Genomic DNA, 57,170 nt, shown 5'->3' with positions numbered 1-57,170 from the left:
TTTGAGAGAGGGACGGGGCAAATGTAAACACTTTTTGAAAATGGCTCCATTTCTTTTGTATTGATTTTCAATTGCAAACAAAAAAGCCGTGAACCGTCGGTTACATGACGATTCACGGCTTGTCCAATATTCGAGCGGGCTGGCGCTCTAATACCCACCTTTTTGCGCTCTATTACTTCCCGCCGAGGCGATAAATGTATTTTTCGACATCGCGCCAATCAGAGGACGACTGGTTGGGATAGTCACGACGAAGACGCTCGAAAGCTTTCAACGCGGCATCCTTGTTGCCTTGATACTCATTTAGCAGCGCGAGTTTTTTCAGATAATAACCTGCCAACAAATCATGGTCAGTGGCATCCACCGCTTTTTGGTAATGTTTCAGCGCGGCACCGTAGTCCTCTTTTTCGGAATACGCATCCCCAAGCGCCCCGTGCTTCATGGCTGGCAAAAGATTCCCTTCGCCATCGAACTTCTTGAGATACTTGATGGCGTTGTCGAAATCGCCCATTTGAAGGTAACAAATGCCGGCATAGTAGTTGGCAGAGTTGCCGGCGGGAGTGCCGCTGAATTTGTCGGCAAGGGTGAGGAAACCATCGAAGCCACCACCGGGGTCTTCGAGTGCCAAGCGAAACGAATCGCGCTCGAACATCTGTTGGGCGTGCCACATGGCAGCCACCGCTTCTTTTTGCTTGGGAGCCACTATCATGCTTTTGTAGAGCCACCAGCCGCCAATCAGCACAGCGATGGCACCCAATGTATAGGGTAGCAGGTTCGGATATTTTTCCCAAATCTTTTGCGCAGGATTAGCATTCACTTCTTGCACCGTTACTTCCTCAACCGCCGGAGAGACTTTGCGTTTTGCCATTGTTCAGTTCAAAAAATTACAAGGTTTAAAACTTTCCTTTTCAAAAAGGCGGGCAAAAGTACGGAAAGTTTAATTCAGCGAAAGGTTGTGCCGAAAAATTGTTCAACAATGTAGCGCGTCGCCTACCCGCACCCATGCGTCCCCCTCCCCTACCCACACTGCATTTTGACCAAACAAAATTTTGTTGCCTACCTTGCGAAAAGTGGACAAGGTCTTCAATGGCTCCGCAGCTCGGATGCCTGTCGTTTGGTCGGTTGTGGTGATGACACATCGCCCGCATGGTTTTACGCCCCTGAAAGGCACATCTCTGATGGTGAAATCAGCCCAGGCATCTTCCTCAAAAGGCTCGCCACCCGTGAAGACAAAATTGGGCCTGAAACGATTCATCGGCAGCGGCTGCGCAAGGCGGCGGTTGAGGTCGTCGAGCGAGGATTGGCCTATCACTAAAAAGGGAAACCCATCGGCAAAACTGACGTGTTGGCCTTTGGGGGCGTAACGCCCGTCGGCCCAACGACGGGTGGTGTCGGGCATAAAAACCAACCGGAGGTTTTGTTTCAATTTTTCTGAAAACCAATTATTTATCTCTTGCGGCAACATATTGGCCCAACACTTGTCGCCCCACACTTCGACCCGCATTTTTTCCGGTTCATTTATCGGAACCTCTAATGGCACATTGATTTTTTCAAGGGGATTCTCTCTGACAAAGACACATAAGTGCGGTGGTTCGATGGAAGTGCCGAGCAGCGCCATATGGGGGAGCTCGCGCTGGCTGACAAATCGCCCTGCTCCGTCCACCAGCATCCATCGGCGGTCGTATTGTAGGCCGCGAGGCTGCACTTTGGCCGTTGGCAGGGAGATGCCTCCCAAAGATTTGATGGGGTAAATCCAGATTTCGGAAAGCCTTTTCATGGGACAAATTTGTTTACATTTGTCCGAATCAACTCATCAATTTGCTTCGCCTATGCTTCGCTCATTTTTTACGCTGCTATTCTTCGTCCCCCTCGCTCTCTTTCTCGCCGCACAAGCCCCTGTGTACACGCCGGATTGGTCGTCGCTCGACAGTCGCCCCACGCCAGAGTGGTGGCTTGATGCCAAATTTGGCATCTTTATACACTGGGGAGTGTATTCCGTGCCAGCCTACACGACGTTGGGCAACTATGCCGAGTGGTATCAAAACTCATTGGAAAAAAATTTGCACGACGGCAAAATCCGCGATTTCCACCAAAAGAACTTTGGCTCACGCACCTACTATGACCTTGCCGACGATTTCCACGCCAGCCTTTGGGAGCCTGACGAATGGGCACGGTTGTTTGAGAAAGCAGGCGCCCGGTATGTCGTGCTGACTTCAAAACATCACGATGGCTACTGCCTTTGGCCCAACGAACAAGCTTCCGCCACATGGGGCTTTCCGTGGAGCAGCGATGTGCGAGGCCCCAAGCGCGACCTTGTGGGCGACTTGTTCTCCGCGCTGCGCAAAACGAGCGTGAAGCCCGGCTTTTATTTTTCACTATACGAGTGGTTCAATCCCCTCTGGAAATCCGACCAAGCGCGATACGCCCGCGAACACGCCATGCCGCAGCTTTATGAATTGGTGAACAAATATCAACCCTGGGTGGTGTGGTCGGATGGTGATTGGGATGCCACGCCCGATGTATGGCAATCGCCGCAGTTTCTCGCATGGCTCTATACCAACAGCCCTGTGCGCGACCGTGTGGTGGCCAACGACCGCTGGGGAAGTGGTGTCAGATTTCATCATGGCGGCATTTACACTCCCGAATACCAGCCAGATTTGGACTTTGAAGACCATGCGTGGGAGGAAAGCCGAGGCATGGGATTTTCGTATGGGTACAACCGCGCAGAGAACGCATGGGACTACAATTCGACGCAATCGCTCGTGCTGCACCTCGTGGACAAAGCCTCACGGGGCGGCAATTTCTTGCTCGATATCGGACCGGATGGGCATGGCATGATTCCGCCTATCATGCAAGAACGATTGCTTGATATCGGCCAATGGCTCAGCATCAATGGCGAAGCCATTTACGGGACGCGCCGCTGGCGCACTCCTTGCCAGTGGAGCGAGGGGCGCCGCGACTGGAAAGCCGAACTTGTGGACGGCTGGAAGACCTCTGGCGATGCGCTACTTAAGCAAACTATTGACCCCGCTCCCGGTTTCGCAGTGAAAGAGGTCTTTTTTACCTACAACCCAAAATCGAATGCGCTCTATGCCGTTTTGCCAAAATATCCCGACGACAAAAAGTTGGTTTTGAAAGACTTGCAGTTGCCAGCAGGAACAGAAGTGACTTTTCTGGCAACCAAGGAAAAACTGCGTTGGGAAAACTCGCCCGGCAAGACGACTGTTTTTTTGCCAGAATACAATCCCAACAAAATCAAATCGCCCCACGCCTTCGCGGTCAAAATCGCCAACTTTGGCGCTTTCGTGCCAAAACCACAAATCACCGTAAACTATGACCCTTCAACGATGGCTCCTACCGTGCAAATCGGTTCCTCCGCGACCGGTGTCACTATTCGCTACACAACCGACGGCTCCGACCCCAAGCCCAGCTCGGCTGCTTTTGAAAAACCTTTCTCACCAACCAAAGAGTGCGTGGTGCGGGCCAAGGCTTACAAAACAGGATTGCTCGAGAGCAACGATGCCTCAGCGGAAGTGCTGCTTTATGCTCAAAAGCCAAGTGTACAGTTTGTGATGGCTCCCCAACCCGGACTGAGCATGGCACTGATGACTACCCGCGAAAAATATACTTCCGAAAATGTGCAAAATGGTTTTGTGGAAACGAGCGGAGTCGCCCCTGATTTCTCGCTGCACCCATTGTGCGTCTCTTCAAAATGCGGTATGGTCTGGAATGGCTACATCAATATCCCCGAGACGGGTGGATACCAATTCTGGACAGAATCAGACGACGGAAGCGTGCTGTATATTGACAATGAGATTGTGGTGGATAACGATGGAGACCATGGCATGGAAGAAAAGACAGGGTTGGTCAACCTCCAGAAAGGATGGCATAAGTTCAAGCTCATCTATTACAATGTGGGGGGAGGATACGGCCTCAAAGTTCGATACGCACCGTTAGGAAAGGAGCGGCAAGAGATTCCGGGGAGTATGCTGGGGCATTGACCTCATTTCAGAATCTTGAAACTTTGATGAATCTTCTTGTTCCTAAAATCCTCCGGCACCGTTTGTTTGGAAATGTCCTTTATTGCCGAAGCGCGAATTTCTTCCTCCCAAATCTTGAAACGGCGGTAGTTGGTGGAAAAATACACCGTCCCTCCCGGCGCACAAAAACGGAGCGTTCGGTTGAGCAACATCACATGGTCTCGTTGGATGTCGAGCGTGTCGTCCATGCGTTTGCTGTTCGAGAAAGTGGGAGGGTCGACAATGATGAGGTCGAACAGTTCGCCGGGCGGCTGTTCGAGCCAAGCCAACACGTCGGCTTGTAGCAAGCGGTGTTTCTTGTCCGAAAAATTGTTGAGCGACAAATTGCGGTCCGCCCATTCAAGGTAAGTGTTGCTCATGTCTATGGTCAACGTCTCTGACGCACCACCCGCCGCCGCATACACGGTGAACGAACCAGTGTAAGCAAAAAGATTCAGCACCCGTTTCCCAGCGGCCTCTTGTTGCACCATAAGGCGGGTGTTGCGATGGTCGAGAAAAAGCCCGACATCAAGGTAGTCCGCGGGTTTTATCAAAAAACGAAGTCCGTTTTCGCGGACGATATACTCGGAGCCAACACGCGAAAACCGTTCGTATTGGCGAAGCCCTTTTTGCCGCTGGCGAAATTTCAGATAAATCAATTCGGATGAGACGCCAAGCACCTCGCTGACCACTCTCAAGCAGCCATCGAGCCAAGCGGCGTGTTCAGTAGGCTCCATGCCGTGGTCGCGGGCATACTCCGCCACATGCACGATATTTTCGTAAATATCAATCGCCAGCGGTGTGCCAGGAATGTCGTTGTCATAAACTCTATAACAGGTGATGCCTTGTCGCCGCGCCCATTTGCCAAGGTGCTTGTGCATTTTGGCGAGACGATTAGCAAAGGGTTCAAGTTTTTGTTCGATGTTCATGCTCACAATTTATACTCCGCGCCGCCATGTTTTGGGCATGGATAAAAGCGCAATCTGTTCAAAATCAGGGGCATCAATCATGGCATCTGACAAATCCTAGCGAATCAAGGTATAAAAACCCTCGCGGCCTCCACCGCTTTTTGCCAGCCTCGATAGAGACGAGATGCGTCATCTTGAGGCATTAGCGGCTTAAACGAGCGGTCGAGTTGCCAGTTTGTTGCGATGTCTGCTTCATCTTTCCAATAGCCGACGGCAAGGCCAGCAAGGTAAGCAGCGCCGAGGGCAGTAGTTTCCTGCACCACCGGGCGTTCCACATTTGCGCCAAGTATGTCACTCTGAAACTGCATCAAAAAATTGTTGCGCACCATGCCGCCGTCCACGCGCAGGGTTTTGAGTTGAATGCCCGAGTCGCGCTCCATCACGTCAAGCACATCTTTGGTCTGGTAAGCCACACTTTCCAACGTGGCGCGAATCAAGTGCGAACGGCTGCTTCCCCGTGTCAGGCCAAATATTGCGCCGCGCACCTCCGAATCCCAATAAGGGGTGCCGAGGCCAACAAAAGCCGGCACTACATATACGCCTTCTGACGACGACAGGCTCAGCGCATGGTGTTCCGTTTCCGCTACATCGGCAACTAGTTCGACCGTGTCGCGCATCCATTTTACTGCTGAGCCTGCCACGAAAATCGAGCCTTCGAGCGCGTATTTCACTTCCCCATTCAGCCCCCAAGCAATGGTCGTCAGCAAGCCATTTTTGGATGCCACCGCCTTCGCCCCCGTGTTCATCAGCATGAAACACCCTGTGCCGTAAGTGTTTTTTGCCATGCCTTCGGCGAAGCAGCCTTGACCGTACAGGGCGGCTTGCTGGTCACCAGCAATTCCACATACTGGAATATCCTCGATGCCCATAATCTCCGACTTGGCGTACCCAAAAATGCCCGACGAGTCCATCACTTTTGGCAGCATGGACTTTGGGATGTCGAATGACGCGAGCAACTCGTCGTCCCAATCGAGCTCGCGGATGTTGTAGAGCATGGTGCGCGAGGCATTGGTGTAGTCGGTGGCGTGGGTGCGCTCTTCGGTAAGGTTCCAGAGCACCCAAGTGTCAATGGTGCCAAATAGCAGATTGCCCGCAAAGGCATCGGCCTGCACGCCGGGCACATTGTCGAGAAGCCATTTGATTTTGGTGCCGGAAAAATAGGCATCTATCAACAGGCCAGTTTTATAGCGGACCTCTGGGTCTAAGCCTTTGGCTTTCAATGCCTCGCAAATATCAACCGTCTGGCGGCTTTGCCACACGATGGCGTTATAGACGGGTTTTCCCGTGCGTTTGTCCCACACAACGGTCGTCTCGCGCTGATTGGTGATGCCAATGGCAGCTATGTTGGCCGCGCCAACCTTGCCTACGACCTCGCGCACGGTTGCCTGCACGGTTTCCCAGATTTCGAGCGCATTGTGTTCTACCCAACCGGGCTTGGGAAAATACTGCGTGATTTCCTGTTGCGCCACAGCAATCGTATTGCCTTGCTTGTCAAACACAATGGCGCGGGTGGAGGTGGTGCCTTGGTCAATGGCGAGGATGTAGTTCATTTATTGTTGTTAAGTTGCTGGTTGCCCGTTGTTGGTTCGGGTTATTTTTTCTTTGGGTAAATGTCACTCAAAAACTGAAAACCAAACGACGTTTACTCAAACTTTCCAAAAGATGCCAACTTTCTGAAAGTACGGGAAGTCAATGTATGTTTGACCCACAAATTTATCCACAATGGAACAATTCACCCCTATCGCCGAAGTCGAGCGAATTGCGGCGCTAGAAAACCCCGCTGTCCGCAATTTGCAAATCACGCAAAGTTATCACGAGTTGTCCGCAGCTATGGTGAAGCGTACTGGCCCGTGCGCAAATTGGTGCACGTTTGCGACATGGGCTTCCAAACAGGCTGGTCAAACAATTCGCCGTGAAGATGTTACACAGGCGTTGGAGGCCAACTTGATGAAAACACCCATCATTGAGCAGGCCATTGTCGAAATAGAAGAAATCATTCGACTGAAAGGCGTGAAACAGAAAAAGGGAAGCGTTCGCCAAATAGTGTGGGAGGCGTTGGACCCCACTGCCGCAATGGAACGGGCCAGCGTAGCAGTGGCACGAGGCAACCAAAAGGTGTATGCGGAGATTGGGCGCGAGTTCGCCCGTTTTGTCTCCACTTGCGTGGATGACTCAACTTTTGATGACGATAATATAGACCGTTTTTGTGAAGCCTTGCGGCCCGGCGACCCGCCCGATGGCCAACAATACCTGCGTCAGGCTTTTTCGCGGTATTATCAGGCGTTTTTCGAGCCGGATGCCAAAACAAGGGCCGAACTGATTTTGCTGGCGAATCTCGAAATTGGCTTTCACGAACAAACGCGCCTGCAACCGGAAATTGCGGCGGCGCTCGAATCATCGGTGATAGAGCCTCGTCCGTTTTTGTACCGTCTTGTCACCGCGTTTTTCCCTAACCGCAGTTGGATTGTATATTATGGCTTGCTGGTCATGCGCTTTATCGGGCGGCCCACGGCACTGGATAGGGCAATCGAACGGGTTTTTACCATCGTGCGGCAGCGTATTCGCTTGTTTCTCACCGACCGGATGATGGTGCTTGGCTTTCCCAACGGGCTGCGACTGCGACTCGGCGATGATTTGAAAGCGGGGTTTCCTTCCATGCTGAAACAATTGAACAACCCTGACTTGGTTGCTTTGCTGGAACGAATTGACACCTCGCCCGACAGCTTGCGCGACACAGGCGCAGTGGACTGGGCTGATTTGCCCGACCGGCTCCATTTTATCGCCGATTTATTCAGGTGCTATCACGAAACGCCCGACTTGCTGATACCGCCCTTTTCACCCAAACAGGTCGAGGGCATCAAGGCCAACCGATTGCCAGAAGGAAAACTTTGAAGCCTCTCAAATTGTATTGCCCATCATTCTGTACAGCAACTCCAGCCCCATGCCGCTAATCAGCAACCGCTCCTTTCGGTTGCCGCTCAGTCGTTGCGTCCAATCAGTGAAACCACCGTCGGCGATTTCAATTTCTTGGCCGCCGAAACCGGGAATGACGACTTTGAACTGCAAACGCCGATAGTATTCTTGCTCAACTTGTTTGCTATCAATAACTTCTATTTGCCAGCTGGGTTCTGTTTTTTGCAAAAAAGACAAGACAGCTTGGAACAAACGATTTTCCTCGCCATATGTGTCGAGGCTTTTGAAGCGAATCTTGACTGGCGATAGACCGAGTTTTTCTTCAAAATAAGTTTTGTAAAACTTTGCCTGCCGCCACAGGTTTTCTTTCTCAAAATCAAAACCGCCCGTGTCGCGCCCGGCAGAAGTCAAGCCTAAAATGCTGAAATGGGCGCTAAATCCCGGCACTTTCGGAACTTCCTGCGCTCGCACATGGCGATGCGCCACGCTGAAGTGCGTCGGCGCTGACGGGAAGCCTTGCGCTTGTCGCCGCACAACGCTTTCTAAAGCCAGCACATTGGTCGCGTCGGCCACCACTTCCGTGCCGCGTAGCGCGCTGAGTATTTTGTCCTGATGCGCTGTCGCCACGACCGAGCAAGTGCCAAGAGGACTTACGGGCGAGAGTTCAAGCGGTTGAAAACCATTTGCTTGCGCCGTCCTTAGCCAGTCGAGCGAAAATTCCATGAATGAGACTGCATCCACTGGCGCTGGTCGCACAAAGCGATTTTGCTGATAGGCGCTTAGCAAATCGGCTGCGGTGACTTGCTTGGTTTTTTTTGAAAAAACAGCCAACAAAAGGGAAGTTAAATCGGACGAGGAGAGGCGATTGCTTAAAATTTCGACAAGTTCGGGAATGCCCGTTTGGGCGTATATTCGGTCGAGTATGCTCTTGTCCATGCTTCAAGTTTTTTTTGTGGGGGCAACTTGTTGACAGGATTGGCAGGTTTTGAAAACAAAAATAACCCTGTATCCCGTCTGCCCTGTCAGAAAAACCTCTTAAAACAACCTCTCGGTTAGTTGGGAACATGAGCCGAGATTCTAGGGCAAATTTCTTTGGGTGCGTACCTATCCTCCCAACAATGCCTGATATGCCGCCGCCCCGCAAATCCCGCCCAGAATCGGTGCCATCACAGGAATCCATGCGTAGCCCCAATCCGAGCCTCCTTTCCCTTGGATCGGCAACAGCGCGTGGGCGATGCGCGGCCCCAAGTCGCGGGCAGGATTGATGGCCCAGCCCGTGGTGCCGCCCAAAGAGAGGCCAATCGCAACGATGAGCGCACCCACCGCCAATGGCTTCAAACCCTGCGAAAACTCGTTGACACCCAGCGCGGAAAGCCCAAAAAGCAGGACGAATGTGCCAAGAAATTCGCTGAAAAAATTAGCGGGCTTATGGCGTACGGCAGGAGCGGTGCAAAAGACAGCAAGTTTGGCCGCTTGGTCGGTCGTGCGGCTCCAGTGGGGGAAATAATGCAACCAAACAAGTGTGGCCCCGAGGATGGCCCCAAGCATTTGACCCGTCACATAGAGAGGCACTTTGGCCCAATCGAATTGGCCTGTTGCGGCTAAGGCCAGCGTGACGGCAGGGTTGATGTGTGCGCCGCTGGCATTGCCAAAAGCATACACGGCAAAGGTGACACCCAACGCCCATCCTATGGTGATGACGAGCCAACCCGCGTTTTCGTTTTTGGTGCCTTTGAGCACCACGCCTGCCACCACGCCATTGCCTAACAGAATAAGGAGTGCTGTGCCAAATAGCTCGGCGATAAAATTGAGCATTTCGCAAAAGATTTAATCACAACCACTTGACGGCAAAGCGATTGAATTCGTTTTTCATTTCGAGATACAATTCGCGGAAACGGTCCATTTTTTCACGAATCTCGCTGTGGTCCTTGAAGTGCACATGGTCAACAGCGATAGGGTGTTCCTGAGCAAATCCGGCCAGCCCATGCTCGTGTTTTTTGATACTGTTGCGCAGGATGTTGATGTGGTCGCGTTGGAGGTCGAAGCGATTTTGAAATGATTCGACCCCAGCCTCCACTTCGTTGTTGGTGTTTTTTGAGACTATTTCCTCCAAGCGATGCTCAAGGATATTGAGTTCCTCTTTGTAAAAATTCAGTTCGTTGCGCCACAGCTGGTGTTCGTAGTGCAAATCGGAGAGGTATGCGAAATTTTTGTTGTTGGTCATAAACAAGGTGGGTTGGTAAAACAGGTTTGTTGAGAAGGGCGAAAGGTAAAACAACCTCTCCGCGCTCCATTCTTAAAATCGAGAAAAATTATTCGCCAGATGCCCGTCGGCGAAGCACTTGAATTTGCCCCACATACTCATCCACTGCCGCCCGTTGTTGCGCCGATGTCCACCCAAGCTCGTTTCCCATCAAATAGGCCACTGTGGGCGCGGCTTCCATGGCGGCTTGCCAATCGGTCGTTTCCAATCGAATGCGTCGTGCCAAAAAATCTCGCAAAGCACACGCCATTTCCTCTTGCGCGGCATAAACCACCTCGGCCTTGATGTATGGCCGTCCGTTCAATAGCCGTTCACCCAAACGTGGGTCTTGTTTCGTCAAATCCCCCAATTTGCTCGCCCTTGTGCCATACTTGTTCGCCAAATGTTGGCAAACATCTGCGTCGAGGCCATAATCTCGTTGAATGTTCTGCCAATAGTTTGCGTCCCATCCCTGCGCTCCGACGAGCAGGTGCGTTTCGGTGCGGCACGGTGCTTCGTGTTGCAACAGTCCGCACACCCTGTCAACGGCATCGCGAGCCATGAGGCGATAAGTCGTCCATTTTCCGCCCAACAGGCTGAGCAGATTCGAGGTCAGGTCGTGTTCCACCTCATGGTCACGAACGAGGGATTTTGTGCCGCTTTTGGCCGGGGATGCCAGCAGCGGCCTTAATCCGCCGAATCCAGCCTTGACTTGTGTTTTTTCGACTTTTTCTTCTAAAAACGGCTCCAGTGTTTGCAGCAAAAAATCAACTTCGGGTGCTTCCAATAGGGGTTCTTTTCCCAAATCCGCATAGTCGTCGTCGGTGGTGCCGAGCAACAACTGGCCTTCAAACGGAATGGCAAAAACTACTCTTCCATCTGGGGTTTTGGGAATGAGCAAGGCATCGTCGCTGGAAAGCACGCTGTGCGGCAACACGAGATGCACCCCTTTGGACGGGCGAATGCGGGAGCCAAGCGTCGGATTGGCCAACTGGCGAATGGAATCGGCGAAAGGGCCTGCACAATTCAAAAACAACTGAGCCTTCACCCCAAAGCGTTCACCAGAAAGTCGGTCCAACACCTGAGCCGAAGCTAGTTTTTCCTTTTCATCTTTTTGAAAACCAATCACTTCCAAGTGATTGGCCAGAGCTGCACCCGCATGGGCCGCACTTTGTGCCAGTGCGAGGCAATAACGAGCGTCGTCCAATTGGCCATCATAATACAGCACCGCACTGTGAATCCGCTTCGTCAATCCGCTCATGCGGCTCAACGCCTCCATCCTGCCAAGCCAACGGCTCCGCGGCAAAGCGTCTTTGCCTGATGCGAACCAGTCGTACAGCCTCAGCCCAACGGAAAAATAAAAGCCCTCCAGCCAACCAAACACAGGGGTCAGCAGCGTCAAGGGGCGAGCCAGATGGGGGGCATTGCGCAACACGATGTGGCGCTCTTCCAACCCATGCCGCACTTGTTTGAGCTGCGCGAAATCAAACCGTTTGAAAGCCTGCTCCAGATAGCGCACCCCCCCATGCACGAGTTTGGTGCTTCGAGAGGAAGTTTCTGCCGCAAAATCGGTTTTTTCCAGCAGCGCCACTTTGAGGCCGCGCAGTGCGGCATCAAGCGCGCAACCAGCGCCCGACGCGCCGCCGCCAATGATGCAGAGGTCAAACACTTCGTTTTGAAGGCGTTGCAGATGCTGAGTTCGATTCATTGAGTAGAACGTGCCTGTTTTATACCTTGATTTGCTAAGATTTGTCAGTTCACCATGATTGATGACCCTGATTTTGAGCAGATTGCGATTACAGCGACTTGAATATGTTTGCGGACGCGGTAATAAGCGCCCCTGATTTTGAGCAGATTGCGATTACAGCCATGTCCAAAACTTGGCGGCGCGAGGTATATTCTTGATGGTTGGCGAAGAGGATGTGCCAACGAAAACTTTGTTTTGGCCAAAAATTTCGCAGCTGCTTTTCCTACCTTTGCGCCCGTTTTTGAGTAAGGTCATGGTGGTAATTGAAACCGACAGAGAAGTCATTACCGCATTTTTAAAAATGACCCCAATTGCTTTTATGACTTTAATTCCCTACAATTAATGGCTCTGCAATGCGGCATCGTTGGCCTGCCCAACGTCGGAAAATCAACCCTTTTCAACGCCCTCACCAGCGGCAAGGCATTGGCGGCGAACTACCCTTTTGCCACCAAAGACCCCAATCTGGGCATCATCACCGTGCCTGACCAGCGATTGGACAAATTGGCCGAATTGGTGAGCCCCCAACGAGTGGTGCCCACCACCGTGGAAATACTCGATATCGCTGGCCTCATCAAAGGCGCGAGCAAGGGCGAGGGGCTTGGCAACCAATTTCTGGCAAACATACGCGAAGTAGATGCCATCGTGCATGTGGTGCGTTGTTTTGACGATGACAACGTGGTGCATGTGGATGGCTCCGTGAACCCCGTGCGCGACAAAGAAATCATTGACCTCGAATTGGGCCTCAAAGACCTCGAAACCATCGAAAAACGCATAGACAAGGTGTCGCGTGCCGCCAAAGCAGGCAACAAAGACGACCTCAAAGCCCTTGAGATACTGACAAAAGTAAAAGCCCATTTGGAGACTGGTCGGGTGGCACGCGAGCTGCTCGCCGACTTGGATGAGGACGGCAAAACACTCATTGTCCGCGATTTGGCATTACTCACCGCCAAACCCGTGCTATATGTGTGCAACGTGGACGAAAGCGCCATCGAATCGGGCAATGCGCACACGGAAGCATTCAAAAAAATGGTGGCTGCCGAAAACGCGGAGGTCATCCTAATCTGCGCTGGCATAGAAGCACAAATCGCCGAGATGGACACCCCCGAAGAGCGTCAGGAATTTCTCGAAATGATGGGGCTTGCAGAGCCGGGCGTGAACAAACTCATTCGTTCGGCGTATAAATTGCTCAACCTCATCACTTACTTCACTGCCGGCGAAAAAGAAGTGCGTGCTTGGACGGTGCGCCGAGGCGCCAAGGCCCCAGAAGCGGCGGGGGTGATACACTCCGATTTTGAAAAAGGCTTCATTCGCGCCGAGGTCATCAAATACAATGATTTTGTGGCACTTGGCTCGGAAGCTAAAGTGAAAGAGGCGGGCAAAATGGCCGTCGAAGGGAAAGAATATGTGGTGCAGGACGGTGACATCATGCACTTCCGATTCAATGTGTGAGGCGGGGTTGAAGGGCTTTCCCGGCCAAGCCCTTCAACCCCGCCCGCTTCGCTTGCCGGGAAGGCCACCCGACTTATTCAACCCATTCAACTCATTCAACCCGCAATGCTCGACACCATCATTTTTGACCTCGGCGGCGTACTTATTGACTGGAATCCCGAATACGTTTTCCGGGAGGTTATCCCAGATGAGGCACGGCGACGCTATTTTTTTGAAAATATCTGTACGCACGATTGGAATGTGGAGCAAGATGCCGGGCGGCCTCTTGCTTTGGCCACCGAGTTGCTCGTGCGCGAACACCCCGATTGGGAACCCGAAATAAGGGCCTATTACGGACGTTGGGAAGAAATGCTCGGAGGGCCGATTCACGAGACGGTGGATTTGTTGAGCGAACTCCGCGCTCGCCAACAGCATCGCTTGCTAGCACTGACCAATTGGAGTGGCGAGACATTTCCCGTCGCGCTGTCGAGATATAACTTCCTCCATTGGTTTGAGGGCATCGTCGTGTCGGGTGATGAGAAGACGCGCAAGCCGTTTGCCGATATTTATGAGATATTGCTCCGCCGCTACGAGGTGAACCCTTCGCAAGCGGTTTTTATTGACGATAGCCTCAAAAACGTGGAAGGTGCGGAAGCCGTCGGGATACGCGGCATCCATTTTCAAGGAGCCAGCCATTTGCGCGATACGCTAAAATCGTTGGGCGCTTTGGCTTGACCAAATTTACTGTGCCGCCAACATCTTTTCATTGAATCATAAACCTACGTTATGCTCAAGAACAAACTAAAACAACTCAAACTCGTGCAGGCAGACCCGGCTGTCAGCATCCTGCTCAACACCCACCGCACACACCCAGACAACAAGCAAGATGCCGTGACGCTGAAAAACCTCATCACGGAGGCCGAGACCCGCCTGTTTGAGGCCTACGACAAGCGCACCGTGTGGCCCATCATGGAGAGACTGCGCAAACTGGAGTCGGAGATTGACCACAATTACAATCTCGATAGTCTGGCACTCTTCGCTACCGCCGAAATCAGCGAGGCCATCAAACTCCCAGTAGCTGTGGAAGACCGCGTGATTATTGACACCAACTTCGCCACGCGCGACCTCATGCGCGCCCTTCAACAAACCGAACATTACTATGTGCTTTGCATCAGCCACAGCAAAGCGCGGTTGCTACAAGCCGTCAACGACCGCATCGTGAAGGAGTTCTCGGAGCAGTCCAAATTCCCCTTCGTGAACGGCACGGTGTATACAACCGACAACCTTCAAAAATCAATGGGCAACGTGCAGGACAACTTTTCCAAGGAGTTTTTCAATCGCGTTGACAAAGAGTTCCAAAACTACTACAAGGCCGAGCCGCTGCCTGTGGTGTTGGCAGGTGCCGAACGCAACATTTCCTACTACCGTGAGATAGCGGACAAGAACGAATGGATTGTCGGCGACATCGTGGGTAACTACGACGATACCTCTACGCATGAAATCATCAAGAAGACCAGTGAAGTGGTGCGCGAATACAACAAAAAGCGCCACGAGACGGCCTTAGTGGAAATCGAACAGGCACAGAGCGACCAAAAACTGCTCGATGACCTCTCCGATATTTACCGCGCCGCACAAGAGGGACGTGCCGACACGCTCTATGTGGAAAAGGATTTCTTTCAGCCTGCCGCCATTGACGGCGACGCGCTCGTGCCACATAGCGACCCGAACGCGCCGGGCGTGGTGGACGACATCATTGATGAAATCGCGGAAACAGTGATGACCTACGGTGGCTCGGTGGTATTCATGCCTCCCGGTGCGCTGAGCGCCTATCGGCGCATTGCCTTGCGCGTGCGTTATTGACCGATGTTTTCAGGGGTTGTTTACCTTATCTATCACCCATGAGGCAGACAGACAAGGAAAACAACCCCTGAAATTTTGGTTCATTTCGGCAGCAAATCCCAGCCGTACCCTTCCCCCGTCCATGGCGTGTATGTGGAAAAGCGAACAATGCCGTGAGACTTGGCAAAAACGTATGTTTCGCCATCCCCATCCCAAGCCATGGCGGTATTTTCCACGATGACGTTCAGTTGAGAATATGTCTGCCCGAACAAGTCGTAGTTTTCGGCAAAACCCTGCTGGCGACATTCACACTTGGGAAAACTCGTTTTCCAGCCTAAAATCTCGACCTTAGGCGAGGTGATTTTGGCTAATGGAAGGCCTGTTTGAGAAATTTGATGAGAAAAAATCCTAGAATGCAAAGACTCCCCGGAGTTGACAGGGCTTACTCGCAAAGTGTCGTTCGACACAAGCAGGTAGTAATGGCACACACTGTCTTTCCACACATTCAGTCAAGGATGCACATAACTGACGTAGTGCAACGACTCTGCAACCTTGTAGCCTTTGGCATCCTTGTCAACGATTTCGAGCCGGAGCGTGTCGTCGGAGTGTTTAAAGGACATGTTTTCAAAAAAATAGGCGCTCCCGTTTAGCCCGATGTATTGAGCAGTCTGCCCAACTTCAAGTGCATCAAAACGGATGTGATTGTTGATGGGCAGTGGCATATCGAATGGGCTGCTTTTTTGACAAGCGGACAACAGGGAGAAAAGCGCGAAAAAAAGAATGAATTGTTTCATAAATAAATGTTTTTGTGTGTATCGGTTAGGCCATTCGAGGCTGTCATTCCATTATCATGTTGTCATCCGCCCCATAATCCAGCGGCGGCCCCACCGCCCAATGCTCGCGCCAGTCGCGCACGGGCAGCCGTTCGAGCGGATACCAGTTGCCCCACCAGTCGTAGTATTCCAAGTTATTGAAATTAAGTTTGTAGTCGAACTCGCTCGGCAAGTCATATACAAATCCGGGATAGTAATACTCGCGTCCTGCTTCCATAGCCAACTCGATTTCTTTCAACATCGTGAAGGTGCCGAGACTTCGCTGCGCCTCGTTCAGGTCGTAGATGCCATAATTGCCCGCCACGCTCCTGCGACCAATGTGAAAAAAACTGGTCGCTAGCAGTTTTCTGTTTTTCAAAATATCGAACTGCACCCCAAAGCACGGCATGATACTGCTGAAAAAACTAAAAAAGCCATAGATGCTCATTGGGCGATTGTAGGCAAAGCGGCGGGCGTGTTGCTCGAACAACTCTTCGTGCGCGGATGTGATTTGAATCGCCCGGCGCGACACGGTCAAGTCCTCATTTCGACGGAGGCATTTGCGCTGGCTCTTGCTGAACTCAAAACCTTTGAGCCGGATACGCAACATCACCACCCGACAGGGGATGCCGCGCCATTCCCAATGGTTGCGGCGAAATATCAAGTCGGCCCAATAGACCCAACCATCCTCACAAAAACGGTCAAACACCATCGTGTGCAGCGCCTGCATCGGGATGTACTCCTCGATGTAGTTCGGGTTGAACGCGATGTCGCGGAAAACAGGGAGCGATTTCTGGTGCATTGCTCGTTGTTGGTTTTGCACTTCAATATGTTGGAAAATCCACAGCGCAACTTTGCCGCTCAAAAATAGACATTCTCGCTACTTTTGCCCAAAACAAAACAGTCAGCAATTAACATTTAGCAACTAATGTCAAAAGTCTTGATTATCGGCGCGGGCGGCGTAGGCCGCGTGGTCGCCTACAAATGCGCCCAGCACCGCGACGTGTTCGGCGACATCATGCTCGCCTCGCGCACCAAGTCGAAATGCGATGTCATCGCCGACGCAATTTTTCAAAAATACGGCGGCAAAAAAATCGAAACCGCCCGCCTCGATGCCGACAACGTAGCCGAAACGGTGGCGCTCATCCGCCAATTCCAACCCGAACTCGTCATAAACGTCGCCCTACCCTACCAAGATTTGCCCATCATGGACGCTTGCCTCGAAACAGGCGTAAACTACATGGACACGGCGAACTACGAACCGAAAGACGTGGCGAAGTTCGAGTATTCATGGCAATGGGCTTACCAAGACCGCTACAAAAACAAGGGCATTCTCGCCCTGCTCGGTTGTGGCTTCGACCCCGGCGTGACGAGCGTTTTCACGGCCTACGCCGCCAAACATTACTTCGACGAAATACACGAACTCGACATCGTGGATGCCAACGCGGGCAGCCACGGCAAGGCCTTCGCCACCAATTTCAACCCCGAAATCAACATCCGCGAGGTGACGCAAAAAGGCAAATACTGGCAGGACGGCCAATGGGTAGAAACCGAGCCGCACGAAATTTGGAAAGACATCAACTACCCCGAAATCGGCCCGAAACGCTCCTATCTCATTTATCACGAAGAACTTGAAAGCCTTGTCAAAAACTTCCCGACGCTCCGCCGCGCCCGCTTCTGGATGACCTTCGGCCAAGAATACCTGACGCACCTGCGCGTGATTCAAAACATCGGCATGGCGGGCATCGAGCCAGTAAAATACAAGGGCGTGGATGTTATTCCGCTTGAATTTCTAAAAGCCGTGTTGCCCGCGCCGGAAGAGTTGGGCGAAAATTACACAGGTTACACCAGCATCGGTTGCCGCATCAAAGGCGTGAAAGACGGCAAAACCCGCACTTACTACGTCTGGAACAACTGCTCGCATGTGGACGCTTACAAAGAAACTGGCACACAGGCCGTGAGTTACACCACCGGCGTGCCGGCGATGATTGGCGCGCGCATGATTCTGGAAGGAAAATGGGCGGGCAAAGGCGTGTTCAACGTCGAAGAGTTCAACCCCGACCCCTTCATGGAGCGGCTAAACAAGGACGGGCTGCCGTGGCATGAAAAGGTGGATATTGATTTGGAAATGGATTGAAATGTAGGTCGAACTTTCCAGTTCGATATTCTGCCAAAGGCGGAAAAGTTGCCGCGCTTGGATGTTGACAATATCAAAACACGACATCCCAGCGCGGTATTTTTTGCCCTACCGGGCAATGGCGAACTGAAAGTTCACCGTACTTGCTGCTGCTTTTTGTATTTTTGTCTGCCAGATTATTTCTTTTAAATTTGCAACAAAAAACGCTCATGGGTTCTCTCGTCGTCACACCGAAGTCAGCTGAAGAAATGAAATTTTTGGTTGACCTGCTCGAAAGATTGGGCATCTCCGCGCAACTCCTTTCGGAGGAAGATGAGGCCGGATTTCTGACAAAGCACGAATTGACGGAGGCTGGAAAAGCATTTTTGGAAAATCGCGCACAGGCCGCCTCGCAACAAAAAAATCGCAAAACATGGAAGGAAGTACAGGCCGAAACAGCAACAAAATACAACTGGCCTAAAAACTGACTCATGTACACCATCGAGATTTCAGATGAAGCCGGAGCAGACTACGAAAATGCCGTAGCTTGGTACGAAGAGCAGAAGTTAGGTTTGGGGTTCGATTTTTCAGTTCGCTTGGCAGAAATCTTTGAGTCCATCGAGCAATTTCCCGAAAGACAAAGGTTTCTATACGAAAACCGCCGCTTCGCCTTTGTCAAACAATTTCCCTACAAAGTTTATTTTATAGTGGACGAACCCAACTTGCGCATCATCGTCTTCGCCATTCTGCACGAAAAACGCGACTCGCAGATTTGGCAAAAACGAAGCGATAAGTTGGGTTAGAAGCACCTTATCCTTCCTTTTCCCATGCGAATCCTCCTTGTAGAAGACGAAGAATCCATCCGCGAAGCCCTCCGCCTCAATCTCGAACTCGATGGCTACGAAGTCGTCAGCACCGCCAACGGCCGCAAAGCCCTCGACCTCATCGGTGGCCAACATTTCGACCTGCTCCTGCTCGACGTGATGTTGCCCGACGTGGACGGCTTCACCATCACCGAGCAAGTGCGCCTGACCAACACCGCCACCCCAATTCTTCTGCTGACTGCCAAGGACATGGCGCAAGACCGCGTCACCGGTCTAAAAAAAGGCGCTGATGACTACCTCACCAAGCCGTTCAACTTGGAGGAGCTGCTGCTGCGCGTGCGCAAATTGCTCCAACGAAGCCAGCGCGTGAAAGGCGAATCGCTCGGCGTGTTTGAATTCGGCAACAACAAAGTCAACTTCGAGACTTTTGAGGCCACCACCTTCCGCGGCGACAGCATCATGTTGACCAAGAAAGAGGCTATGCTCCTCAAACTCCTCGTGGAACGCAAAAACGAAGTCGTCAGTCGCAACCAAATCCTGCAAGCCGTGTGGGGCTACGATGTGTTCCCCAGCACCCGCACCATTGACAACTTTATTCTCGCCTTCCGCAAATATTTCGAAGAAGATGCAAAAAGTCCGCGCTTTTTTCACTCCATAAGGGGCGTGGGGTATAAGTTTGCAATGTGAACGAACAAACCCATGTGGCTGCTCAAACAACTCCTCATCCTCCCGATTCGGCTCTACCAATACACCCTCTCGCCACTCTTGGGGCCTAAATGCCGCTATCAGCCTACCTGCTCGACTTACATGATTGAGGCCATTCAGGAATGGGGCATTTTCAAAGGACTGTACCTCGGTATCAAGCGCGTTGGGCGCTGTCATCCGTGGAGCGACCACCCGATGCACGACCCTGTGCCGAAAAAAAATGCCTGACCTTTAACTTTTCCACTCAATTCGTTCGAAGTCAGGCGCTACCGTGAGGGTGTATAGCGAACGGTCGCGCAGTCTAATTTCCTTGATAGGCATTTCGGAGCCATCTACCGTGCATTGTTTGACAAACACAGGAAAGCCTACCAAGTAGATTTTTACTTTTTCATAAGAAGGCCTGTAAGCTCCCTCTTTGCGCTGGCGCAGCGTGAACAAGCCATTGTTTCCATCTGTCTCGAATATCTTCAAGCTGAAATTGCCCTCGCGGTAGCCATAGCCCTCGCCCGCGTCCTCATACAAATGGCTGGTTTCAAGGCCATTTTTGTAATAGACATAGAGGGTTAGCTCGTCCACGGGTTTTTCTCCGGTCCACTGGCGCACGGGATAGACGGGCAACACGGCTCCCTCCCGAACAAAAAACGGAATTTGTTCGGGCATCACGTTGACAAACACTTCCCCGTTGCCCGGTTGGCCCGTCCAGAAATAATACCAGTTGCCTTTTGGAAGATACACGCCTTGCCGCTGTGTTTTTGGCTGGATGATTGGGCTGACCAACAGGTGCTCGCCAAAAAGAAAGTCGCGCTCCTGCTCCCAAAATCGAGCATCTTGGGCATCGGCAAAGGCGAGGTGGCGAATAACTGGCGTGCCATCGAGCGTGTGCAACCACATCGCGGTGTACAAAGATGGCAACAAGCAATAGCGAAGTTCGATGGCTTTCTTGGCCAAATCCGTCCATTTTTCCCCGAATGACCAAGGCTCTTGGTCAAGCGTGTGCAACGCAGGGTCGGCCAGTTCGGCCTCGTCAGCCGGAAGCGTGTCACCGCTCGCGTGTTGCCCCATGCTGTGGACGCGCATCAGTGGGTGAAAAACCGCCAGTTGCAGCCAGCGCACAAACAACTCGCCATCGGCGCTCCCAGCGAAGCCGCCTATGTCCGTGCCGCAAAATGAAAAACCGGAAATGGAGAGTCGTTGGCACTGTATGTTGGCGATTTGCAGGTGTTCCCAATTAGAGTAGTTGTCGCCAGTCCAGACAGCAGCGAAGCGTTGTCCGCCAGAATAGGTCGCGCGGGTAAGCAAGTAAGGGCGCTTTTCCGGTTGCAAGTGTTTGAAGCCTTCCCAAGAGGCCCTGTTCATTTGTTGGCCATAGATGTTGTGCGCTTTTCTATGACTGCACGGGTAGCCGTCGTAGTGGTGCAACACGTTGTCGGGCAGCGTTTTGTGATGAACATGGAACACCGCAGGCTCGTTCATGTCGTTCCAAAAACCACTCACGCCGAGGTTTTGGTACAAGTCTTCGTGCAATTGGCCCCACCATTCGCGCACGGCGGGGTTTGTGTAATCGGGAAACGCGCAAAACCCCGGCCACACAGGGGACTTGGCCACATCGCCGTCTATCATTTTCACAAACATTTCTTTTTCCAAACCCTCCTTGTAAACGGCATACTCCGGGTCTTCCTTGATGCCGGGGTCAATCATCAAAACCGTTTGAAAACCTTGTTCTCGCAAATCTTGTATAAGCTGTTTTGGCGCTGGAAAACGCGCCGCATCCCAAGTAAACACCCGGAAGCCTTCCATGTAGTCAATATCGAGGTAAATCGCGTCGCAGGGGATTTCGCGCTCGCGGAACTCGCGGGCGATGTCGCGCACCCGGCTATCGGGATAATAACTCCAGCGACACTGATGGAAACCGAGCGCCCACATTGGTGGCAGTTCGTGCGTGCCAGTCAGGTGTGCATATCCACGACTGACTTCGAGCAATGAGGGGCCGTAAATGAAATAATAGTTCAGTTCGCCGCCTTCGGCTGAGAACGCGACAACTCCCGTTTCTTCCGAGTCAAAGTCGAAGTGAGTCCGAAAAGTGTTGTCGAAAAAAATACCGTAGGCAAGTCCTTGATGCAGCGAATAGTAGAAAGGCACGGCTCGGTAGAGCGGATTGGTTTCCCGCCCAAAAGCATACGAGTCCGTGCACCAGTTCTCGAATTTTTGGCCTGCCAGATTGGTTCCGCAGGTCTTATCGCCAAGGCCAAAAAAGACCTCTTTGCGGTGGCATTTTTTCTCCATTTTCACCTCGCACCAGCCGCGCAGGATGGTGCGCTTGGCCGAAAATCCCGCCTCATCCTCACAAATGGTTTGGTCGTCGAGGTTGTAAAATTTGACTGCCAATCCTGTTTTTGACACTACCACTTGCAGCAGCTCCGACACCAAAAGAAACTCGTTGTCGGTCTCGTTCAAAGTCACTGTCACTTTTTCGGGCTGAAAATCGGGGGCGAGGGCGTAGGAAAAATCCGGCGCAAACACGCCATCCGGCGAATATCGCAAACGGACGATGCCAGCCGCCAACACCTGCACCCGCAAAGTCACCGCATTGCGACACACGAATTCGTAGGCCCCCTCGCGCCAACGCACCACAGCGACTTCGTCGGGCACAACTACTTGAAAAACATCGTCGTAGCGTTTACTGACGCTGGCTTCGGCAAAGGAGATTTCCGAAGGTTCGGGTAGAGGAGTTTCTGCTTCGATTTCCGTTTCGGGGAGTTTGTCGGGTTGCTCTTTCATTTTGCGTTTTATACTGACATTTTCAGGGGGTGAACGGTAATAACACCTTGTTTCTCCAACAAACGTATGGAGATTATTCAAAATTGAGGTTGGGCATATTTCTATATAGTGACGCGTCCGGTCATTGGCCGATGAGCGTAGTGGCACTAAAGCGATTTCCGCTTGATACGCGCTGCGAGATCCTCTACCGAGAGCGAGATAAACTCAGTCGGTGTGACGCAAAGAAGTTCGGCATAGCCAACAATATGGCTGAAGGCTATCTTAATCCTGCCATTCTCTATTTTGAAATAAGAAGGCTGTGTAATTTCCATGGCATTCGCTATGTCTTTTTGGGAGTAGCCGCACAAATCGCGCAATTCGCGCATTTTTTTACGCAGCTCGTTTTGGAGAGAGTCATCCATGAAGCAGAAGATTTTTTCGTACAATTTGGGAAAAGTATTTGATATGGTGAAATATTATCATTTTGCTATTTGTTTAAACCAGAAAACGACTGAGTACTCAATTCGCTAAAAATGGCACTTTATATCTAAAAGGAATAAATTTCGTGAGAGGGCGATTTTATGCTTTACAGCTATCAGAATCTATCAGAGTTTGTATCAATTTTGAATCTGCAAATGCGCAGAACACGTTTCGCTCCAGAAATCCAGAGTATTTTACACAACTTTTCAATATAAAATTTCTTCAGATTTATGAAAAACAATTTTCTTCTGACAATCCTTTAGCCATCCTGCGTGATTTGTTGATTAAAAATACCATTGTAATTTGTTGAAGTCAAAAGAGAGTTCCTTGAAGGCATTTTTAAAGGATTGAACAATTTGAGGGAATGTTTGATTTTCGAAGATATGTTTTCTGATATAGTTTTTCGCTTTGAGCCAGCAATCTTCCACTGGGTTTTGATCGGGGGCATTTGAGGCAAAAAGCAAGCAATGTATTTTCCATTTGCTTTTTTTCAAGCCTTGATTGACGGTGTTTAAAAAATCTCTGACCAAATGTCCAGTGTGAAAACTTGCGCCATCCCAGATGATGAAAATGCGTTTGGCATTTGGGTATTTTTCTTCTAAAAGCCATCGCAAGAACTGGACGGTATTTTCCATGTTTGCCCAGTCAAAGGGATGGAGGTGAAAGTCTCGGCTGAACAAATCCAGGGCGCCATAGAAAGTCTTGCTGTGTCTTTCATTCTGCATCGGAACGGGTATTCTCTCTCCTTTTTTGCCCCAAACATATCCCGTTGCGTCCCCGTGTTTCAAATGACATTCGTCCTCAAAAAGCACTACTGTTTCGCCTTTTTTGATAGGTTTTCGTTCTTTCTGAAGTTTTTTTTATCGCGGTACGCCTTTCTTGAACTTGCTGTTCGTCGCGCTTGGGGTTGGTTTTCTGGCTTTTGTGCCAACTCATCCCCGCTTCGTGCAGCAAATCATAATACGACTGACTCGATTTATACGACACCCCGTGTTCTTTTTGAAGATACGACACCAAATCTGAAAAACTGAAAACCGGGTGCGAACGAATATGAGCCAGTACCAAGGCTTTTTTTTCTTCTGACAAAAAAGCCCTCGGCCTTGCCCCCCGATGCGCCGACAATAGGCCGTTTACACCGTATTCATCATAAATGATCCGCCATTTGCTGACAAATGCTTCTGTCACTGACAAAATTTCGGCTATCAATTTTCGACTTTTACCCGCCAAATCTTGCTTCACCGCTATCCCTCGCTTGATTTCTGCTCCTTTCGAGGAGTGTCTTATCAAATCATCTAAATCTTTGTACATGACTTTTTCTTGCAAAGTTATCTCAAATCAACAATTCAGACAGGATGGCTATTTTAGTAATGGCATTGCCTCTTCTAGTAAGATGCAAAAAAGATGCTAATGACTCAAACACATTTCACCACAAATTATTCGAAAATGGTGAGGCCCACCTTCGTAGTGAATTAACTGAAGTTCATGTCTACTACATAGATGGGACTATTAGCTCGCAGACTTCCTATGAAAATAAGCTTGCAGAAGCAGGTGTTTACGAACACATTATTTTTGAACCCACCACTACCGAAAATTATTATTCCCATCATCTTTTCAGTAGCAAGGCAGGCTACGTCCATTGGGGCGATTCGCTTGGTTTTAAAATTTCCAAAGCAATATATGTGTCCGAACGCCTCGCATTTGTTGCCGATAGCGCAGGATTAAATCAAATTGACACAAACTCTATTGAGACCATCCCTGAATGGTATGATAGTTTGGTGCAAAGATTAATCAAAGAGGAACTTGATGACCCTAACGAACTAAATTTCATCTGCTACGCTGTCTATTTTTGGCAAGGTTATTCAGAGACTAATTTTCCAGCTCATACAAAATTTGGCGGCAACGCAGTTTCAGATGCTAGAATATTGTGGAACAACAACAAATTGTCTTCATGGAAACCAGATGTTATGACTTGTCTTTCAAACTACAAGTACGGACATTTGTCAGCATGGGATAAATGGCACTATAAAAAACCAATACCCAACCCTAATGCCTCATTCCCTACTACTATTACGGTGAAAGGAGATGTGTTCACACCTTTTGTGAATATTTATGGTGCGTGGGACAACAAGATTTCTTCTTACACTTCTTGGGAAACGAAAAATCCGTAATAATTAAGACAAGTTGCCATGATATAAGTTGTCATGGCAGCTTATCTTTGCCAAAATTGCGCTCGAACATGAAAAAATGTATCTACTGTATTATTTTGTGTCTTTGCACTTGGCTTACCACATCTTCGCAGCAAATAAATCGGGAATGGACTACGAATGTCACAACTGCCCCGACGAATATCCTATCCTCAAATATTCATTTATTTGACGAGAAAATAGGTGTTTCGCTCACAGATGAAGATGCCCTTCAATCTTTTATGGAAGTGTTGAACTCGGAAGGAGACCTGACTGGTCAAATCTCTATTCCAGTTGACTATCTTTTGGTGTCCTACTACAGCAAGGTAGATTCTTGTTTTTATTTCGCCGGGTCGCAAGCGGTTGCCGACTCTATGATTTTTGCCAAAATGACCTCAAATGGAATTACTTTGTGGAGAAAAGCCTTTCTCTTTGATGATTATGCCTCAAACGCACCGTATAAAATTTCGGAAAGAGATGACGAGATATTGCTAAGTTATTCCTTATTCAATTTTTCCGGGCCATTCGTCTCCTCTGCTGTTGGCTACTTTGTATTTGACCGCAATGGCGACATCATTCGTCAGAACCAACCTTTTGCATTTCCAACTTCGCAAGTCCCGATAATTTCCTACACATCAGCACTTGATAAAGCGGGCAATGCGGTGCTTGCTCTAACCAATTTCTTGGGGCCATGTAGCATCGTAAAATTCGACAAAATGAGCGGCATCCCACTTTGGACTCAAAACTTCGACTTGGAAAATAACGATATTCAGGCTCTATGGATAGACAATGATGACAATATCTTTTTTTCGGGTCACGATAACAGTTTGATAAAACTAAAATCCGATGGAAGCTTTATTTTTGAAAAAGAATTGGGACCTGAAGGGTTTCATGTCGGACAAAATCTCTTGGTCCAGGGTGGGTATTTATACGTTGTGGGTTATCATTTTCAGGAAAATGTAGATAACAGCCAGATTTATATTGGGCAGTTCGACCCATTAAATGGCGAGCGAAATTGGGAATGGTATTTTGATGGTATTCCCAATCAATTTGGGCTAGGCATAGAAGATGGGGCTTTTGCCAATGATTCGACGCTCTATGTGCTTGGTAGTGTTTCGGCAGAGTACGAATTTGTGATGAAACTTACTATTAAGGGAACCGTATCTGTTTTTGAGCATACTGAATCAAATACATTAATTACTGTTTTTCCCAACCCCACAACTTCAAATATTGTGCGATTGAACACCGGAGGTCTGCAAGGCTCGATCATCCTGAGCGATGTCAATGGGCGGCTGTTGCTTGGCCAGAATGTGTGTGATGGTGAGGAATTGACTTTACCCTCTGGTGGGGTGTTTTTCTTGCACTTTCAAAACGCTAAAGGAAAATTTGTCCAAAAAGTAATCTCCATCCACTGATAATTTTATCGCACCATGTCCTGTAACCGTCTCTTCCTTGTGCCATTCCTAATCGCTTGCTTCTTTGGGAGCGTGCTATTTGCGCAAAAACCCAATTATCTGGGCAAACAGTTTTTAGTGGGAACATCAATAAACGGAAATCCCGGCTGGAACGACCCTGAAGGCCAGCGTTTCTGGCTGTTAGCGTGGAATCAAAGAGGAGCAGTGGGATTGACCAAGCGAATTTTTGTTGGGGTTCAAAGTCGTTTTTTTTGGTCAAAAGCAAATAACCTTCCCGTTGTGCAAACGTGGCTCGGCGGTGGTTTTGCCCGATATTATTTTATGGTTCCGCGCGGCGAGAAACGCCGTTGGGCCTTTTCTGCCGAATTGGGCAACTACTGGGGCAATCATTTCCTGACGGAAGATGTTGGCATAACTGGCGCTGTAAAAAAATCGGGGCAGTCCATGCCTAATCTCGGATTTTCGTTGGAGATGAGGGCTTACAAAAATTTGTGGATTGAACTGGCCCACAATTTTCTTTTGGTAGCCCCTTACGACCTAACCGCCTACCCTTCGCTTGGCATCGTATTGCATTGGGGCGAAGCGAACGCTTTTGCACGTTGACTATGCGTGCACACCACTATTGCCTTCCGCTATAAAAAAACAGGCTCTTCGTGACTTCATGTGGACAAACACAACACACATCTTTCATCTTGAAACCGTTCGTTTCAACGAGCGGTCAGGAATACCCACTAACCACATCTATCTTCTTTACATGACATCACAACTACAACATCTTGAAGATGCGATGTTTTTGCAAAGAAGATAGATGTGATGGGCAGAGATGCTTAATCCCCCGACTAAAGTTCGGGGGTTACAAGATGATAGATGAGATGAGTGCTTTATTTCAATTAGGCCCATGTAAAAGTCACGAAGAGCCAAAAAACAAAGGGCGAGTTGCCACACCCGCCCTTGTTCATTTGCTTCAAACGAAATGAAGTATAATCAAAAAAACCAGATGCCAGAGAGAAGAAAACTGCTTGGGATTCTATTGTTGTTTTTCAATTTTTCAGACAAATCAGAATGCCCTAATTGATTATCCTGAAATGCTGCCTCGTAGGTAGCGTTGCCGCTGATAGAAAACCGGTATGAAAGGCCCAATTCCAAATGTTTGCCCAAGCACAGGCCAATGCCAGACTGCCATTGTGCCTGCAAATGCTTCAAGTTTTTGGAGGCTATCCCGTTCAATCTGCTTTTGGCCGAGGAGGAGGATGCTACATACACCTTATTGTTCGCAATGCTTTCATCCGAGGTTTGGGCATTGAGTGTGTAAGAAAACAAAAGCCCAGCCATAACCCTTAGTGGGCGTATTGGCTGCCAATACGCCAACAATGGCGCTTCCAAACGATGCAGCCGCTCCACCGATACATAGACCGATAGTGCTTTGGGGTCGAGATTCGAGTTGCTCACGGGAGTGTTGTCGAGAATCACGCTAAAATCGCCAGTAGCTCTGGCGTAATCCCCTGCCGTCAGACTGATGACAGGGCGTTCCGATTCGGCAATCCGATAATAGGCATACTGCAACCCACTCCGCAATCCCCATTTTTGCGCAAACTGCCAGTTCAAAGCTGCGCCCGCCGCAAAGCCGTTGAGGGCCGTAAACTTATTGGTAGCCGCACTTGTGGTAAGTCCGAGTGACCAGCGGCTGGGTTGCGCCGCTTTATTTGTCAATGGAGGAGGGGCAAGAGTAGTAGTTGTTGAGGTCGGCGAGAGCGAGGTTGTTTCGGGTTGTGCAATATCGGCGATTGTATGGGGGGCTTCATCAGGGCTGATTATAGTGTTGTCGCTGATAATGCTTGTGGGTTCAGACATTGGGGTTTCCATCGGCGCTTCGGCATCAGAAGTGCCGCGTGATTCAGGGGTAGCCTCTGCATGGATATTAAGGGGGAGGCGCTCGCTCGAATTTGCGGCATTGCTGCTTTCCTTGTTTGCGAGCCAGTCTCTGCCTTGATTGTTGTACTCAACAATCAACCTATCGCCAAGTGCCGGAACACGACTGATACGCGAGAGTGGCACATCACGCTTGGATTCGCGGCGGCTTTCTTCCGCGTCGTTCCGAGCTGCAACATGGGAGTCTTTTGCCCTTATGGAGGGTGCCGCCTTTACCACAGGTTCTGTTACTGTTGGATTCGACTCGTTTGTTTTGGGTGGATTTGTTGTCTCGGTTTGCGTCGGTTGCGACCACCACCACCATCCGCCAACCCCCGACAACGGGAGCAGGAGCAGCGCAAAAATCCACCACGCGAACCTTCGGCGCCGAGGCTGCTCCGGCATCTCGCGGTCGAGCAAGCGTCGCATGGACTTCCAGCCCAAGTCGGTCAGTTTATGGTCAAAATTATTCTTCATGTCGCAGTATTTAGTCGTTGGTTGAAAGAGGGGTATTGGATGCTCAGCATCTCGCGCAGTTTTTGTCGGGCCGTGCTCAGATGCCATTTGGAGGTGCCTTCACTGATTTCCAGGTTTTCGGCAATCTCGGCATGGGAGTAACCTTCTATGGCATAGAGTCGAAATACCTCTTGCGACACGGGTGGCAACGCCTGCACGGCGCGCAGGATGTCTTCCTCGTAAAATGTCTCATGCCCCCTTTCGGGCACTGCGCTATCGTGTTCCTCCAACACGAGGAAATGCAGGTATCGGGCGTTGTCGCGGAAATAATCGGCCATGCTGTGATACACCAAGCGACGCACCCATCCTTCGAGGCTTCCTTTGAAGGCGAACGTGTGGATTTTTTTGAAAACACGGAGCATCCCGTTGTTGACTATCTCAATGGCGGTATCGTCGTCGCGGGTGTATTTGCGGGTCATGCGCATCATTTCCGGGAAAAAACGACGATAGAGGGTCTCTTGCGCACGGCGCTCGTTGCGCGTGCAGCCTTCCACCAACTCCTGTTCCGTGTAGTTTTTTTTCCCGAAAAGGCTCATGTTTCGTGTGCGTGTTGGCTATTGGTTTTTGGAGGTTGTGTTTGTTGGGGTGGCATGGCCGCGTTGAGGAGTAGTCATGCCCCCTGCAATTGGCTCGTTTACAAGATGATGCCGAGACCCAATTCGAATCTGTGGTGTGAGATGCGGTCTTTGCCTCGGTCGTTGCTCCAGAAGGACTGCCAGTTCCTTGTTTTTTTCTGAACGCATAGACCACCAAAGAGGGCGAAATGGTTGCCCAAGCGATAGCCGAGCTGTCCCTTGGCCAGCCAACCGCCGCTCCAGCTTTCCTCACGCCCCCAGTTTGAAGTGGTGTGGCTGCCAGCCAAAGCCCATCCCGCCCCCACCGACCAGAATGGAGTGGTCCTTTTGGCTTGCAAATAGCCTCGCGCCTCGACGAACACGGGGTAGGTGGCTGGTTCGCCTGAATCCATGTTGAATGTTTCTACGCCTACCCCTACGCCAACGCCGAGTTTGCGACGAAACATCCACCCGATGGTGTGACTCAAAGTGAAGCCAAGCGTGTTTTCGCCACGATACGACCGACCGATGAGCGTGCCCAAGCGCGTGGCGTTGTACAGCCCTTGTTCTTTGAAATCGTATGATGTTGTGCTTTTCCCCTTTTTGCAATTTTGCACGATTCGCCTAACGGTCTCGCTCGGGATACTTATCTCAAGTCCATTCCAAGTAGTTATTTCAAGCGAACCGTCGGGCGCATATTGGGTGATTCGGCCTTGAAATTTGGAGCCATTGCTCAAATAGACGACATCGTGACATTGAAGCCCATTTTGCTGCGCCAACAAATAATTGGCGCAGCAAAAAAGACAGAAAAAAAGAACCGAAAATTGCCTTTGCATCTCGTTCGTCATTTTTGCACGGGTATATGGCTCACTTGGCGAGGATTCGACGGGTCGCTTGTGTCAAACTGGTAGAAACCACCCTCGCCGATGACGAGCAATTGGCCTGCCCCCAACGAGATGACATCATAGGTCTTGATGTTTTTAAGGTGGCTCTTCAATTTTAGGTCGAGCGGGTTTGTTTTGTCAAAAATTTTCAACCCGGCATCGCAGAGATACAAGTGTTCGTTCGTGACGGCCAAACCTTTGGGTTCGGTCATCGGGTACGTTTTGCGCAACGACACGGCGGGCAGGTTTCTGATGTCGAGCACGTCCAACTGGTTGAAGGTGCCGTTGCAAGTGGTGCCTGCGTGGATGGTGACGTAGGCATTTTCGTCGTCGCAGACCACAGGGTCGCATCCGGTGACGTGTTCAAAACGGTTTTCCAACACGGGCCGCTGCGGGTTGGAGTTGTTGAAAACAAACACCCCCGTCTGCGAGCCGATGAAGAGGCGGTCTTTCCATGGGAAAAGCGTTTCTATGTTCCATCCGACTTGGACGGAATCGAGGCGGCTTGGGCAGGCGCTGCCGACCGCCCATGTGCGCAAAGTGGTGTTGTCTATGGTGTAGAGGTATTGGTCAACAAGGCCAAAACGAGCATAAGAACCCCCTATGCCTGCCGAGGCGAGCGGCGGATTGGCGCCGGCGTTGTCCATCATGGTTGAATTTACGAAAAGCACATCCCCCCTTCTGAACCAAGGGCTGCCCCATTGCGCCACGTCGCAGGAAACATCCTCCGTGATTTCGGTCTGCAAATAGTCCACGAGATAGCCGAGTTGGGGGTCGAAACCATACAATTGGAACGCATCCTGTGAGCGACACACCAATTGGGGATTTTGCAAATCGCTGATGTCTATGGTGAGCAAATCAACGTATTGGTCGGCATAGAGGTACTTGTCTTTGATGGCTATATCCACGTTGCCGGGTATGTTCCAGAAAAACAAGTTCTGAGGGTTGGCGGGGTTGCTGTTGTCAATGACGTGGATGCCTTCGTTGCGCTCGTTGATGAACAGGTACTGACCGAGCAAGTAGATTTTGCCGGGGTTGCGCAGTGCACGCGGTGCTTGGGTGCTGATACCCACGCGCACTTCCGTGGATGTTTTGTAAATCGGGTCGAAGCGAACATAGGTGCGGCTCGATTCACATTTGTCGCGGAGGCAGCTGCCCATCACAACGGTGAACAAAAGCCCCAAAATGGCAAGTGGAAAGAGTGATTTGTGTTTCATCGCAAAACAGTTGAGTGAACATGGTGAGTTGTTGCACCGGGTTTTGCGCAGAAAGACAGGACAGCCCCACGAAAAGGTTGGGCGATGCGGAAAAAGTCATCAAGACAATGCCCTTAGCCGACCTCCACCAAAAACTTGTTCTTCTTCCCGTTTTCTACCATTACATATTTTCCGTGCAGCAAATCCTTCGAGGATATCATGGTGTTCAAATCGCTGATTTTCTGTTTGTTGATGGAGACGGCATTGTTCTGAATCGCCTTTTTGGCTTCGCTGCGGCTGGGAAGGATGGCGGTGTTTTCAGACAAAAAATCGAGGATGTTCGCGCCATTTTGAACGACCGCGAGCGGCACCTGTGGCGCGGGAATTTCCTCTGCTACTTGCGCCAATGTGCGAGCGTCGAGGCTGCTTAAGGTGCCGGCATCGGCCTTTGGGTCAAACAACAGTTTTGAAACCGCGAGCACGGATTCGTACTCTGCTTGGCCATGTAGGCGCACGGTGATTTCCTCGGCAAAAACGCGCTTGATGTCTTGCGGGCTGGCATTGGCCTCCAAGGCCTCGATTTCCTCTTTCGATTTTAGGGAAAAATAGCGCAGGAACTTTGGCAGGTCGCGGTCGTCGGCGTTGAGCCAAAATTGGTAAAAACGGTAGGGGCTGGTCAGGTTCGGGTCGAGCCAGATATTGCCCGCCGTGCTTTTGCCAAACTTGGTGCCGTCGGCCTTGGTGAGCAAAGGTGTGGTGAGGGCGTGCAGTTTGGCATCGTCAATTTTGCGCCCGAGTTCCACCCCGGCGGTGATGTTGCCAAACTGGTCGGAACCGCCCATTTGCAAGGTGATGTCATATTTTCTGTGGAGCAAAACGTAGTCGTAGCCTTGCAAAAGTTGGTAGCTGAACTCGGTGAACGAGATGCCCGTCTCCAATCTGCGCTGAACACTCTCTTTCGACATCATGTAATTGACTGTGAGGTATTTGCCCACGTCGCGCAGAAATTCGAGCACGGTCATGTTTTGCCAGAATTCGAGGTTGTTGAGCAGCAGTGCGTGATTGGGTTTGGCAGGAGAGAAGTCGAGCAGTTTTTTTATTTGCTCTACCTGACGTGCGGTGTTGCGGTCAAGTTCGTCGTAGCTTTTGAGTTCGCGCTCCGCGTCCTTGCCGCTGGGGTCGCCGATGCGCCCGGTGGCGCCGCCCATGAGCGCGACGGGTTGGTGGCCTGCACGCTGGAGGAAGGTGAGCAGCATGATTTGGACGTAGTTGCCGATGGTGAGCGAGGGCGCGGTGGGGTCGAAGCCGATGTAGCCGCGCACGGTGCCGCTTTTGAGGTGTTCTTCAATGCCGGGCGTGACGTCGTGGATGAGGCCGCGCCATTTGAGTTCGGAAATGAAATCCATAGTCTGGAAAAAGGGATAAAAGGAGTTGGTGACAAAACGCTCGCTTTCGGCTTTCAAGAATTTTATTACAGAATCAAAAGTTTCAAAAGCGAGGGGCAAAATTAAAAAAGCAACGCCCCACGAAAAGAGCATTGGATTGTTTTCTCTGTGGATACCCCCTTTAAAAAATCATTGGGCACGTTTGTCCTATTTTTGCACAAATCTTGAATGTGAATTTTCATGTAGGTTTGCCTTGCAAAAAAATCAGCCATGCGCCAAAAACTATTCCCCTTCATCATCGCCCTGCTCCTGTCTGGCAGTTGCAACAAAGAAATTGAAGCGGTGTCGGTACCGCCGTTCTCTGTTTATCCGAATCCCAGTTTCGGTGTCGTGCGAGTTTCCTTGAATCCGGCTGTCACCACCTTTGCCAACGTGACGCTCTACGACCGCAATGGAAAAACCCTGCAAACGGCGACTTTGCTTCCACAGGAAACAGCTGCTTACCAACTGGACGAAGACGGTATTTATTACTTGGAAGTCCTCGTTGACAATCAACGTTACAAAGAAGAAATCCTCAACCTCATCCCATGATAAGGCGACTCTCGATTTTTATCTTCTTTGTTCTCAATTGCTTATGCGCCATTAAAGCACAATCATGGCGCATCCATCTTAATGTCAACGAGTATTACCCCATCAATGCCCCCGAAAAAGGCTACTACCCGATTCTGTGGTATTCGAGCACAGAAGGGCGCGGGGTGCTGCTCGGCGGGTTTGGCGGCAGCGTGTCGTGGACCAACACACTCAAAAGCAAATGGGATTTGAAGGTCCAACTCAACATCTCGCGCTCGCGCTACTACGATGAGCCGGCCATCGTCCTTGACGAGAATGGTTTTGCTTATGGCGCGGTCATCGGCATCGCCACCAACCTCAACCTTTCAGCCTTAGGCATTCCTCGATACTCGGTCGCGGACTGGCTGGACGTGGGGGCTGGCTTGGGACTTCAAAGCGTTATTTTGGCGAAATCGGACTATGGGAAGGCAAAGATTTTGGGCGAGAAAAAAGAATTGAATTTCACCAATAAATCCCTCCAACCTGTCGTGTTGGTGCTGCCCGTCGAAACCACCGTGTATTTTTGGGATAGGTTCTCTTTTTCTACCCGTTTGGAATTTGCGTTGACGAAAGTATCCCGCTTGTCGTATGCTTCCAACGAACGTTCCATGCTCCTCGTCTTGGAAGCTGGCTATCGCCTCAACAGAGCTAACAAACCCATGCCCGTCACTGATAACCAATAACCAACCTCCGCATTTTGAACCTTCCCTTCTTCATTGCCCGTCGCATCGCATTTTCTGGAGAAAACAATTTCTCTCGCGTCATCATACGCATCGCACAGGCGGCGGTGGCGCTCAGCGTGGCCGTGATGATAGCGGCAACGGCGCTTATCGCGGGGTTCAAGCACGAAATCAGCCGAAAGATTTTTGAGTTCTGGGGACACATCCATATTTCCGACACGGCCTACTCGCTGTCCTTTGAGCCAGTGCCCATCGAGCGCGACCAAGATTTTTATCCGTCGTTAGACACGGTCAGGAGCATAGATTATTTCGAGGAGGCGCAGGTCTGGGGAATGCCGACGGGCCGCGAAGTAGAGAAGCGTTCGCGTGGCGGCATTCGCCACATTCAAGCATTTGCCCACAAGCCCGGCATCATCCGCACAAAAACGGCGATGGAAGGCATCATCCTCAAAGGCATCGGGCAGGATTTTGACTGGAACAACTTGATGCCTTATTTGCAGGAAGGCCAACCGATTGCTTTGGGCGACACGGTCTCACGCGACATCATCATCAGCAGACAAACCGCAGACCGATTGCAGGTAGGCGTGGGCGACCGATTTATCGTCCATTTTGTGAAAGGAGGGGAACAGCTGCGCCGCCGCTTTCAAATATGCGGCATCTACAAAACAGGCTTGGAAGAGTATGACCGAAAATTTGCCATCTGCGACATTCGCCAAACACAGGAACTGCTCGGCTGGACGGAGGGGCAAGTGGCGGGTTTTGAAATTTGGCTTGACGATTTGCGCGACCTCGACCTTTACAACGAATACATCTACTCAGAGGTGCTGCCGCCCGACTTGCTTTGCGTCAGCATCCGCTCCAAGTTCCCCGCCATCTTCGAATGGTTGCAATTGCAGGATTTGAACGAGGTGGTTATTCTGGGGCTCATGCTTGCAGTGGCGATTATCAACATGGTCACCGCGCTGTTGGTGCTGGTGCTGGAACGCACCACCATGATTGGTGTCTTGAAGGCGCTGGGCGAAACCAACCGCCGCATTCGGCGCATTTTCCTGTACTACGCCGCCGTCATCACTTTGACGGGGATGTTCTGGGGCAATTTGCTGGGACTTGGATTTTGTTATTTGCAAGAAAAATTTCGTTTCATCACCCTCAACGAAGCCGATTACTACCTTTCTTATGCGCCAGTGAAAATCAATTGGTTGGCGGTGTTGGGGGTAAATGTAGGTACCTTGGCGGTCACGCTGCTCTTTCTGATATTGCCTTCATTTTTGGTGTCGAAAATCGCGCCCGTGAAGGCGATACAGTTCAAGTGAAAAAATCTGGGACAAAAATTTCTCCCATCTCTTTTCTTTGTGCTTCGATATTGCCACCCATCACATCATCTACTTAAAATCCTTATCTGCTATGCAAACCCTGCCACTTTTTCAAACCGAAGAAGGCTCCTTGACAAGCCTCTCTTCACAGCCTCAACCATCCAGCTTTTCCGCAGGATACGACGATGAACTCGATGAGCCTTACGAAGAGGGCGAAGACGACGAGGAGTTTATGGACGACTACGACGAGGATGATTTTGAGGAATTTTCGGAAGACGACGAAGACTTCGACATGGGCGATGAAGACGAGTTCGACGACGATTTGTTCGACGATGAGGAAGAAGAAATGGGCTACGAGGAAGAAGAGGAAGACGAGAAATAGTGCAGCGCCAAACCAGTCTTTTCAGATTAAAATCCGACGTGGCTTGTGACAAGAATTTTGCGAAAAGCACAGGTAAATTTTGAGTGAACCAAAGCGCCTTTTTCTTAATGACAACTTAGCTGCCCCTTTCTACGACGACACTCGTTTAGAATCTTCCTTTGCATGGCAAGTTCACCATTTTCAAACATTAAAAATCGCCACACCATGCAATTTGAAGAAACACTCGATGTGCAAGAAATCGGCCTGAGCTCCGACGAGACTTCTGTCGAAACCACCACCGCTTTACTCAACGAAGATGAGCCGGAGGAAGAAGAAACGGAAAGCGAAGAAGAGGCAGAGGAGGATGAAATAGAGGAAGAAAACGAAGGGGAAGAGGAGGGCGAAGAAGGCGAGGAAGGCTGAGTGACGCACTCCGGCTTTATGCGACTTGCCCCGCCCCGCACGCACCGGGGCGGGGCATTTGTTTTATTCGCCCAACACTTCCAACTGCAAGATGACACCCGAATGAAGGCACTGGTGCACTTCGACTACTTGTCCCGGCATCACCTGCCGAAACTTTTTAAGCACAGGCGATAGTTCTCCCAACTCAAAGCGATACGCCCCGATTTCGTAAATCTGTTCAAGTGGGCGCGTCCCCTCTTGTTTGAAATGAACTTTTTCCACCTTCCCGGATATCACACGTTTTTTGCCAGCATCCAAATCGCGCAGCAATCGCAGCGCAAGTCGAGGGTGTTTTTCGAGTAAAAAAAAAGTACTTGCCAGCACAAGACTGAGCACGGATATGACTGCCAAAACCCAAAGGGAAGACTGCAAACACGAGACCCAAAATGCGACCATCAGCACTGCAACAGAAAGGGCATACACCCCCATCCAGAGTAGTTTCGCCCGCAATTTGCTTGCTATCAGGCGTTTGTCTTTTTTCGAGAAAGGGATGATGCGTTCGCCGGGTCTCATGCTCGAGCGCAAAATTCGGGCAGATGACAGGCTATCGAGCATGAAGCTGCGAAACTTTACGATAACTTAAAGTACGCAACCACCCTTACCGTATCACCACATCCTTGATGTACTCCTCCCCCATTTCTTCGTTGAGCAGGCTTTTTATTTTGTCCTTCGAGTAAGAAAGCTCGTGCTTGAGCGGCGCGGAAAGGATGGTGAGGTGCAGCACGTTTTTGCGCACGGATATATTGGAAGTGTAAGTCGCAATCGTCTTGCCCATGAGTTTTTCCCAAAGCATTTTCACGCGCGTCTCGTCCAGCTGCGGCTTCAGGCGAAATTCCCTGAGCATATCCTGCATGGCCTCTTGAAGCGAATTGTCGTTTTTCTTTTTCATGGGCAAAATCACTTTGTGCAAATGTATGACAGGACGGGAGCATCTTGTTTTTTATGCCCTGATTCTCTCGGACTTATCAGATGTTCATGGCAGCACAAGGCGTAAACCCTGCTCACAACCAATCAATGCCTTTCTTGAGCAGGTTCAACGTCGCAGCCTCAGGGCTGCCCGGCTCCGGTTTGAAATTGTACGCCCAATGCGCCACCGGCGGCATGCTCATCAGGATGGACTCTACCCGACCGTTGGTTTCGAGGCCGAATTTTGTGCCTCTGTCCCACACCAAATTGAACTCCACATAGCGACCGCGTCGAAGCATCTGCCAGCGTTTTTCGCGCTCACCCCACGGACGATTTTGTGCGCGACGCAACAATTCTGTGTACGTCGGGGCGAACGTCTCGCCCACAGCCACCGCAAACTCGAAAAGTTTATCCTGCGAAAGACCGCATTTTTCATCCAAGTAGTCGAAAAAGATGCCGCCCACCCCGCGCGTTTCTTGGCGGTGTTTCAGAAAAAAATAGTCATCGGCCTGCTGCTTAAAATCAGGGTAGAACGCGGGATGAAAGCGAGCGCAAGTATTTTTCAATTGCTGGTGAAAAAACCGGGCATCGTCCTCCACAATATAATGTGGCGTCAGGTCAATGCCCCCGCCAAACCACCATCGCCCGGTGCCAGTCTCGAAATAGCGCACATTTTTATGGATGATAGGAGCCATCGGGCTGTGCGGATGCAGCACGATGCTCACGCCCGTCGCAAAAAACTCGGTTGGCGGCAATTGCATACTCTTTGCCACAGCCTCGGGCAGCGGCCCATGCACCGCGCTGAACATGACCCCGCCTTTCTCAATGATTTTTCCTTCGATGACCCGGCTACGCCCTCCCCCACCCTCCGGGCGGAGCCAGTTGTCTTCCAAAAACTTGCCGCCCCCGCCTTCGGCGGATTCGAGTTGGCGGCAGATGTCGTCTTGGAGGGTTCGGAAACGGTCGGCGATGTGTTCTTTTGTGACCATGGCTATTTATGTTGCGCAAAGGTCATTGTTCCTTTTTTTATTTGAAAGGCAAAAATTGGTAAAGATAATTTTGCCGGAGTATCGGAAAAACCACGGATGCCATGAGTTGTGTTTTATGCCTCGTGCCGTCATATTTTGGACATGGCTAAAAGTGCAATCTGTTCAAAATCATGACCATCAATCATGGTGAACTGGCAAATTCTAGTAAATCAAGGGATACCTTTGGCACATGAACATGAAATCCTCCGAACTCATCCTCAACCGCGACGGCAGCATCTATCACCTGCATCTGCACCCCGAGCAGGTAGCGCCGCTCGTCATCACCGTCGGCGACCCGGAACGGGTGGCCAAAGTGAGCCGCTATTTCGACCGCGTGGAACACCGCGCCCGCAAGCGCGAATTTGTGACCCACACTGGCTGGCTCGGCAAACAGCGTCTTTCGGTGGTCAGCACGGGCATAGGCACCGACAATGTGGACATTGTGCTGAACGAATTGGATGCCTTGTTCAACATTGACTTGGAGAACCGTGTGCCTAAGCCCCGCCCGACATCACTCACTTTTATCAGAATCGGCACGGCTGGCAGTTTGCAAGAAGAAGTACCCGTTGATTCATGGGTCGCATCGTCGGGAGGTTTGGGGCTGGACGGGCTGATGCAGTTTTATCAAGCGCCAGCCATGCAAAACCACCCATTGGTGACCGCCTTGAGAGAACACGCCACCGAACAATGGGACTTCCCGGTCAGCCCCTATTTTTCAGAGGGCAACCCGGATTTGTTGCGCTGTTTTTCGCAAGGTTTTCATCACGGCATCACTGCCACCAATTCAGGATTTTACGGCCCGCAAGGCCGCCGATTGAGGGCGCCACTCAGACAGCCCAATTATCTCGACTTGCTACAAGCATTTGAGTACCAACGTGAAAAAATAGTAAATCTTGAAATGGAGACTGCGGGCATCTATGGATTGGCAAACTTATTGGGGCATCGGGCGGTGTCGCTGAACGCAATACTAGCCAACCGCCCGTCGGGAACATTCAGCCGAAATCCTGAGCAAACGGTGCGTCAATTGATTGAACACGCCTTGGAAAAAATTTCGGAAGGCACATAGGCAAAAGCATCTACTTTCATCGTTCATTTGTGCATCACTTTCACAATTGAAAAAACACTAATTATGAGAACTTTTCTGCGCTCTTTGAAGCCAAACGCCTTGCTACTTTCCTTCGGCCTTGTTTTGTTCAGCGTGACAAGCACCATGCAATCCTGTGCGGCGCGTTTCGACCAAATCGGCCTTGACAACATCACCAACATCGGCGGGCAACTCACCCAATTGATGGGCAAAGCCATAGAGCCTTATGGCAAGCACGCCGACTCTGTCACGAAACTCCTGAGCGATTTGAGCGGCGCTGCCAGCCATGCCGCCGGTCAGAAGAAAAACACGGAAATCGCAAAGTCTTGGCAAGTGCTCAACGATGAGTTGGCCGCGCCGTTTTTCAACCGTTGGAAAGAAAAAGGAATCCTCGACAAGGACTATGTGAAGGAAGCGGTGGGGCAAGTCGGAAAAAGCCTCGATGCCATCAAAAAAGCAGAAATGGCCAAGAGAAAATAACCTAGCACGTGATTGCCTCCACACTTCCGTTCCATCAAAAAAATTGAACAATGGCTAGTAAATCAAAATCAAAAAGTATCAAAGATGCACTCGACAACTTGGACAATCAAGTAGTGGGCGTAGTGAGTGAATTTGTCAAAAGACGCAGAGGCCAATATGAAGAGGCCGCCGCCCGATTGCACCAAAGCCTAAAAGAAGATGCCGCCCGTTACGCCGAGATGTTGGCTGATGAGAAAATCAGCAAGGAAGATTTTGAATTCCTGATGAAAGGCCGCTATGCTCAAATGAAGATTGAGTTGCTGTCCGAGGTGGCCATTTCCAAAGCAAAATTTGACGAAATCGTCGGAGAGGTCTTGAAAATCACCATCAAAGTCTTGTTGGTGGTCATTTAGGTCTTTTCAAACCCCCACACACACAGCCTGTTTTGCTTACGCAAGGCAGGCTGTTTCGTTTTTGCGCATCTGACATTTTGTCATTTTTCATTCGCAAAAACCCTACCTTTGCGGCCTCATTGCACCTTGCATACCGGAATATCATTCCAGTTGAAATACTCAAATTTAGAAGCCGGAATACCATCCCGGCGCACAAGATATGTACGACAGCAACCCGACATTGGAAGGAATCAAAACGATTGACGAGGCAAAGCAAGGCAACGTCCTCTTCAAAGAACACTGGCAAGAGACGACTGTGCCGGGCGGGAAACGCTTTTACATCGAGAGTTACGGCTGCCAGATGAATTTCAGCGACTCCGAAATCGTGGCTTCCATCCTGAGCGAAATCGGCTATTCCCCTACCCGCAACGTGGAGGAGAGCGATTTGATTTTGATAAACACTTGCTCCATCCGCGAGAAAGCCGAAGAGACCGTCCGCAAACGCCTCCGTTTTTTTGAAACGATTAAAAATCAACGTCCCGGCACGGTGGTCGGTGTGTTGGGCTGCATGGCCGAGCGGCTGAAAAAGAAGTTTTTGGAAGAAGAAAAACTCGTGGACATCGTGGTCGGCCCCGACGCTTACCGCGACCTGCCCAACCTCATTGGCGGCGCGGAAGACGGCAACCGCATGGTCAACGTCCTGCTCAGCCGCGAAGAAACTTACGCCGACATCAGCCCCGTGCGCCTCGAATCGAACGGCATCACAGCCTTCATCAGCATCATGCGCGGCTGCGACAACATGTGTTCGTTCTGCGTCGTGCCGTTCACACGCGGGCGCGAGCGTTCGCGCGACCCCTTCAGCATCGTGGCAGAGGCAACAAATTTGTTTGAAAACGGCTACCGCGAAGTCACGCTTTTGGGGCAGAATGTGGACTCCTACAAGTGGGAAAACCCCGAAACAGGCGAGCGCGTCAATTTCGCCAACTTGCTGGAAATGACGGCTTTAATTCATCCGAGCCTGCGCGTCCGGTTCAGCACCAGCCACCCGAAAGACATGACCGACGAGGTGTTGCACACGATGGCGAAATACGAAAACATCTGCAAGTACATCCACCTGCCGGTGCAGTCGGGCAACTCGCGCGTGCTGGAAATGATGAACCGCACCTACGACCGCCCCTGGTACGAAGCTCGCATCCGCGCCATCCGCCGCATCCTGCCGGAGGCCGCCGTGTCGAGCGACATCATCACGGGCTTTTGCTCCGAAACGGAGGAAGAACATCAGGACACGCTCAGCATCGTGGAGTGGGCGAACTTCTCGATGTCTTATATGTTTTTCTACTCCGAACGCCCCGGCACACTCGCCGCCCGCAAGTACGCCGACGACATCCCGGAAGAAGTGAAAAAACGCCGCTTGCAAGAAATCATCCGTGTGCAAAACGCTGTGTCGCTGCGCCACAATCAGGCCGACATCGGCAAGACGTTCAAGGTTTTAATAGAAGGAAACAGCCGCAAATCCGCTCTCGACTTTTGCGGGCGCAACACCCAGAACAAGATGGTCGTGTTCCCGAAAAAAGAGGGTTTGAAGCCTGGCGACTACGCGCTGGTGCGGGTGAAGGAGGCGACGAGTGCGACGTTGTTGGGGGAAATCGTGTAAGCCAAAATTCAAAACAAAGTATGAGCGACATACTGATTCTTCAAGAACGAATAAAAAACTCAATTCTCGTAGGTGAGAGTGACTTCAGAGAGTTTAAATCTGCATGGGAAGGGAAGCCCGGAAGCAAGAAACCTCGATTGGCTAAACACATTTGTCAAGATATTGCCGAAGGATTAGTGGCCTTTGCAAATGCTGATGGTGGAGAATTGCTCATTGGAGTTGAAGACGATATGACTGTTACTGGCATTCCTCACACGGAAGAGGAAGTTCAACAAATGCTAAATGCTCCGCATTCGCACGTCTTTGAAGGACAAAATCTCCCAATGATTTATGCACAAAAAATTCAAATCCAAGACGAGACTGTATTGTTTTTCCAAGTTGAGAAAGGCGCTACCGAAATATACCAACTTCGTGATGGGAGAGCAGTGATTAGAAAAGACAAAAGAACGGTACCCGCAAAAATCAGCAGATTGCAATTTGAAAGGCAGGAGGTGTTGTCAAGAGAATATGACCGGCAATTTGTCGACGGAGCAACTATTAATGATTTAGATATCCCTCTGATACAAAGCCTCGCAAATAATTATCTTAAAGGAATGACTGCTGAAAAATATCTCCAGCAGTTGGGTCTGGCAGAATATTCAGTTAGTGGGCTTCGGTTAAGACGTGCCGCCGTTCTTTTATTTGCCAGAGATGTTTCAAGATGGCACCCAAGAAGTCAAGTTAGAATTTTGAAAGTGAATGGCAATGAACTGTTACCCGGTGAAAAATACAATGTTGTAAGTGACGAAACTGTCGCTGGGAACATTTACGAGCTGGCTTCTAAAGGATGGGAAGGTTTACGACCTTTCTTAGCGCAAAAAACTGAGTTCGGCGCAGGTGGAAAATTTGAACAAAGATATTCTTACCCGGAAGATGCTTGCCGAGAAGCTTTGCTAAATGCTTTAGCTCACCGTGATTACAGTAATAGCAATGGCATTGAAGTTTATATATTTGATGATAGGCTTGAAATCAAAAGCCCAGGCGCCCTCCTTTCGACACTAAGAATCGAAGATTTATATGCCCTCGATAATCGCCACGAATCTCGCAATTCCAAAATTGCCTACACCCTCAATGTTTCAAAGTTCATGCGCGAATTAGGGGAGGGCATGAAACGCATTTTCACGCTCATGAGTGATCTTGACCGTAAGCCACCAGAATTGTATTCAAACACTAACTGGTTTACAGTTAAACTCTTTAATAGACCTATTTATACGCCTAAACAACAAGAGTTCTTGAACTTGTTTTCAAAATACAATTTGACAAGCAATCAAAAAAAGATTGTCCTTCTTGGGATGCAAGGAGAGGAAATCGCTCCAGAAGATATGTTTAGAGCTATGAATACTTCAGATCGAGATATTTACGACAAAGAGGTTACAGGTCTTAGGATGGCGGGACTGCTTCAAAAATCTCGTTCAAAATCAGAGGTGACAAAAATATTTCTGAATCAAAGAATCTCAAGAAGGAAAATTGCCCAATACAAAATTGTAGTGCCAACTTAAATGTCCACCAACCTCCAATCCATAAAATCCCGATTCGGCATCGTCGGTACCTCGCACCTGCTCGATGCCGCGCTCGAAACGGCCGTCCGTGTCGCGCCGACCGACCTCACCGTGCTCATCATCGGCGAGAGCGGCGTGGGCAAAGAAGTTTTTTCCAAAATCATCCACTCGCTCTCAGCGCGTAAGCACAACGAATTCATCGCCATCAACTGCGGCGCTATTCCAGAAGGAACGATAAACTCTGAATTGTTCGGCCACGAAAAAGGCTCGTTCACCGGTGCAGTGAGCGACCGCAAGGGCTACTTTGAAACCGTCAACAACGGCACGATTTTCCTCGACGAAATCAGCGAGATGCCGCTCGACACGCAGGCATACCTCTTGCGGGTGCTCGAATCGGGCGAGTTCATCCGTGTCGGCGCGAGCAAAGTGATGAAAACCGATGTGCGCGTCATCGCCGCCACCAATGTGGATTTGCAAGAGCGCGTCCGCAAAGGCAAATTCCGCGAAGACCTTTACTACCGCCTCAGCACGGTGCCCATCAAAGTGCCGTCGCTGCAAGACCGACGCGACGACATCCCCGTTTTGTTCCGCAAATTCGCTTACGATTTTGCCGAAAAATACCGAATGCAATCCATCCGCCTCGACGAGCGCGCCGAGCAGGTGTTGCAGAATTATCGTTGGCCCGGCAATGTGCGCGAGTTGAAAAACGTGGCCGAGCAGCTGTCCGTGCTCTCGGAGGAGCGCCTCGTCACCGCAGAGGCACTGTTGCGCACCATGCCCCAACTGTTTGCCCGCAACTTGCCCGTGCCTTCTCAGGGCAACGGATTTTCGGCCACGCATGGGGGCGATTTTCAAGAGCGCGACCTACTTTACAAGGTGCTTTTCGACATGAAAAACGACCTCAACGACTTGAAGACGATGTTCTTCGAACTGGTGAAAAGCAACAACCTCAGGATGCCGGATTTGAGCACAGTGCGGCAGCTGCCTTCTTCTTACCCAACCATCAATTACCCGCAAGACAACGACCGCGACGAGCCAGCGGCTATCTACCAGCCCCTCGACCAAGAGCGCGTGACACCCATCATCATCGAATCTGGCAGAATATCGGGGGCCAGCCCTTATGACAAAAGCGACATCGAGGATGCTCCCCTCGCTATGGACGAGATTGAAAAAGAGGCCATCAAACGCGCCCTCGCCAAATATAAAGGCCGCCGGAAAGAAGCGGCCGAGGAGCTCAAAATCAGCGAGCGAACGCTTTATCGAAAAATCAAACAGTATGATTTGTGACTGCGCACGGTTGACTGCGCACGGTTCTGCGCACGGTTGACTGTCAGCCGTGTTAACATTTCCAAAAAGCCCACTCACCCTTACCGCGTCGAAGGATATTTGCGCGTCATTCGGCGCTGTCCGCTCGAACCTTGTTTTCAGTTCAAGCGTTTCGCTGGTTCGAGCGCCTAACAAAACTACCGATTTCAAAATACATTTTCGAATGAAACGCATTTTCATTGTTATCTTTCTTGCATTCATTTCATCTTCAACACTATGGGCAAATGGCGGAGGCTACAAAATCCGCGTCAAGCTTGACAACTACCCGGAAAAAATCCTCACGCTTGGCTTTCATTATGGCGAGAAGCAGTATGTGAAAGACACCATAGAGGTGGGGGCCGACGGGTGGTTTACATTTCAAGCCGACACTTTGCTGCCCTGCGGGGTTTATTTGCTCGTCCTGAAGCCCGACAATTCCTTCATTCAAGTCTTGATTCCTTCCGACGACCAAGATTTTTCGCTTACCACCGACGCAAAGGATGCCGTCACGAAAATGAAAGTAAATGGCTCGAAGGACAACGAGGTGTTCTATGACTATTTGCGGTTCCTCAACAAAATGCGACCCGATGCCGACAGTTTGCGGGCACAGATTGGCCGCACCAACGGCAATGTGGCCGACTCCACTCGTCTGGCCGCGAAACTGATGGAACTAGATAAAGCAGTGAAAAAATATCAGTCAGACCTGATAGCCAAAAACCCCTCTTCCATTTCTGCCAAAATCGTGAAATCGAGCATAGAGCCAGAGCTGCCCGAATTCACGGACAACGACCCGCAGGAACTGCAACGCAAAAGGTACTATTGGTACCGAGCGCATTTTTTTGACAACATTGACCTTGCCGACCCATGTTTGCTGCGCAGTCCCGTGCTACATCCCCGCTTGGAACAATATGTGAACAAAATGGTGCCTCAGCACCCCGACAGTATCAATTTAGCGATAGATTTCCTGATGGAGAAAATGAAAGAATCCAAGGAAAACTACAAGTTCTATCTCATCCATTTCCTCAACCACTACGCCAAATCCAACCTTGTCGGCTTTGACGCTTGCTATGTCCACATCGCCAAGAAGTATTATTGCTCCGGTCAAGCCGACTGGACGAAAAAAGAGGACGTGGAGAAAATATGCGACAACGCCAGCCGGCTGGAACCCATACTCATCGGCAAAATCGCGCCCAATTTCACCGTCATGGACCGCAACAACAAACCGCACAGCCTCTGGGACGTGGATGCCGATTACACCGTCTTGTTTTTCTGGGCACCCGATTGCGGGCACTGCAAAAAGGCAGCGCCTCATATCGTCGAGTTTGCACAAAAATTCAAAAACCGAGGCGTGAAGGTATTTTCGGTCTGTACGGCAGTCGTCACGGCAAAAGAGGACTCCAACACCCTTGAAAAGGTGAACGACCAATGTTGGAAAGGTGTGGAAGAGAAGGAATTCAGCGATGATTTATTCATGACTTTTAGCGACCCCTATCTGCGCAGCCGTTACAAATCACTCTACGACGTGCAGACGACCCCGCAAATTTTTATCCTCGACCGCAAACACGAAATACTCTCCAAACGCATTGGTGCCGAACAACTCTCGGAGGTAATGGAGATGGTGATAAAATTTCAGGAAGAGAAGAAAAAGGGGGCGGGAGGAAAGTAGGTCAAATGACACGCGCCCCGTCAATCGAGGGTTGACATGATTTAAAACGCCCCTTGAATCATGTCAACCCTCGCTCGTTTGATGATTAGCTTGGGTCAGCCACATAGCTCACGAAAACCATCGTGTTGGTCGGGATATGCCGCAACACGAGCACAAAAGGACGATTGAACCAAAAAGTAGGAGGCACTGAGGTGATGCCAAAACCTATGGACGTGACCGCAGCCCCTTCCGCACCTTTCTCGTCTATCTCCAACACAGCTTTGTGCTTGATTTGGTTGATAAAGATGTTTTTGACGGCAGTGCCCATCAACGTGAAGTCGGCATCCCGGTCGGAAAAAGCCGCCTTCATACCGAGATGTTTAAGGCTCTGAATGAGGTCGTTGTCGTACGCCAGTTTAAGTTTAGGGAAAAACACCATTGCTCGCCCGTATTGTGCCGCTTCATACATGCCTTTCCAAGACGACGGCGTGATGTTCAGATGCCAGTTGGCATCGGTGTTCGCGGTGGTTGGCTGTATAAAACTGACACTAAAAGTGGAATCTTTGAAGGGGATATCCACGAGGTTGAAAAGCGCCGTTTGCGCAAAAGTGAAATCGCGGTCGGCGTTCACAAAATCAACTTGCGTCTGTGAGCCATCCGCTTTTGTGAACGCCTTTTGGGTGGTAAGTTGAGGGGCAAAACCCGTCGCCCAGTCGGCTTTGAAGTGGATTGCGTTGATGAGAAAAGCCACATCCAACGCCGTGATGCGCTCCAAAATTTGAGGGATTTTCCCGTTTGTGCTGTTTTTCACCCAATTGTTGATTTGGTCGAGGGCCGCCTGTTCGTTGTCAAAATTGAGTTTTTGGTCGCCGCAGCTGTAATGTGCCGATAGCGCGTCCAGAAAAGGGGGCTTTACGTTAATCCGTGCGGCATCGTGGAAATAACGGTTGGCGACCGTGAGCGTGGGGGAGCCGCTCTGTTTGCTCAACAATTGGGTGAGGTCGCGGTGCAGCGGATTCAAGTCATTGACCGCACAGTTCTCGCAGCCCATCAAGGACAACATTTCACCGAGTGTGACCCCTTGCGCGCCATTGGTAGCCATGGTGAGCGCCGTTTGAATGCTGAAAGGAGAAATCAGGACGTTTTGTCCCGGCTTGGCGAGCTGCTCTTGCTTGAAGATATTCCAACCGAGCACTTGATTCATCTCAGCGATTTTTTCCACCTTATCTACCGGGATGGGTTCTTTGATGATGGCAGTCGCGCCTTTGTCGCAGGCGGAAAAGAGGGGCACAAACAGAAACGGTATCAAATAAGCTGCTTTGGTCATAGCCGAACAAATTTTGTGAGACGATACCGTAAAAGACAGTCAATCCAACGCAAAGGGTTGGGGCACCTTTCAAACGACGGTTATCAAAATATCCTGGCGTTCGATAAAAAAGCCGAATGGACGCAGCGAGTAGCCCTCTTCACGCGCTATTTTTTGAAACTCGGATTCAAAACCCGGCTCCACCGCCACCAAAAGCCCGCCACTTGTCTGAGGGTCTGCCAATATCTTTCGTCTGTACTCGTCGGCTCCTGCTATTTTATGGCCGTAGCTGTCCCAGTTGCGCGTGGTGCCGCCCGGCACACACTTTTGTTCCAAATAAAAATCAAGGATGTCGCGGTCAATAGTAGGCACATCTTCAAAATGGATGATGGCGCTCGCGTCGCTGGCTTCGCACATTTCGGCGAGGTGCCCCAGCAGCCCGAATCCCGTCACATCCGTCATGGCTCTCACGAACGAGAACAACCCGAACCGCTCCCCCACCCTGTTCAATTGCTTCATGCTGTCGGGTGCAATATGGGTGTGTTCCGGCTTGAGGCTCCCCTTTTTTTGCGCGGTTGTCAGAATGCCAACTCCAAGCGGCTTGGTCAAAAATAGCTGACAACCGGGTGTGGCGCCGCCATTTTTTTTCAAATGCTCGATTTTCAAGCGCCCGGTCACCGCCAATCCAAATATAGGTTCCGGGCTATCAATACTATGGCCGCCGGCCAGCGGAATCCCGGCCTCGGCACAAGCCTTCCGTGCGCCTTCTATCACCTCGCTGGCTACCTCTGGGGGAAGCAGATTGACAGGCCAACCCAAAATGGCGATGGCCAACAAGGGGGTGCCGCCCATCGCATAGACATCACTGATAGCGTTGACGGAAGCGATGCGACCAAAATCTTCCGCGTCGTCCACAATGGGCATAAAAAAATCGGTGGTGCTCACCACAGCCGTACCATCGCCCAAGTCGAGCACCGCCGCGTCGTCGCGTGCTTCGTTGCCCACCAGCAATTGCGGGAAATGCTGCTTGGCGGCACTGCTTTTCAAAATATTGTCAAGTACGTTGGGCGCGATTTTGCAGCCGCACCCTGCGCCGTGCGAATACTGAGTGAGCTTGAAGGAGGCCGCTGAGTCGTTCATTTTTAGGCTCTTAAAATTGGTACGTCACACTCAGGGCAGGGATGATGGGCAGTTGGTTCACTCTTTGGTAACGTACCCGGTCGAAATAAAAGATATTGTCGCGGTCGTAAACGTTGGTGCAAGAAGCCGTGATTTCGAGGTTGCTGTATTTCGAGAACCTGAATATACGTTTCGCCGAGAGGTCGAGACGGTGGTAGTAGGGAAGACGTCCACCGTTGCGCACTCGGTCATAAACGATGCCCAAATCGGGGTTGCCCGTCAGGATGTCGCTGCCGATGCCATCTTTGAAATCGAAGGAGCTGTAGAAGCCTTGCGTAAGAGTGAAGGGGAAACCAGAGCCAAAATTCCAGCGAGCACCCAGTTCCCACTCTTTTTTGCGGCCCATCTGATAAGTGCCTACAAAATTGAGGTTGTGTCGGCGGTCAAACACGGGCGGATAGGTCTGTTCGCCATCATTGCGAGTGACGAAACCGAGTGAGTATGCGCCCCACAGGTATGCTCGCTTCCACTCTATCTTCATGGATACGTCAAGACCATAAGCATCACCTGTTTCAGTGACAAAGTTGGGGTCGGTCGGGTCTTGCTTGTTGCGATTGAGGGCGATGAGTTGGGTGAATTTTTTGTAGTAGCCTTCCACATTGAGGTCAAAATTCTTCGTTACATCCACTTCAAAACCTGCCACGCCATGCACGGAGGTCTGGATGCGATTGCTGGCCCGTTCGTTGGAATTGGGCTTCAAAATCGCCTCCTCTGGGCCAGAGAGAAACCCGACAAACAAGTTGACGACATCTCGCTCGTTGATGGTGGAAAGCAGGTTTTGCGAGTACAAGCCACCTGCGGCCTTAAAGCGCAGGTTGTCGGTGACGTTGTATTTCAAGCCCAAACGCGGCTCCGGGGAGGAATAGTTGAGCGACTGGTAGTATTGGAGACGGAAGCCCGGCTCAATAACCAAGGGGCCAATCTTGCGTTTCCAACGCATATAGCCGCTGATTTCAGTAGTGTTTTCATCCTGACCGATGGTTAGCCCGCGAAAGTTGATAAACTCAAAAACAGTATTGAAGCCAGTCAACTCTATCCCGTACTCCAACTCGTTGTTGCGACCATAGTTGGTAAAATTCAACCCCCCGTAATAACCCGAAATGCCGCTCTTGCGGGGAAGGCGGTCTGCCTCTTCGATGCGTGTGTCGTATCGGGAAAAGGTGAACACGCCATTGATAATCGTGCTCGAATTGGTCGGCACCACAGTAAAGTCCATGCCACCGCCAGCACTGTTCCACCCATAGTCCGCGATTGGGAAGTTCACGCCATCGTCGTAACTGAATCCAAAAATGTTGAGTTTGCTGCCGTTGCCAGTCAGGAGCGACAGTTTGCCGTACATATCTCGGTAGTCGAAGGGGATGCCAATGGAGTCATTGACATAAGGATAGAGGGTTTTATCAAACTGATTGATGAGCGCCTGTTTGCCAGTCAGCACAAAAGAAATGCTGCTCCCTCCCTCTTCTTTGAGAGGAACAATGGGGCCTTCCACAATCGCACGTGCCTGATAAGGACTGACCGAGGCCAACCCAGAGAGGCGTTTTCGGTTGCCCTCGCGGGTTTTTACGTCCACGATGGCCGAGATTCGACCGCCATAATCGGCATTAAAACCACCCGTAAGGACGTCCACGTTGCGAATCAGCTCGGTCTCGAACACGGAGAAGAAGCCAATGCTGTGAAAGGGGTTGTAAATCGTCATCCCATCGAGCAAGATACGGTTCTGCACGGGCGAACCGCCGCGAATGTACAGTTGGCCGCCTTGGTCGCCCGTGAAAATCACGCCCGGCAACACGGTGAGGTATTGAGCGATGTCGGACTGACCACCCGCTGACGGCAACGAACGGATTTGTTTGGGCGTCACCTGCAATTTGGAGATTTGAATGTCGGCCTTTGCCTGCTCCTTTTTCCCGCTGATGAGGATTTCGCCCAATCGCTGCCCGCTCTCGACGATGTAAATGTTTTGAAACAAAATCTCACCACGTTTCACGGTGATGTTTGCCGTGTAAGTATCATAGCCAGTGAGCGACACGACCAATTGGTATTCGCCCGGCGGCACTTCGGGCACTGAAAAAAAACCATTCACATCAGAGATGGTGCCAAGGCTGGCACCTTCGACGCGCACTGTGGCGAAGCCGACGGGCTGTGTGGTTTCCTTGTCGTAAACATATCCCCTGACAGCAGATTTGGTTCCTGTTTGGGCTGATAATGAGACAGATAGAGCGATTAAAAAGAAGAAACTAAGGAGATTTCTCATTGCAATTTATGTGTTTGGCGGCGGCAAAGATAGCCGTACATTGATATTTAGTTGCGCCCGAAAAAGATAGTGCTCGACATTCCGCTGCATCTGCTAAAAATATCAATCGTAAGTTTGCCGCCATCACCATGCACCCACACGATATTGTTATTGCCGGTGGCGGCATCGTTGGGCTGGCCACCGCCCTCCAATTGCAGCGCAGCAATCCCCGACTGCGCATCGCCATCCTTGAAAAGGAAAGCCGTGTGGCCGCCCACCAAAGCAGCCGCAACAGTGGGGTGATTCACAGCGGCATCTATTACAAGCCGGGGAGCCTACGCGCCACCAACTGCAAACGTGGCTACGACCTTTTGCTCCAATTTTGCAGGGAAAATGGCGTTCCGTTCGAGATTTGCGGCAAAATCATCGTTGCCACAGCGGAGGACGAACGCGAGCGGCTGGACAAAATCTACCGACGAGGAATTGAGAACGGCCTTCGCGGCATTCGCAAAATCAGCGCCGCCGAAGCCCGCGAAATAGAGCCGCACGTTCGGGCGGTGGAGGCCGTTTGGGTGCCGCAAGCAGGCATCGTGGACTACGGCGAAGTGGCGCGGAAATACGCGGAGATTTTTCAAAAAAACGGCGGAGAGATTTTTACGGAGCAAAAAGTGAAGGCCGTACGAGCACAAAGCACTGAAGTCTTCGTCCAAACAGAAAATCAAGTATTCGCAGGAAAAATATTTGTGAATTGCGCAGGCCTCTATTCCGACAAAATCGCCACACTGACCGGCGAAAAACCCGACCTGCAAATCCTTCCTTTTCGCGGTGAGTATTACGAGTTAAAACCCGAGCGCGAACACCTCGTCCGCAACCTGATATACCCCGTACCCAATCCTAACTTCCCCTTTCTCGGCGTGCATTTCACTCGCATGATACATGGCGGCATCGAGGCTGGCCCGAATGCCGTGCTCGCCTTCCGCCGCGAAGGGTACTCGCGTTGGGATTTGAACATCACAGAGCTAACGGAGACGCTCTCCTATCCCGGCTTCCGAAAAATCGCCCGCCGATACTGGCGCGACGGCTGGGCGGAGATGAAGCGGTCTTACTCGAAGCGTCATTTTGTCTTCGCGTTGCAGCGTCTTGTGCCGGAAATATCGGCGGAGGATATAATTCCCGGAAGAAGCGGCGTGCGCGCTATGGCCTGCGACCACGCGGGCAACCTGCTCGACGATTTTCTCATCCTCACGCGCTCGCGCATCGTCAACGTTTGCAACGCGCCCAGCCCGGCAGCCACCGCTTCGCTGGCAGTGGGCGAAACGGCGGCGGAGCGGGTGTTGGAAATGATGAAGGATGAATGATTTTTCACAGAGAGGAATCAATACCTTTGCTCAAAATCATTCCAATCATGGACAAAATCGCCGGGCAAACTCAACATCTGAAGATAATTGCTTCCCACGGCTCTTCTCGGCTGGTTTTGCGCAATAACGGGCAACTCAACCTTTTCGCCCCCGAAACCCCAATTGCAAAAAAAGTGTCGCCCGGCACGTCGGTGTTATTGAGAATAAAATCAGGTCGGTTTTTTGACAATGGAGAAAAAGTACTTGAACAAATCCTTCACTCTCATAATGCACCCGCTCTTACCGCAAATTCGCCAGCAAAAAACGGTACATCGGCAGGCAAAAACACCTACACTTACGACGCGCACACCTATCACACGAAAGTCCCGCCACAAGGGATTGTTGAGTTTTTGAAGTATTATCTGCCACAAGGAGGGTTAGTGCTTGACCCCTTTGGCGGTAGCGGCATGACGGGTGTTGCGGCTCTTGTTGCTGGCATGGATATAGTGTTGAACGAACTTTCTCCCGCAGCCTGTTTCATTGCACACAATTTTACGGAACGTGTTTCAAACACGGATTTTGCCAAAGCAATCAAATCCGTGTTGACAGAACTGAAACAGTTAAGAAAAGACCTTTACGGCACAGAGTGCAGAGAGTGTGGAAAACAAACCGAAATCCTTTATACCGTTTGGTCATACCAAGTGGAATGTCCACATTGTAAAAGCAAATTTCGACTCTGGGACCATTGCCGCCAGTACGGTTCCAATGTTCGGGAGCATAAAATATTGAGCGAATTTCCCTGCCCAGACTGTGGCAAGTTGTTGAAAAAAAGCCGACTTTCTCGAAAAAACGCTGAGCCGGTCATGTTGGGCTATAAGTGTTGCGACAAAGTGCAGCGCGAACATCCTTTGAGCGCAAGGGACATTTTGCGCGTGGAGCAAATTGAGGCAAACCCGCCCTTGGAAGAAGGATTTTATCCCCAAACCTATATCCCCGATGGCATTAACCTCAGCCAACCCAAGCGGCATGGTTTTGACACCATTGATAAATTTTACACCAAACGCAATCTATCCGCGCTTAGTCATCTTTGGAAGGAAATACACAGGCTCGAAGACAGGCAACTGGCATCCATGCTCGCTTTTGTTTTCACTTCCCTTTATCAGCGCGTCACAAGACTCTCCGAATTTCGATTTTGGGGCGGCAGCGGCAATACAGCACGCTTCAACGTCCCTTTCATTTTCAATGAGGCCAATGTTTTTGTTACTTTTGAAAGAAAAGCAGCCAATATTCTCGACCACCTTCAAACGACGATGCAACATTATCAAGGCAACAAAGTCGTCGTTTGCAATTCGGCCACCCAACTGGATTATCTTCCCGACAATTCCGTTGATTTTATATTTACAGACCCCCCTTTTGGTGCCAATATCAATTATTCCGAAATGAATATTTTGTGGGAGTCGTGGCTTGGCGAATATACCGACAACACCTCCGAAGCCATTGTCAACCGCGCACAGGGCAAAGGATTGGAAGAATATCAGCATCTGATGACAGATAGCCTTTCAGAATGTTATCGTGTACTCCGACCGGGGCATTGGATGTTGCTGGTATTTATGAACTCCTCCGGCAAAGTTTGGGATGCAATCAACCAAGCAGTGCGCCAAGCAGGATTTGTTCCAGAGCAAATCAACATTTTTGACAAACAACATGGGACGTTCAAGCAATTTGTCAACGAAAATACAGCTGGGAGCGACTTGGTTTTGCACTGCCGCAAGCCTGTTGCCCATGAATCAATTCAAACAACATCCGAAAAACTTTCTTGGCAAAAATCAATCGCTCAATTTTTTAAGCATAGGACTGGTGATTTGCCCGTGACCATATTCCTCCACGTCTCCCGCGACAGCGAAGCCGATTATCGGACGCTGTTCAGCGAATGGATAGGATTTGGCCTTTTGAAAGGACATCAACTTACCGATTTCAGCACTTTCAGAACGGCGGCTGAAAAAATCATAGAAAATAACCATGAAAAAAAGCCGTAGTCATATAAAAGCCTTGCCCGTCTTTTCAGAAACAGAATTTAAACAAGCCAAATTGCTTTTGGCTACCAAAGTGACGCAAATGATGGGGCGAAAACTTGAGGAGGGAGATTGGGGCGAGGTGTACAGTTTAGCGAAAAATATCCCATTGGCAGGGTGGAGCAACCTGCACATAGATATTAACTACAATGGCTTGGGGGTAGAACACAAACTTTTGAGATGTAGTGGATTGAATGGCAGACCTATAAAATCCGTTTGCGGCACTACTATGATGCACCCGGCAGCCACGCGCTCTATTCGGATTTCAGATACAACACAACCCGCTGAAAAAGCAATGATTGAGGTGTTCAGGCAATATGCGGAACTTATTGAGTTGAGAAGACAAAAAGTGGCAACGGCTGCCTCCAACAAAAAGCCGGATATGCGTACTGGCTGGCTATTATGGGAAGATTCCTTGTCTGAGTTTCTATACTTCGAAGAGGCACTTCAAGCCCCGCTGCCAGAACATTTTTATGCAGAATGGAATGAAACGACCGCAAAAGGCGCACGAAAAAGTAGCAAAAGCCTGTGGATATTTGAGAAGGATACTGACAAAAAGAGGTTTTCAGTAACAACCAGCGCCGGTGTGAAAATCCAACCTTATTTCGATGTCCCCCCGCCCTCCGACCCAAATCTTTATTATTTCCGTGTGCAAGGAGAGCGCATAGGCTCGGACACTATACAAATTTGGGTTGCGGCATCCACCGCCAAACTGCTCAAGCAGACAATAGGCAGTTTGGACAAGATCGCTGTCAGCGAGGCTATCGTCAAGCTCGCCTCACAATTGACGGAACAGAGCATTTTGCCTTCCAGTAAAAATGAGTTGGCAATACCTGTTCAATTAACTGCCGACGCTTACGAAATACTGACGAAAACTTGGGAGGGCGTGAGCGACGAACATCGCGCACAACTTCTTTTGAAATCGCTCGAACTCAACCTGTCATAGCAACTCCTCCCCAAGCATGCTTCATATCGCTGCCAACGACAGGTCACAACCCGAAAAACAATACTGCTTCCACGTCCTCTTCCACGAGTTGCTGGGGCTGGAATACCGCGTCGTTTTTTCAGAAGAAAAAAACTATCGCCTGCGGCTGCCGAACGGCAGAGAAATCGTCGTCGAAGACCATTTTTTTTCAAGTCAAAAAGAAGGCGCCTGCCTCCGCCCCGAAAACGTGCCAACTGATGCGCCGACTTTTCCCTCGCCTTTCGACGGCAGCTTGCTGACTCCCATTTTTGGAACGAATCATTTCGTTTTCAATGAAAAAGAAGCACGTTGCGGCCTCGACGTTTTTGCCTCCGCCTTTTTCATGCTCACACGTTGGGAGGAATTCGTGTCGAAAGAGCGCGACCAACACGGGCGCTTCCCCGCTGCGGCATCGCTGGCTTTCAAGGCCGGTTTTCTCGACCGCCCGGTGGTGAACGAGTATGCCGAATTGCTCTGGCAAATGTTCGCTCGATTAGGCTGGCAGCCGCCACGACCGAATCGGGAGTTCAAACTGACCGTCACCTGCGACGTTGACCATCCTCGCCTGTGGTGGTCGGCAGGCGACCGTTTGAAAACTTTGGCGGGCAGCATTTTCAAACGGGGCGACTTTGGCGAGGCGGCTTTTTGGCTCAAAAACTATTTTTTTCAAAAACGCGACCCTTACGACGTGTTCGACGAGTGGCTGGCGCTTTTTGAAAAAAACGACCTCACAGGGCATTTCAATTTTTTGGGAAAACGCCCGCCTACGAGCGACTGCTGGTACTCTTTGGAACATCCGTTTGTAAAAAATTTGCTCCAAAAAATTGCGGCGCGCGGCCACGTCGTCGGCTTCCATCCTTCCGTGGAGGCTTCCGAAAATCAGGAAATTTTCCAAAAAGAACTGGCCTCGCTTCGGGCGCTCTCGCCTACCCCTGTGACGACGGGGCGGCAGCATTACCTTCGATTTTTTGCGCCCGAGACTTGGCAAGTTTGGGAAGATGCGGGCATGGCTTGGGATTCCACATTGGGCTACCCGGAAGCCGAAGGTTTTCGCTGCGGCATTTGTCAGGAGTTCCCCGTGTTCAATTTTTTGACGCACGAAATGTTGAATTTGAAGGAAAAACCGCTCATCGCTATGGACGTGACGCTGGCGCTCTATCGCAAATACACGCCCGAAACGGCGTTTGAAAAACTCCAAAACCTTCGCCGAGAGGTGGAGCGGCACGGCGGCGAGTTTGTGTTGCTTTGGCACAATTCATCTTGGAACACCTACTTTTGGGCCGAGTGGCGCGAGGTGTTTCGGAATTTCATTTCACAGTGACCAACCCATGTTCAGATACTTTACCCAAATCCTCTCGTCGCGTTCTTCCAACCTCCGAGATTTTGCAAACGCGGGGCTACTGCTCTTTTCCCCGCTCCTTCTTTTTTCTCAATCTTCTGGAATACCGCTGCACGCCCCCGCCTATCACATCCTCGACCGGCTCGACATTTCGAGCGGGGTGGAAAGCCCCATTCACCCGGAACTCAAATTATTTCCCAGACAGGATGCAGTGGACTATGCCCTTGCATTGGACTCGCTCGCGCACAAACTAAGTCGCCGCGACCGCGCCGACTTGCAATACATTTTCAACGACAACACTGATTGCTTGCCAGAAGACAGTCATTTGTTTTCGCGCAACGAAAAAGGAGTTTTTGGAGTGTTTTACAAGACACCGGCCAATTTTTTTGAGGTGAACACAAAGGATTTCAGGATGCGTG

The 57,170-nt window shown here is 50.5% G+C and carries 57 protein-coding genes (1 of these 57 cut by a window edge); 31 read left to right on the top strand and 26 right to left on the bottom strand.

The window, feature by feature from the left end:
• Nucleotides 1-172: 172 nt before the first annotated feature.
• Both KIS77_04320 and KIS77_04315 read right to left on the bottom strand, forming a co-directional pair.
• Nucleotides 173-865, bottom strand: a complete 693-nt coding sequence (locus KIS77_04320; protein MCW5921545.1) for a tetratricopeptide repeat protein — start codon at nt 863-865, stop codon at nt 173-175.
• Between the two features lie 102 nt (nt 866-967).
• Nucleotides 968-1,774, bottom strand: coding sequence for an MOSC domain-containing protein (locus KIS77_04315; GenBank protein ID MCW5921544.1), 807 nt, complete (start codon nt 1,772-1,774; stop codon nt 968-970).
• 52 nt (nt 1,775-1,826) lie between these two features.
• On the opposite strand from KIS77_04315, the gene KIS77_04310 reads away from it, so the two are divergent.
• Nucleotides 1,827-3,998, top strand: coding sequence for an alpha-L-fucosidase (locus tag KIS77_04310; GenBank protein ID MCW5921543.1), 2,172 nt, complete (start codon nt 1,827-1,829; stop codon nt 3,996-3,998).
• A gap of 2 nt (nt 3,999-4,000) precedes the next feature.
• Here the strand turns inward: KIS77_04310 and KIS77_04305 are convergent, their stop codons facing one another.
• The gene (locus KIS77_04305) at nt 4,001-4,945 is read right to left on the bottom strand and encodes a class I SAM-dependent methyltransferase (GenBank protein ID MCW5921542.1); all 945 of its coding nucleotides are present in this window, start codon (nt 4,943-4,945) and stop codon (nt 4,001-4,003) included.
• A gap of 104 nt (nt 4,946-5,049) precedes the next feature.
• Complete coding sequence (gene glpK / locus KIS77_04300; protein MCW5921541.1) at nt 5,050-6,534, bottom strand: glycerol kinase GlpK; 1,485 nt, start codon at nt 6,532-6,534, stop codon at nt 5,050-5,052.
• A gap of 172 nt (nt 6,535-6,706) precedes the next feature.
• Here glpK and KIS77_04295 point away from each other — a divergent pair, with 172 nt between their 5' ends.
• Nucleotides 6,707-7,876: a hypothetical protein gene (locus tag KIS77_04295; protein MCW5921540.1), complete on the top strand. Its 1,170-nt coding sequence runs from the start codon at nt 6,707-6,709 to the stop codon at nt 7,874-7,876.
• 6 nt (nt 7,877-7,882) lie between these two features.
• Here the strand turns inward: KIS77_04295 and KIS77_04290 are convergent, their stop codons facing one another.
• The 4 genes from KIS77_04290 to KIS77_04275 form a co-directional block, all read right to left on the bottom strand.
• Nucleotides 7,883-8,833, bottom strand: coding sequence for a hypothetical protein (locus tag KIS77_04290; GenBank protein MCW5921539.1), 951 nt, complete (start codon nt 8,831-8,833; stop codon nt 7,883-7,885).
• Between the two features lie 168 nt (nt 8,834-9,001).
• The gene (locus KIS77_04285) at nt 9,002-9,712 is read right to left on the bottom strand and encodes an aquaporin family protein (protein ID MCW5921538.1); all 711 of its coding nucleotides are present in this window, start codon (nt 9,710-9,712) and stop codon (nt 9,002-9,004) included.
• 16 nt (nt 9,713-9,728) lie between these two features.
• Nucleotides 9,729-10,121 (bottom strand): hypothetical protein, encoded by a 393-nt coding sequence (locus tag KIS77_04280; GenBank protein MCW5921537.1) that lies wholly within the window; start codon nt 10,119-10,121, stop codon nt 9,729-9,731.
• A gap of 88 nt (nt 10,122-10,209) precedes the next feature.
• The gene (locus KIS77_04275) at nt 10,210-11,847 is read right to left on the bottom strand and encodes an FAD-dependent oxidoreductase (protein ID MCW5921536.1); all 1,638 of its coding nucleotides are present in this window, start codon (nt 11,845-11,847) and stop codon (nt 10,210-10,212) included.
• A 172-nt stretch (nt 11,848-12,019) separates the two neighbouring features.
• Here KIS77_04275 and KIS77_04270 point away from each other — a divergent pair, with 172 nt between their 5' ends.
• From KIS77_04270 to KIS77_04255, 4 genes are all read left to right on the top strand, one after another.
• Nucleotides 12,020-12,229 carry a hypothetical protein gene (locus tag KIS77_04270; GenBank protein MCW5921535.1) on the top strand — a complete coding sequence of 70 codons (210 nt, stop codon included), beginning with the start codon at nt 12,020-12,022 and terminating at the stop codon, nt 12,227-12,229.
• Nucleotides 12,229-13,335, top strand: a complete 1,107-nt coding sequence (gene ychF, locus KIS77_04265) for a redox-regulated ATPase YchF (protein ID MCW5921534.1) — start codon at nt 12,229-12,231, stop codon at nt 13,333-13,335. The genes KIS77_04270 and ychF overlap by 1 nt, the downstream gene beginning before the upstream one ends.
• Nucleotides 13,336-13,440: 105 nt before the next feature.
• Nucleotides 13,441-14,049: an HAD family phosphatase gene (locus tag KIS77_04260; GenBank protein MCW5921533.1), complete on the top strand. Its 609-nt coding sequence runs from the start codon at nt 13,441-13,443 to the stop codon at nt 14,047-14,049.
• 51 nt (nt 14,050-14,100) lie between these two features.
• The gene (locus KIS77_04255; GenBank protein ID MCW5921532.1) at nt 14,101-15,174 is read left to right on the top strand and encodes a hypothetical protein; all 1,074 of its coding nucleotides are present in this window, start codon (nt 14,101-14,103) and stop codon (nt 15,172-15,174) included.
• An 80-nt stretch (nt 15,175-15,254) separates the two neighbouring features.
• On the opposite strand, the gene KIS77_04250 is transcribed toward KIS77_04255, so the two are convergent.
• From KIS77_04250 to KIS77_04240, 3 genes are read right to left on the bottom strand one after another with little or no spacing between them, the layout of a single operon-like run.
• On the bottom strand, nt 15,255-15,656 hold the full coding sequence (locus tag KIS77_04250) for a hypothetical protein (protein ID MCW5921531.1): 402 nt from the start codon (nt 15,654-15,656) through the stop codon (nt 15,255-15,257).
• A 6-nt stretch (nt 15,657-15,662) separates the two neighbouring features.
• Nucleotides 15,663-15,947, bottom strand: a complete 285-nt coding sequence (locus KIS77_04245; GenBank protein MCW5921530.1) for a hypothetical protein — start codon at nt 15,945-15,947, stop codon at nt 15,663-15,665.
• A gap of 43 nt (nt 15,948-15,990) precedes the next feature.
• A complete protein-coding gene (locus KIS77_04240) occupies nt 15,991-16,767 on the bottom strand; it encodes a hypothetical protein (GenBank protein ID MCW5921529.1) in 777 nt (258 codons plus the stop codon).
• Nucleotides 16,768-16,893: 126 nt separating this feature from the next.
• Here KIS77_04240 and KIS77_04235 point away from each other — a divergent pair, with 126 nt between their 5' ends.
• The 5 genes from KIS77_04235 (at nt 16,894) to yidD (ending at nt 19,838) form a co-directional block, all read left to right on the top strand.
• The gene (locus KIS77_04235) at nt 16,894-18,102 is read left to right on the top strand and encodes a saccharopine dehydrogenase family protein (GenBank protein MCW5921528.1); all 1,209 of its coding nucleotides are present in this window, start codon (nt 16,894-16,896) and stop codon (nt 18,100-18,102) included.
• Between the two features lie 248 nt (nt 18,103-18,350).
• A complete protein-coding gene (locus KIS77_04230; GenBank protein ID MCW5921527.1) occupies nt 18,351-18,569 on the top strand; it encodes a hypothetical protein in 219 nt (72 codons plus the stop codon).
• Between the two features lie 3 nt (nt 18,570-18,572).
• The gene (locus tag KIS77_04225) at nt 18,573-18,884 is read left to right on the top strand and encodes a type II toxin-antitoxin system RelE/ParE family toxin (GenBank protein MCW5921526.1); all 312 of its coding nucleotides are present in this window, start codon (nt 18,573-18,575) and stop codon (nt 18,882-18,884) included.
• A gap of 24 nt (nt 18,885-18,908) precedes the next feature.
• Nucleotides 18,909-19,592, top strand: coding sequence for a response regulator transcription factor (locus KIS77_04220; GenBank protein ID MCW5921525.1), 684 nt, complete (start codon nt 18,909-18,911; stop codon nt 19,590-19,592).
• 12 nt (nt 19,593-19,604) lie between these two features.
• A complete protein-coding gene (gene yidD, locus KIS77_04215; GenBank protein ID MCW5921524.1) occupies nt 19,605-19,838 on the top strand; it encodes a membrane protein insertion efficiency factor YidD in 234 nt (77 codons plus the stop codon).
• A gap of 3 nt (nt 19,839-19,841) precedes the next feature.
• Here the strand turns inward: yidD and KIS77_04210 are convergent, their stop codons facing one another.
• From KIS77_04210 to KIS77_04195, 4 genes are all read right to left on the bottom strand, one after another.
• Complete coding sequence (locus KIS77_04210) at nt 19,842-22,388, bottom strand: DUF4968 domain-containing protein (GenBank protein MCW5921523.1); 2,547 nt, start codon at nt 22,386-22,388, stop codon at nt 19,842-19,844.
• Nucleotides 22,389-22,534: 146 nt separating this feature from the next.
• Nucleotides 22,535-22,789 carry a helix-turn-helix transcriptional regulator gene (locus KIS77_04205; protein ID MCW5921522.1) on the bottom strand — a complete coding sequence of 85 codons (255 nt, stop codon included), beginning with the start codon at nt 22,787-22,789 and terminating at the stop codon, nt 22,535-22,537.
• 342 nt (nt 22,790-23,131) lie between these two features.
• Complete coding sequence (locus tag KIS77_04200; GenBank protein ID MCW5921521.1) at nt 23,132-23,659, bottom strand: transposase; 528 nt, start codon at nt 23,657-23,659, stop codon at nt 23,132-23,134.
• Nucleotides 23,649-24,155 (bottom strand): transposase, encoded by a 507-nt coding sequence (locus KIS77_04195; GenBank protein MCW5921520.1) that lies wholly within the window; start codon nt 24,153-24,155, stop codon nt 23,649-23,651. The genes KIS77_04200 and KIS77_04195 overlap by 11 nt, the downstream gene beginning before the upstream one ends.
• Nucleotides 24,156-24,199: 44 nt before the next feature.
• On the opposite strand from KIS77_04195, the gene KIS77_04190 reads away from it, so the two are divergent.
• The 3 genes from KIS77_04190 to KIS77_04180 all read left to right on the top strand — a co-directional run bounded on the left by KIS77_04190 (nt 24,200) and on the right by KIS77_04180 (nt 27,048).
• Complete coding sequence (locus KIS77_04190) at nt 24,200-25,015, top strand: hypothetical protein (protein ID MCW5921519.1); 816 nt, start codon at nt 24,200-24,202, stop codon at nt 25,013-25,015.
• 68 nt (nt 25,016-25,083) lie between these two features.
• On the top strand, nt 25,084-26,445 hold the full coding sequence (locus tag KIS77_04185) for a T9SS type A sorting domain-containing protein (protein MCW5921518.1): 1,362 nt from the start codon (nt 25,084-25,086) through the stop codon (nt 26,443-26,445).
• Between the two features lie 279 nt (nt 26,446-26,724).
• The gene (locus KIS77_04180) at nt 26,725-27,048 is read left to right on the top strand and encodes a hypothetical protein (protein ID MCW5921517.1); all 324 of its coding nucleotides are present in this window, start codon (nt 26,725-26,727) and stop codon (nt 27,046-27,048) included.
• A 381-nt stretch (nt 27,049-27,429) separates the two neighbouring features.
• On the opposite strand, the gene KIS77_04175 is transcribed toward KIS77_04180, so the two are convergent.
• The 5 genes from KIS77_04175 to KIS77_04155 form a co-directional block, all read right to left on the bottom strand.
• Nucleotides 27,430-28,830, bottom strand: a complete 1,401-nt coding sequence (locus KIS77_04175; protein MCW5921516.1) for a PorT family protein — start codon at nt 28,828-28,830, stop codon at nt 27,430-27,432.
• The gene (locus KIS77_04170) at nt 28,827-29,405 is read right to left on the bottom strand and encodes a sigma-70 family RNA polymerase sigma factor (protein MCW5921515.1); all 579 of its coding nucleotides are present in this window, start codon (nt 29,403-29,405) and stop codon (nt 28,827-28,829) included. The genes KIS77_04175 and KIS77_04170 overlap by 4 nt, the downstream gene beginning before the upstream one ends.
• A 98-nt stretch (nt 29,406-29,503) precedes the next feature.
• Nucleotides 29,504-30,259, bottom strand: a complete 756-nt coding sequence (locus tag KIS77_04165) for a hypothetical protein (protein ID MCW5921514.1) — start codon at nt 30,257-30,259, stop codon at nt 29,504-29,506.
• A gap of 8 nt (nt 30,260-30,267) precedes the next feature.
• Complete coding sequence (locus tag KIS77_04160) at nt 30,268-31,524, bottom strand: hypothetical protein (GenBank protein ID MCW5921513.1); 1,257 nt, start codon at nt 31,522-31,524, stop codon at nt 30,268-30,270.
• A gap of 113 nt (nt 31,525-31,637) precedes the next feature.
• Nucleotides 31,638-32,909 carry a tyrosine--tRNA ligase gene (locus tag KIS77_04155; GenBank protein MCW5921512.1) on the bottom strand — a complete coding sequence of 424 codons (1,272 nt, stop codon included), beginning with the start codon at nt 32,907-32,909 and terminating at the stop codon, nt 31,638-31,640.
• 249 nt (nt 32,910-33,158) lie between these two features.
• Here KIS77_04155 and KIS77_04150 point away from each other — a divergent pair, with 249 nt between their 5' ends.
• The 5 genes from KIS77_04150 (at nt 33,159) to KIS77_04130 (ending at nt 36,274) form a co-directional block, all read left to right on the top strand.
• Nucleotides 33,159-33,479, top strand: coding sequence for a T9SS type A sorting domain-containing protein (locus KIS77_04150; GenBank protein MCW5921511.1), 321 nt, complete (start codon nt 33,159-33,161; stop codon nt 33,477-33,479).
• Nucleotides 33,476-34,180, top strand: coding sequence for a hypothetical protein (locus tag KIS77_04145; GenBank protein MCW5921510.1), 705 nt, complete (start codon nt 33,476-33,478; stop codon nt 34,178-34,180). The genes KIS77_04150 and KIS77_04145 overlap by 4 nt, the downstream gene beginning before the upstream one ends.
• Nucleotides 34,181-34,194: 14 nt before the next feature.
• Entirely contained in the window at nt 34,195-35,490 is a 1,296-nt protein-coding gene (locus KIS77_04140; protein MCW5921509.1) for an ABC transporter permease, read from the top strand.
• 91 nt (nt 35,491-35,581) lie between these two features.
• Complete coding sequence (locus KIS77_04135) at nt 35,582-35,872, top strand: hypothetical protein (protein ID MCW5921508.1); 291 nt, start codon at nt 35,582-35,584, stop codon at nt 35,870-35,872.
• Nucleotides 35,873-36,076: 204 nt separating this feature from the next.
• Nucleotides 36,077-36,274: a hypothetical protein gene (locus KIS77_04130; GenBank protein ID MCW5921507.1), complete on the top strand. Its 198-nt coding sequence runs from the start codon at nt 36,077-36,079 to the stop codon at nt 36,272-36,274.
• A gap of 63 nt (nt 36,275-36,337) precedes the next feature.
• Here the strand turns inward: KIS77_04130 and KIS77_04125 are convergent, their stop codons facing one another.
• The 3 genes from KIS77_04125 to hemF all read right to left on the bottom strand — a co-directional run bounded on the left by KIS77_04125 (nt 36,338) and on the right by hemF (nt 38,208).
• Entirely contained in the window at nt 36,338-36,826 is a 489-nt protein-coding gene (locus KIS77_04125) for a hypothetical protein (GenBank protein MCW5921506.1), read from the bottom strand.
• Nucleotides 36,827-36,911: 85 nt separating this feature from the next.
• The gene (locus KIS77_04120; GenBank protein MCW5921505.1) at nt 36,912-37,202 is read right to left on the bottom strand and encodes a DUF721 domain-containing protein; all 291 of its coding nucleotides are present in this window, start codon (nt 37,200-37,202) and stop codon (nt 36,912-36,914) included.
• Nucleotides 37,203-37,314: 112 nt separating this feature from the next.
• Nucleotides 37,315-38,208 (bottom strand): oxygen-dependent coproporphyrinogen oxidase, encoded by an 894-nt coding sequence (gene hemF, locus KIS77_04115; protein MCW5921504.1) that lies wholly within the window; start codon nt 38,206-38,208, stop codon nt 37,315-37,317.
• A gap of 229 nt (nt 38,209-38,437) precedes the next feature.
• On the opposite strand from hemF, the gene KIS77_04110 reads away from it, so the two are divergent.
• From KIS77_04110 to KIS77_04080, 7 genes are all read left to right on the top strand, one after another.
• Nucleotides 38,438-39,313, top strand: a complete 876-nt coding sequence (locus KIS77_04110) for a nucleoside phosphorylase (protein ID MCW5921503.1) — start codon at nt 38,438-38,440, stop codon at nt 39,311-39,313.
• Nucleotides 39,314-39,376: 63 nt separating this feature from the next.
• Nucleotides 39,377-39,811, top strand: coding sequence for a hypothetical protein (locus KIS77_04105; protein ID MCW5921502.1), 435 nt, complete (start codon nt 39,377-39,379; stop codon nt 39,809-39,811).
• Between the two features lie 50 nt (nt 39,812-39,861).
• A complete protein-coding gene (locus KIS77_04100) occupies nt 39,862-40,203 on the top strand; it encodes a hypothetical protein (GenBank protein MCW5921501.1) in 342 nt (113 codons plus the stop codon).
• 199 nt (nt 40,204-40,402) lie between these two features.
• Complete coding sequence (miaB, locus tag KIS77_04095) at nt 40,403-41,836, top strand: tRNA (N6-isopentenyl adenosine(37)-C2)-methylthiotransferase MiaB (GenBank protein MCW5921500.1); 1,434 nt, start codon at nt 40,403-40,405, stop codon at nt 41,834-41,836.
• A gap of 20 nt (nt 41,837-41,856) precedes the next feature.
• On the top strand, nt 41,857-43,374 hold the full coding sequence (locus tag KIS77_04090) for a putative DNA binding domain-containing protein (protein ID MCW5921499.1): 1,518 nt from the start codon (nt 41,857-41,859) through the stop codon (nt 43,372-43,374).
• Complete coding sequence (locus tag KIS77_04085; protein MCW5921498.1) at nt 43,375-44,661, top strand: sigma-54-dependent Fis family transcriptional regulator; 1,287 nt, start codon at nt 43,375-43,377, stop codon at nt 44,659-44,661.
• A 202-nt stretch (nt 44,662-44,863) separates the two neighbouring features.
• On the top strand, nt 44,864-46,345 hold the full coding sequence (locus KIS77_04080) for a redoxin domain-containing protein (GenBank protein MCW5921497.1): 1,482 nt from the start codon (nt 44,864-44,866) through the stop codon (nt 46,343-46,345).
• 85 nt (nt 46,346-46,430) lie between these two features.
• Here KIS77_04080 and KIS77_04075 read toward each other — a convergent pair whose 3' ends face one another.
• From KIS77_04075 to KIS77_04065, 3 genes are all read right to left on the bottom strand, one after another.
• The gene (locus KIS77_04075; GenBank protein ID MCW5921496.1) at nt 46,431-47,651 is read right to left on the bottom strand and encodes a serpin family protein; all 1,221 of its coding nucleotides are present in this window, start codon (nt 47,649-47,651) and stop codon (nt 46,431-46,433) included.
• Between the two features lie 69 nt (nt 47,652-47,720).
• Nucleotides 47,721-48,770 (bottom strand): selenide, water dikinase SelD, encoded by a 1,050-nt coding sequence (gene selD, locus KIS77_04070; GenBank protein ID MCW5921495.1) that lies wholly within the window; start codon nt 48,768-48,770, stop codon nt 47,721-47,723.
• A gap of 10 nt (nt 48,771-48,780) precedes the next feature.
• The gene (locus KIS77_04065) at nt 48,781-51,060 is read right to left on the bottom strand and encodes a TonB-dependent receptor (protein ID MCW5921494.1); all 2,280 of its coding nucleotides are present in this window, start codon (nt 51,058-51,060) and stop codon (nt 48,781-48,783) included.
• 128 nt (nt 51,061-51,188) lie between these two features.
• Here KIS77_04065 and lhgO point away from each other — a divergent pair, with 128 nt between their 5' ends.
• The 5 genes in view from lhgO to KIS77_04040 are tightly spaced (at most 47 nt apart) and all read left to right on the top strand, a layout consistent with a single transcriptional unit that may run on beyond the window.
• Nucleotides 51,189-52,397 carry an L-2-hydroxyglutarate oxidase gene (gene lhgO, locus KIS77_04060; protein MCW5921493.1) on the top strand — a complete coding sequence of 403 codons (1,209 nt, stop codon included), beginning with the start codon at nt 51,189-51,191 and terminating at the stop codon, nt 52,395-52,397.
• Nucleotides 52,398-52,444: 47 nt separating this feature from the next.
• On the top strand, nt 52,445-54,412 hold the full coding sequence (locus KIS77_04055) for a hypothetical protein (GenBank protein ID MCW5921492.1): 1,968 nt from the start codon (nt 52,445-52,447) through the stop codon (nt 54,410-54,412).
• Nucleotides 54,396-55,394: a hypothetical protein gene (locus KIS77_04050; GenBank protein ID MCW5921491.1), complete on the top strand. Its 999-nt coding sequence runs from the start codon at nt 54,396-54,398 to the stop codon at nt 55,392-55,394. The genes KIS77_04055 and KIS77_04050 overlap by 17 nt, the downstream gene beginning before the upstream one ends.
• A 16-nt stretch (nt 55,395-55,410) precedes the next feature.
• The gene (locus KIS77_04045; GenBank protein ID MCW5921490.1) at nt 55,411-56,733 is read left to right on the top strand and encodes a polysaccharide deacetylase family protein; all 1,323 of its coding nucleotides are present in this window, start codon (nt 55,411-55,413) and stop codon (nt 56,731-56,733) included.
• A 7-nt stretch (nt 56,734-56,740) separates the two neighbouring features.
• Nucleotides 56,741-57,170: the start of a hypothetical protein gene (locus KIS77_04040; GenBank protein MCW5921489.1), read on the top strand. It continues 1,307 nt past the right edge of the window; 430 of the gene's 1,737 nt are visible here — the first part of the coding sequence; the start codon lies at nt 56,741-56,743; its stop codon lies off the right edge, out of view.

The sequence above is a fragment of the Saprospiraceae bacterium genome (genome assembly GCA_026129545.1).
Lineage (GTDB): Bacteria > Bacteroidota > Bacteroidia > Chitinophagales > Saprospiraceae > M3007.
This window is presented reverse-complemented; position numbering and strand designations above follow the sequence as displayed.

Excerpts from the sequence above, each read along its gene's own strand:
- KIS77_04320 (MCW5921545.1), bottom strand. The coding sequence starts at position 865 with ATGGCAAAACGCAAAGTCTCTCCGGCGGTTGAGGAAGTAACGGTGCAA.
- KIS77_04315 (MCW5921544.1), bottom strand. The coding sequence starts at position 1,774 with ATGAAAAGGCTTTCCGAAATCTGGATTTACCCCATCAAATCTTTGGGA.
- KIS77_04310 (MCW5921543.1), top strand. The coding sequence starts at position 1,827 with ATGCTTCGCTCATTTTTTACGCTGCTATTCTTCGTCCCCCTCGCTCTC.
- KIS77_04305 (MCW5921542.1), bottom strand. The coding sequence starts at position 4,945 with ATGAACATCGAACAAAAACTTGAACCCTTTGCTAATCGTCTCGCCAAA.
- glpK (MCW5921541.1), bottom strand. The coding sequence starts at position 6,534 with ATGAACTACATCCTCGCCATTGACCAAGGCACCACCTCCACCCGCGCC.
- KIS77_04295 (MCW5921540.1), top strand. The coding sequence starts at position 6,707 with ATGGAACAATTCACCCCTATCGCCGAAGTCGAGCGAATTGCGGCGCTA.
- KIS77_04290 (MCW5921539.1), bottom strand. The coding sequence starts at position 8,833 with ATGGACAAGAGCATACTCGACCGAATATACGCCCAAACGGGCATTCCC.
- KIS77_04285 (MCW5921538.1), bottom strand. The coding sequence starts at position 9,712 with ATGCTCAATTTTATCGCCGAGCTATTTGGCACAGCACTCCTTATTCTG.
- KIS77_04280 (MCW5921537.1), bottom strand. The coding sequence starts at position 10,121 with ATGACCAACAACAAAAATTTCGCATACCTCTCCGATTTGCACTACGAA.
- KIS77_04275 (MCW5921536.1), bottom strand. The coding sequence starts at position 11,847 with ATGAATCGAACTCAGCATCTGCAACGCCTTCAAAACGAAGTGTTTGAC.
- ychF (MCW5921534.1), top strand. The coding sequence starts at position 12,229 with ATGGCTCTGCAATGCGGCATCGTTGGCCTGCCCAACGTCGGAAAATCA.
- KIS77_04260 (MCW5921533.1), top strand. The coding sequence starts at position 13,441 with ATGCTCGACACCATCATTTTTGACCTCGGCGGCGTACTTATTGACTGG.
- KIS77_04255 (MCW5921532.1), top strand. The coding sequence starts at position 14,101 with ATGCTCAAGAACAAACTAAAACAACTCAAACTCGTGCAGGCAGACCCG.
- KIS77_04245 (MCW5921530.1), bottom strand. The coding sequence starts at position 15,947 with ATGAAACAATTCATTCTTTTTTTCGCGCTTTTCTCCCTGTTGTCCGCT.
- KIS77_04240 (MCW5921529.1), bottom strand. The coding sequence starts at position 16,767 with ATGCACCAGAAATCGCTCCCTGTTTTCCGCGACATCGCGTTCAACCCG.
- KIS77_04235 (MCW5921528.1), top strand. The coding sequence starts at position 16,894 with ATGTCAAAAGTCTTGATTATCGGCGCGGGCGGCGTAGGCCGCGTGGTC.
- KIS77_04230 (MCW5921527.1), top strand. The coding sequence starts at position 18,351 with ATGAAATTTTTGGTTGACCTGCTCGAAAGATTGGGCATCTCCGCGCAA.
- KIS77_04225 (MCW5921526.1), top strand. The coding sequence starts at position 18,573 with ATGTACACCATCGAGATTTCAGATGAAGCCGGAGCAGACTACGAAAAT.
- KIS77_04220 (MCW5921525.1), top strand. The coding sequence starts at position 18,909 with ATGCGAATCCTCCTTGTAGAAGACGAAGAATCCATCCGCGAAGCCCTC.
- yidD (MCW5921524.1), top strand. The coding sequence starts at position 19,605 with ATGTGGCTGCTCAAACAACTCCTCATCCTCCCGATTCGGCTCTACCAA.
- KIS77_04210 (MCW5921523.1), bottom strand. The coding sequence starts at position 22,388 with ATGAAAGAGCAACCCGACAAACTCCCCGAAACGGAAATCGAAGCAGAA.
- KIS77_04205 (MCW5921522.1), bottom strand. The coding sequence starts at position 22,789 with ATGGATGACTCTCTCCAAAACGAGCTGCGTAAAAAAATGCGCGAATTG.
- KIS77_04195 (MCW5921520.1), bottom strand. The coding sequence starts at position 24,155 with ATGTACAAAGATTTAGATGATTTGATAAGACACTCCTCGAAAGGAGCA.
- KIS77_04190 (MCW5921519.1), top strand. The coding sequence starts at position 24,200 with ATGGCTATTTTAGTAATGGCATTGCCTCTTCTAGTAAGATGCAAAAAA.
- KIS77_04185 (MCW5921518.1), top strand. The coding sequence starts at position 25,084 with ATGAAAAAATGTATCTACTGTATTATTTTGTGTCTTTGCACTTGGCTT.
- KIS77_04175 (MCW5921516.1), bottom strand. The coding sequence starts at position 28,830 with ATGAAGAATAATTTTGACCATAAACTGACCGACTTGGGCTGGAAGTCC.
- KIS77_04170 (MCW5921515.1), bottom strand. The coding sequence starts at position 29,405 with ATGAGCCTTTTCGGGAAAAAAAACTACACGGAACAGGAGTTGGTGGAA.
- KIS77_04165 (MCW5921514.1), bottom strand. The coding sequence starts at position 30,259 with ATGCAAAGGCAATTTTCGGTTCTTTTTTTCTGTCTTTTTTGCTGCGCC.
- KIS77_04160 (MCW5921513.1), bottom strand. The coding sequence starts at position 31,524 with ATGAAACACAAATCACTCTTTCCACTTGCCATTTTGGGGCTTTTGTTC.
- KIS77_04155 (MCW5921512.1), bottom strand. The coding sequence starts at position 32,909 with ATGGATTTCATTTCCGAACTCAAATGGCGCGGCCTCATCCACGACGTC.
- KIS77_04150 (MCW5921511.1), top strand. The coding sequence starts at position 33,159 with ATGCGCCAAAAACTATTCCCCTTCATCATCGCCCTGCTCCTGTCTGGC.
- KIS77_04145 (MCW5921510.1), top strand. The coding sequence starts at position 33,476 with ATGATAAGGCGACTCTCGATTTTTATCTTCTTTGTTCTCAATTGCTTA.
- KIS77_04135 (MCW5921508.1), top strand. The coding sequence starts at position 35,582 with ATGCAAACCCTGCCACTTTTTCAAACCGAAGAAGGCTCCTTGACAAGC.
- KIS77_04130 (MCW5921507.1), top strand. The coding sequence starts at position 36,077 with ATGCAATTTGAAGAAACACTCGATGTGCAAGAAATCGGCCTGAGCTCC.
- KIS77_04125 (MCW5921506.1), bottom strand. The coding sequence starts at position 36,826 with ATGAGACCCGGCGAACGCATCATCCCTTTCTCGAAAAAAGACAAACGC.
- KIS77_04120 (MCW5921505.1), bottom strand. The coding sequence starts at position 37,202 with ATGAAAAAGAAAAACGACAATTCGCTTCAAGAGGCCATGCAGGATATG.
- hemF (MCW5921504.1), bottom strand. The coding sequence starts at position 38,208 with ATGGTCACAAAAGAACACATCGCCGACCGTTTCCGAACCCTCCAAGAC.
- KIS77_04110 (MCW5921503.1), top strand. The coding sequence starts at position 38,438 with ATGAACATGAAATCCTCCGAACTCATCCTCAACCGCGACGGCAGCATC.
- KIS77_04105 (MCW5921502.1), top strand. The coding sequence starts at position 39,377 with ATGAGAACTTTTCTGCGCTCTTTGAAGCCAAACGCCTTGCTACTTTCC.
- KIS77_04100 (MCW5921501.1), top strand. The coding sequence starts at position 39,862 with ATGGCTAGTAAATCAAAATCAAAAAGTATCAAAGATGCACTCGACAAC.
- miaB (MCW5921500.1), top strand. The coding sequence starts at position 40,403 with ATGTACGACAGCAACCCGACATTGGAAGGAATCAAAACGATTGACGAG.
- KIS77_04090 (MCW5921499.1), top strand. The coding sequence starts at position 41,857 with ATGAGCGACATACTGATTCTTCAAGAACGAATAAAAAACTCAATTCTC.
- KIS77_04085 (MCW5921498.1), top strand. The coding sequence starts at position 43,375 with ATGTCCACCAACCTCCAATCCATAAAATCCCGATTCGGCATCGTCGGT.
- KIS77_04080 (MCW5921497.1), top strand. The coding sequence starts at position 44,864 with ATGAAACGCATTTTCATTGTTATCTTTCTTGCATTCATTTCATCTTCA.
- KIS77_04075 (MCW5921496.1), bottom strand. The coding sequence starts at position 47,651 with ATGACCAAAGCAGCTTATTTGATACCGTTTCTGTTTGTGCCCCTCTTT.
- selD (MCW5921495.1), bottom strand. The coding sequence starts at position 48,770 with ATGAACGACTCAGCGGCCTCCTTCAAGCTCACTCAGTATTCGCACGGC.
- KIS77_04065 (MCW5921494.1), bottom strand. The coding sequence starts at position 51,060 with ATGAGAAATCTCCTTAGTTTCTTCTTTTTAATCGCTCTATCTGTCTCA.
- lhgO (MCW5921493.1), top strand. The coding sequence starts at position 51,189 with ATGCACCCACACGATATTGTTATTGCCGGTGGCGGCATCGTTGGGCTG.
- KIS77_04055 (MCW5921492.1), top strand. The coding sequence starts at position 52,445 with ATGGACAAAATCGCCGGGCAAACTCAACATCTGAAGATAATTGCTTCC.
- KIS77_04050 (MCW5921491.1), top strand. The coding sequence starts at position 54,396 with ATGAAAAAAAGCCGTAGTCATATAAAAGCCTTGCCCGTCTTTTCAGAA.
- KIS77_04045 (MCW5921490.1), top strand. The coding sequence starts at position 55,411 with ATGCTTCATATCGCTGCCAACGACAGGTCACAACCCGAAAAACAATAC.